At 66.1% G+C, this 57,671-nt stretch carries 48 protein-coding genes (2 of these 48 only partly in view); 26 read left to right on the forward strand and 22 right to left on the reverse strand.

What is annotated here, in order from left to right; translation table 11 throughout:
• The 4 genes from OX460_RS05580 to OX460_RS05595 form a co-directional block, all read left to right on the forward strand.
• On the forward strand, nt 1-620 hold the 3' end of the coding sequence (locus OX460_RS05580) for a bifunctional 2',3'-cyclic-nucleotide 2'-phosphodiesterase/3'-nucleotidase (protein WP_289897975.1). Its footprint begins 1,477 nt before the window's first position; 620 of the gene's 2,097 nt are visible here — the last part of the coding sequence; the start codon falls outside the window, past its left edge; the stop codon is at nt 618-620.
• A gap of 56 nt (nt 621-676) precedes the next feature.
• Nucleotides 677-1,369 (forward strand): tetratricopeptide repeat protein, encoded by a 693-nt coding sequence (locus OX460_RS05585; RefSeq protein ID WP_289897976.1) that lies wholly within the window; start codon nt 677-679, stop codon nt 1,367-1,369.
• A gap of 128 nt (nt 1,370-1,497) precedes the next feature.
• Nucleotides 1,498-1,761 carry a hypothetical protein gene (locus OX460_RS05590; RefSeq protein ID WP_289897977.1) on the forward strand — a complete coding sequence of 88 codons (264 nt, stop codon included), beginning with the start codon at nt 1,498-1,500 and terminating at the stop codon, nt 1,759-1,761.
• 280 nt (nt 1,762-2,041) lie between these two features.
• Entirely contained in the window at nt 2,042-3,481 is a 1,440-nt protein-coding gene (locus OX460_RS05595; protein WP_289897978.1) for a catalase, read from the forward strand.
• A 78-nt stretch (nt 3,482-3,559) separates the two neighbouring features.
• On the opposite strand, the gene OX460_RS05600 is transcribed toward OX460_RS05595, so the two are convergent.
• Entirely contained in the window at nt 3,560-3,892 is a 333-nt protein-coding gene (locus tag OX460_RS05600; RefSeq protein WP_289897979.1) for a hypothetical protein, read from the reverse strand.
• Nucleotides 3,893-3,908: 16 nt separating this feature from the next.
• Here OX460_RS05600 and OX460_RS05605 point away from each other — a divergent pair, with 16 nt between their 5' ends.
• Entirely contained in the window at nt 3,909-4,094 is a 186-nt protein-coding gene (locus OX460_RS05605) for a hypothetical protein (protein ID WP_289897980.1), read from the forward strand.
• A gap of 7 nt (nt 4,095-4,101) precedes the next feature.
• Here the strand turns inward: OX460_RS05605 and OX460_RS05610 are convergent, their stop codons facing one another.
• The gene (locus OX460_RS05610; RefSeq protein ID WP_289897981.1) at nt 4,102-5,280 is read right to left on the reverse strand and encodes a hypothetical protein; all 1,179 of its coding nucleotides are present in this window, start codon (nt 5,278-5,280) and stop codon (nt 4,102-4,104) included.
• A gap of 284 nt (nt 5,281-5,564) precedes the next feature.
• Here OX460_RS05610 and OX460_RS05615 point away from each other — a divergent pair, with 284 nt between their 5' ends.
• The 3 genes from OX460_RS05615 to OX460_RS05625 are packed head-to-tail and all read left to right on the forward strand — an operon-like array spanning nt 5,565 to nt 10,437.
• Entirely contained in the window at nt 5,565-7,580 is a 2,016-nt protein-coding gene (locus OX460_RS05615; protein WP_289897982.1) for a serine protein kinase, read from the forward strand.
• A gap of 2 nt (nt 7,581-7,582) precedes the next feature.
• Nucleotides 7,583-8,881: a DUF444 family protein gene (locus OX460_RS05620; RefSeq protein ID WP_289897983.1), complete on the forward strand. Its 1,299-nt coding sequence runs from the start codon at nt 7,583-7,585 to the stop codon at nt 8,879-8,881.
• Nucleotides 8,882-8,937: 56 nt separating this feature from the next.
• The gene (locus OX460_RS05625; RefSeq protein WP_289897984.1) at nt 8,938-10,437 is read left to right on the forward strand and encodes a SpoVR family protein; all 1,500 of its coding nucleotides are present in this window, start codon (nt 8,938-8,940) and stop codon (nt 10,435-10,437) included.
• Between the two features lie 301 nt (nt 10,438-10,738).
• Here OX460_RS05625 and OX460_RS05630 read toward each other — a convergent pair whose 3' ends face one another.
• The gene (locus tag OX460_RS05630; protein ID WP_289897985.1) at nt 10,739-12,058 is read right to left on the reverse strand and encodes an SDR family oxidoreductase; all 1,320 of its coding nucleotides are present in this window, start codon (nt 12,056-12,058) and stop codon (nt 10,739-10,741) included.
• Complete coding sequence (locus OX460_RS05635; protein ID WP_289897986.1) at nt 12,058-13,380, reverse strand: nucleotide sugar dehydrogenase; 1,323 nt, start codon at nt 13,378-13,380, stop codon at nt 12,058-12,060. Before OX460_RS05635 ends, OX460_RS05630 begins: the two co-directional genes overlap by 1 nt.
• Nucleotides 13,381-13,593: 213 nt before the next feature.
• Here OX460_RS05635 and prsT point away from each other — a divergent pair, with 213 nt between their 5' ends.
• The 3 genes from prsT to OX460_RS05650 are packed head-to-tail and all read left to right on the forward strand — an operon-like array spanning nt 13,594 to nt 19,610.
• Nucleotides 13,594-16,377: an XrtA/PEP-CTERM system TPR-repeat protein PrsT gene (prsT, locus tag OX460_RS05640; protein ID WP_289897987.1), complete on the forward strand. Its 2,784-nt coding sequence runs from the start codon at nt 13,594-13,596 to the stop codon at nt 16,375-16,377.
• Between the two features lie 3 nt (nt 16,378-16,380).
• Nucleotides 16,381-18,849 (forward strand): hypothetical protein, encoded by a 2,469-nt coding sequence (locus OX460_RS05645; protein ID WP_289897988.1) that lies wholly within the window; start codon nt 16,381-16,383, stop codon nt 18,847-18,849.
• Nucleotides 18,846-19,610 (forward strand): serine protease, encoded by a 765-nt coding sequence (locus tag OX460_RS05650; protein ID WP_289897989.1) that lies wholly within the window; start codon nt 18,846-18,848, stop codon nt 19,608-19,610. Before OX460_RS05645 ends, OX460_RS05650 begins: the two co-directional genes overlap by 4 nt.
• A gap of 4 nt (nt 19,611-19,614) precedes the next feature.
• Here OX460_RS05650 and OX460_RS05655 read toward each other — a convergent pair whose 3' ends face one another.
• Together OX460_RS05655 and OX460_RS05660 are read right to left on the reverse strand one after the other, a co-directional pair.
• Complete coding sequence (locus tag OX460_RS05655; protein WP_099668059.1) at nt 19,615-20,361, reverse strand: long-chain N-acyl amino acid synthase; 747 nt, start codon at nt 20,359-20,361, stop codon at nt 19,615-19,617.
• A gap of 200 nt (nt 20,362-20,561) precedes the next feature.
• Nucleotides 20,562-21,185, reverse strand: coding sequence for an XrtA/PEP-CTERM system exopolysaccharide export protein (locus tag OX460_RS05660; RefSeq protein WP_289897990.1), 624 nt, complete (start codon nt 21,183-21,185; stop codon nt 20,562-20,564).
• A gap of 243 nt (nt 21,186-21,428) precedes the next feature.
• Between OX460_RS05660 and OX460_RS05665 the strand changes: the two genes are divergently transcribed.
• The 12 genes from OX460_RS05665 to OX460_RS05720 are packed head-to-tail and all read left to right on the forward strand — an operon-like array spanning nt 21,429 to nt 38,146.
• Nucleotides 21,429-22,958 carry an XrtA system polysaccharide chain length determinant gene (locus OX460_RS05665; RefSeq protein WP_289897991.1) on the forward strand — a complete coding sequence of 510 codons (1,530 nt, stop codon included), beginning with the start codon at nt 21,429-21,431 and terminating at the stop codon, nt 22,956-22,958.
• Between the two features lie 16 nt (nt 22,959-22,974).
• Nucleotides 22,975-23,808, forward strand: a complete 834-nt coding sequence (locus OX460_RS05670; protein ID WP_289897992.1) for an XrtA-associated tyrosine autokinase — start codon at nt 22,975-22,977, stop codon at nt 23,806-23,808.
• Nucleotides 23,792-25,321, forward strand: coding sequence for a TIGR03016 family PEP-CTERM system-associated outer membrane protein (locus tag OX460_RS05675; RefSeq protein ID WP_289897993.1), 1,530 nt, complete (start codon nt 23,792-23,794; stop codon nt 25,319-25,321). Before OX460_RS05670 ends, OX460_RS05675 begins: the two co-directional genes overlap by 17 nt.
• 10 nt (nt 25,322-25,331) lie before the next feature.
• Nucleotides 25,332-26,492 (forward strand): UDP-N-acetylglucosamine 2-epimerase (non-hydrolyzing), encoded by a 1,161-nt coding sequence (wecB, locus tag OX460_RS05680; protein WP_289897994.1) that lies wholly within the window; start codon nt 25,332-25,334, stop codon nt 26,490-26,492.
• Complete coding sequence (locus OX460_RS05685; protein WP_289897995.1) at nt 26,489-27,340, forward strand: XrtA system polysaccharide deacetylase; 852 nt, start codon at nt 26,489-26,491, stop codon at nt 27,338-27,340. Before wecB ends, OX460_RS05685 begins: the two co-directional genes overlap by 4 nt.
• The gene (locus OX460_RS05690; RefSeq protein ID WP_289898416.1) at nt 27,340-28,419 is read left to right on the forward strand and encodes a FemAB family XrtA/PEP-CTERM system-associated protein; all 1,080 of its coding nucleotides are present in this window, start codon (nt 27,340-27,342) and stop codon (nt 28,417-28,419) included. Before OX460_RS05685 ends, OX460_RS05690 begins: the two co-directional genes overlap by 1 nt.
• 15 nt (nt 28,420-28,434) lie before the next feature.
• Entirely contained in the window at nt 28,435-29,736 is a 1,302-nt protein-coding gene (locus tag OX460_RS05695) for a TIGR03087 family PEP-CTERM/XrtA system glycosyltransferase (protein WP_289897996.1), read from the forward strand.
• Nucleotides 29,733-31,322, forward strand: a complete 1,590-nt coding sequence (xrtA, locus tag OX460_RS05700) for an exosortase A (protein WP_289897997.1) — start codon at nt 29,733-29,735, stop codon at nt 31,320-31,322. The genes OX460_RS05695 and xrtA overlap by 4 nt, the downstream gene beginning before the upstream one ends.
• Nucleotides 31,312-32,514 (forward strand): TIGR03088 family PEP-CTERM/XrtA system glycosyltransferase, encoded by a 1,203-nt coding sequence (locus tag OX460_RS05705; protein ID WP_289897998.1) that lies wholly within the window; start codon nt 31,312-31,314, stop codon nt 32,512-32,514. Before xrtA ends, OX460_RS05705 begins: the two co-directional genes overlap by 11 nt.
• 10 nt (nt 32,515-32,524) lie before the next feature.
• Complete coding sequence (locus tag OX460_RS05710) at nt 32,525-34,477, forward strand: XrtA/PEP-CTERM system amidotransferase (protein WP_289897999.1); 1,953 nt, start codon at nt 32,525-32,527, stop codon at nt 34,475-34,477.
• A 4-nt stretch (nt 34,478-34,481) separates the two neighbouring features.
• On the forward strand, nt 34,482-35,711 hold the full coding sequence (locus tag OX460_RS05715) for a TIGR04063 family PEP-CTERM/XrtA system glycosyltransferase (protein ID WP_289898000.1): 1,230 nt from the start codon (nt 34,482-34,484) through the stop codon (nt 35,709-35,711).
• Nucleotides 35,708-38,146: a glycosyltransferase gene (locus tag OX460_RS05720; protein WP_289898001.1), complete on the forward strand. Its 2,439-nt coding sequence runs from the start codon at nt 35,708-35,710 to the stop codon at nt 38,144-38,146. Before OX460_RS05715 ends, OX460_RS05720 begins: the two co-directional genes overlap by 4 nt.
• A 9-nt stretch (nt 38,147-38,155) precedes the next feature.
• On the opposite strand, the gene OX460_RS05725 is transcribed toward OX460_RS05720, so the two are convergent.
• The 8 genes from OX460_RS05725 to OX460_RS05760 form a co-directional block, all read right to left on the reverse strand.
• Nucleotides 38,156-38,500, reverse strand: coding sequence for a hypothetical protein (locus tag OX460_RS05725; RefSeq protein ID WP_289898002.1), 345 nt, complete (start codon nt 38,498-38,500; stop codon nt 38,156-38,158).
• Between the two features lie 158 nt (nt 38,501-38,658).
• A complete protein-coding gene (locus tag OX460_RS05730; protein ID WP_289898003.1) occupies nt 38,659-39,756 on the reverse strand; it encodes a serine hydrolase domain-containing protein in 1,098 nt (365 codons plus the stop codon).
• 57 nt (nt 39,757-39,813) lie between these two features.
• On the reverse strand, nt 39,814-41,553 hold the full coding sequence (locus tag OX460_RS05735; protein WP_289898004.1) for a serine hydrolase: 1,740 nt from the start codon (nt 41,551-41,553) through the stop codon (nt 39,814-39,816).
• A gap of 209 nt (nt 41,554-41,762) precedes the next feature.
• Nucleotides 41,763-42,407, reverse strand: a complete 645-nt coding sequence (locus OX460_RS05740; protein WP_289898005.1) for a hypothetical protein — start codon at nt 42,405-42,407, stop codon at nt 41,763-41,765.
• Nucleotides 42,408-42,704, reverse strand: a complete 297-nt coding sequence (locus tag OX460_RS05745) for a hypothetical protein (protein ID WP_289898006.1) — start codon at nt 42,702-42,704, stop codon at nt 42,408-42,410.
• 89 nt (nt 42,705-42,793) lie between these two features.
• Nucleotides 42,794-43,219: a GNAT family N-acetyltransferase gene (locus OX460_RS05750; RefSeq protein WP_251348839.1), complete on the reverse strand. Its 426-nt coding sequence runs from the start codon at nt 43,217-43,219 to the stop codon at nt 42,794-42,796.
• A 243-nt stretch (nt 43,220-43,462) separates the two neighbouring features.
• On the reverse strand, nt 43,463-43,936 hold the full coding sequence (locus OX460_RS05755) for a MepB family protein (RefSeq protein WP_289898007.1): 474 nt from the start codon (nt 43,934-43,936) through the stop codon (nt 43,463-43,465).
• Nucleotides 43,933-44,166 carry a hypothetical protein gene (locus OX460_RS05760; protein ID WP_289898008.1) on the reverse strand — a complete coding sequence of 78 codons (234 nt, stop codon included), beginning with the start codon at nt 44,164-44,166 and terminating at the stop codon, nt 43,933-43,935. The genes OX460_RS05755 and OX460_RS05760 overlap by 4 nt, the downstream gene beginning before the upstream one ends.
• Nucleotides 44,167-44,264: 98 nt before the next feature.
• Between OX460_RS05760 and OX460_RS05765 the strand changes: the two genes are divergently transcribed.
• Nucleotides 44,265-44,627: a TfoX/Sxy family protein gene (locus tag OX460_RS05765; RefSeq protein WP_289898009.1), complete on the forward strand. Its 363-nt coding sequence runs from the start codon at nt 44,265-44,267 to the stop codon at nt 44,625-44,627.
• Here the strand turns inward: OX460_RS05765 and OX460_RS05770 are convergent.
• The 7 genes from OX460_RS05770 to OX460_RS05800 all read right to left on the reverse strand — a co-directional run bounded on the left by OX460_RS05770 (nt 44,616) and on the right by OX460_RS05800 (nt 54,351).
• The gene (locus OX460_RS05770; protein WP_289898010.1) at nt 44,616-45,620 is read right to left on the reverse strand and encodes a 2-hydroxyacid dehydrogenase; all 1,005 of its coding nucleotides are present in this window, start codon (nt 45,618-45,620) and stop codon (nt 44,616-44,618) included. The genes OX460_RS05765 and OX460_RS05770 overlap by 12 nt on opposite strands.
• Before the next feature lie 87 nt (nt 45,621-45,707).
• Nucleotides 45,708-46,901 carry a hypothetical protein gene (locus OX460_RS05775; protein WP_289898011.1) on the reverse strand — a complete coding sequence of 398 codons (1,194 nt, stop codon included), beginning with the start codon at nt 46,899-46,901 and terminating at the stop codon, nt 45,708-45,710.
• Between the two features lie 41 nt (nt 46,902-46,942).
• The gene (locus tag OX460_RS05780; protein WP_289898012.1) at nt 46,943-48,133 is read right to left on the reverse strand and encodes a hypothetical protein; all 1,191 of its coding nucleotides are present in this window, start codon (nt 48,131-48,133) and stop codon (nt 46,943-46,945) included.
• Nucleotides 48,134-48,135: 2 nt separating this feature from the next.
• Nucleotides 48,136-49,713, reverse strand: a complete 1,578-nt coding sequence (locus OX460_RS05785; protein ID WP_289898013.1) for an MBOAT family O-acyltransferase — start codon at nt 49,711-49,713, stop codon at nt 48,136-48,138.
• Nucleotides 49,703-50,776 (reverse strand): glycosyltransferase family 4 protein, encoded by a 1,074-nt coding sequence (locus tag OX460_RS05790; RefSeq protein ID WP_289898014.1) that lies wholly within the window; start codon nt 50,774-50,776, stop codon nt 49,703-49,705. Before OX460_RS05790 ends, OX460_RS05785 begins: the two co-directional genes overlap by 11 nt.
• Before the next feature lie 2 nt (nt 50,777-50,778).
• Nucleotides 50,779-52,251, reverse strand: a complete 1,473-nt coding sequence (locus tag OX460_RS05795; protein ID WP_289898015.1) for a lipopolysaccharide biosynthesis protein — start codon at nt 52,249-52,251, stop codon at nt 50,779-50,781.
• Nucleotides 52,252-52,266: 15 nt separating this feature from the next.
• Entirely contained in the window at nt 52,267-54,351 is a 2,085-nt protein-coding gene (locus OX460_RS05800) for a glycosyltransferase (protein WP_289898016.1), read from the reverse strand.
• A 152-nt stretch (nt 54,352-54,503) separates the two neighbouring features.
• Between OX460_RS05800 and OX460_RS05805 the strand changes: the two genes are divergently transcribed.
• Together OX460_RS05805 and OX460_RS05810 are read left to right on the forward strand one after the other, a co-directional pair.
• Entirely contained in the window at nt 54,504-55,790 is a 1,287-nt protein-coding gene (locus OX460_RS05805) for a putative O-glycosylation ligase, exosortase A system-associated (RefSeq protein ID WP_289898017.1), read from the forward strand.
• Nucleotides 55,787-56,722 (forward strand): polysaccharide deacetylase family protein, encoded by a 936-nt coding sequence (locus OX460_RS05810; protein WP_289898018.1) that lies wholly within the window; start codon nt 55,787-55,789, stop codon nt 56,720-56,722. Before OX460_RS05805 ends, OX460_RS05810 begins: the two co-directional genes overlap by 4 nt.
• Here the strand turns inward: OX460_RS05810 and OX460_RS05815 are convergent.
• Nucleotides 56,631-57,671: the 3' portion of an asparagine synthase-related protein gene (locus tag OX460_RS05815; RefSeq protein ID WP_289898019.1), read on the reverse strand. The gene runs 927 nt beyond the window's last position; the window shows 1,041 of its 1,968 coding nt (coding positions 928-1,968); its start codon lies beyond the right edge, outside the window — the gene reads right to left on this strand; the stop codon is at nt 56,631-56,633. The two genes, OX460_RS05810 and OX460_RS05815, sit on opposite strands and share 92 nt — an antisense overlap.

A 57,671-nucleotide genomic window follows, 5' to 3' on the forward strand; every position in this document is an offset into this window, starting at 1 on the left:
GTGACCTGTATTTATATAGCAACAACAACCTGCAAGCCGTGAAGATCAAGGGCGCGGACTTGAAAGCGTGGCTGGAAACGTCAGCTAAACAATTCAACCAGATCGACCCGGCCAGCGGCGCCGAGCAAGACCTGGTACCGTCGTATGGCACGATCTATAACTATGACGTGTTCTACGCGGAAAACAATGCGCTGACATACCAGATCGACGTGACGAAAAAGCCGGGCAGCCGCATCGTCAACCTCAGCTACAAGGGTGCGGCCGTCGCCGATGGCGATGATTTCATCGTCGCCACCAACGATTACCGCGCCGGCGGCGGCGGCGCCGTGCCGGGCATCGATGGCAGCAAGACCATCATCAAGTCGCCCGATGCGAACCAGGCCGTAGTGAGCAACTACCTGGCATCGCTGAGCACCAAAGGCGGCAAGGTGACCCTGGCCAACAATGGCAGCGCGCGTAGCTGGAGCTTCGTCAAGACGGCCACGGCCGGTCCCGTGATCCTGCGCTCGGCGCCCGGCCATCTGGCGCTGGCGCAAGGCAGCGGCATCACCAACGTGGCGGCCGAAGGCGGACTCGACGCCAGCGGCTTTGCCAAGTACCGCATCGACCTGAGCAAATAAGGTCCGAGGGCCGGAACAAGCGCAGTTCCGGCCCGTTTTGATGAAAGCTGATCACAATGAAACACGCACTCTCCCTGCCCGCCGTCGTGCTGGCCTCCGTCCTGGCCGCTTGCCAGGCGTCGCCGCCGCCCACGGCGGCGGAAATCGAAGCCGTCGCCATGCATGCGCGCCAGGCGGGCGACCACCAGGCCGAGCGCAAGGTGCGCAGCTGGGCCGGCAAGGACATGCCCGTCGCCGAGCGCGAACTGGCGCTGATTTACCAGCCCCGCGCCGAACGCCGTGCCGAGGCCTTGAGCCTGTTCGAACAGGCGGCCCGCGCGGGCGACACGGAAGCGGCCTTCGAGCTGGGCCAGATGCTGCGCGCGGCCACGCCGGCCCAGGCTTGGCTGTGGTACCGCCAGGCGGCGCAGCAAGGCCACGCGAAAGCGGCCCTGATGCTGGGCTTGCTGGCGGCGAATGGCGAAGGCGTGCCGAAAGACCCCGTGACCGCCGCGCACTGGCTGGACAAGTCCAGCGAGCTGGGCAATCCACACGCCATGTTCCTGCTGTACAACGCCTACCGCGAAGGCCGCGGCGTGCCGCGCGACTTGGCGAAAGGCCGCGAATTGCTGGAAGAAGCGGCCCACCACGAATACCCGCCCGCCATCCAGGAACTGGCCATGACGGTGCAAGCGGACGACGCCCTGCGCGCTGGCCACCTGATGAAGGAAGCGACGGAGCACCGGCACAATAACTGGAACAAGTTTTAAGCCAGGTCAAGGCCGGCCCATATTGCCAAATGGAATGCTTGCCGGTGGCATAAGCTTGCCTGGCACGGACAGCTGTTCGCGCACAACTTCATCGCGAGGCAGGCATGGCAGATCACCGGTTGGGCCCCATGACAAAGAGCGACTTGCAGTTCAGCTATCCGGACGGCCTGGCGGCCGGCGACGACCCGGCGCAGCGCGGCATCCCCGACAGCAGCCTGCTGAACCGCCACGAATGGTATGAAGTGCTGTACAGCTGCAACAGCTGGTCCGGCGGCAGCCTGGCGACGGCGCTCAAATGCGAACGGCTGATCCAGCGCCACTTGCCCGCCGACATACGCGGCCATGCCGCCGTGCTGACGTGGCTGCGGGCGAACTGGGCCCAATATCGCTGATACCGCCAATACCTATCGCCAATACGTCGGAAATCACGCTGCGCTTTGCGCCAGGTCAATCGTGTTGGGCTGGACAAGGCCGAGAGGCTATGATGGGCAAGCCGCTTCCCCGGACGCGGCGGGGCTGTTGCCGGCTCCGAAATGGATTACACTGAATTTGCTTTTTAGAAATTTGTTACTCTGGACCAGCCTCGGTGAGCACGTCGTACACGCTCAGCCCAGCCAGTGTTTGGGTAGGCCCTGGCTCGTCCGTTGACCTCCCCTATAAAGAAAGAGTCCAATGAAAAAGCTGACCACCGCCTTTGGCGCGCCCGTAGTCGACAACCAGAACATCCAGACGGCCGGCCCGCGCGGCCCCGCCCTGCTGCAAGATGTGTGGTTCCTGGAAAAGCTGGCCCACTTCGACCGCGAAGTCATTCCCGAGCGCCGCATGCATGCCAAGGGTTCCGGCGCGCACGGCACATTTACCGTCACGCACGACATCACGCGCTACACGCGGGCGAAAATCTTTGGCGAAGTGGGCAAGCAAACGCCGATGTTTGCGCGCTTTTCCACGGTGGCGGGCGAACGGGGGGCGGCGGACGCGGAACGCGATATCCGCGGCTTCGCCCTGAAGTTTTATACGGAAGAAGGCAACTGGGACCTGGTCGGCAACAACACGCCCGTGTTTTTCATGCGCGACCCCTTGAAATTTCCCGATTTGAATCACGCCATCAAGCGCGACCCGCGCACGGGCTTACGCAGCGCCAACAGCAACTGGGATTTCTGGACCTCGCTGCCGGAAGCCCTGCACCAGGTGACGGTGGTGATGAGCGACCGGGGCTTGCCGCGCAGCTTCCGCCACATGCACGGCTTCGGCAGCCATACCTTCAGCTTCCTGAATGCGCAAAACGAGCGTTTCTGGGTCAAGTTCACCTTTAAAACCCAGCAAGGCATCCAGAACCTGACGGATGCGGAAGCGGAGGCGCTGGTGGGCAAGGACCGCGAAAGCTCGCACCGCGACTTGTATGAAAGCATCGAAAACAAGGATTTCCCCCGCTGGACCCTGTACGTGCAGATCATGCCGGAAAAAGAGGCAGGCACGTATCACCTCAACCCGTTCGACCTGTCGAAAGTGTGGCCGCACGGCGACTATCCGCTGATCGAGGTGGGCGTGCTGGAACTGAACCGCAATGCCGACAACCATTTCGCGGAAGTGGAGCAGGCGGCCTTCAATCCGGCCAACGTGGTGCCCGGCATCAGCTTTTCGCCGGACAAGATGCTGCAAGGCCGGCTGTTCTCGTATGGCGACGCGCAGCGCTACCGCCTCGGCGTCAACCACAGCCACATCCCTGTCAACGCGCCGAAATGTCCGTTCCACAGCTATCACCGCGATGGCCAGATGCGGGTCGACGGCAACCAGGGCGGGACCTTGGGCTATGAACCGAACAGCGAGCAGGAATGGGCCGAGCAGCCCGATTTCCGCGAGCCGCCGCTCAGCATCGAAGGCGCGGCCGACCACTGGAACCACCGCGTCGACGAAGATTACTATTCGCAGCCGCGCGCCCTGTTCCGCTTGATGACCGCGGCGCAGCAGCAAGCCTTGTTCGACAACACGGCGCGCGCCATCTCGGGCGCCTCGGAGCAAGTCAAGCAACGCCACATCGGCAACTGCACCCTGTGCGACCCCGCCTATGGCGCGGGCGTGGCCGCAGCGATCGGCCGCCTGAGCCCGGGCTGACAGTGAACCCAGAAGGCCTGGCGACAGGCCTTCCGCCGCCATCCGCGGCCTGATGCCCCCGCCGCCAGGCCGGCTGGCCTAGCGCTGCTGGATATCGATCTGGCCCGTGATGCTCGTTTCCACCGGATAACCCTCGACCTGCAACGGCACGCGCCGCTTGACGGACGAGTCGCGCAGGTACACGACGAGCGCTTCCTTGCCCACGGCCGTCTGCCCCAGGCTGACGCCTTCCACGCCGTCGATGGCCATCAGCGCCCGCTCGTTGCGTCGCCGGGCCGCTTCCAGGCGGCCCTGAGGCGCGGCCTGGGCATGGTGTCCCGGGCCCTGTCCAGGAGGGGCATCCGGCAAATACGGCATGGCGGCGTCCTCGAAGACGGCATATGGCGATTGTGCGAACTTACTGTTTGACATGACACATCCTCCTGATATGACAAACCCTCCCGATGCCTTGCATGATACACCCGGCCAACCGGCGCTGCAGCACGCTTCGCCGGCCAAGACCCTGCGCGACAGCCGGCCTTGCGCAAGACTTGAGCAAGACTTGAGCAAAATCGTCATCGTGCAAAAAACAGCGCCAGGCAAGGCGGCGCGGGGCCGCCCGACCGGCTCCTAAGGCGTGCTCAAGTGTACAAATTGATGTCGAGCGCCACCACCACGCGCCGCATCTGGTTGGCAAACGTGATGTTGCCGCCGCCGGCAAACAGCAGGCCGACGGGATTGCGCTGCTGGCTCCAGGTCCAGATGGACGAGCCGGAATCGCCGCCCGCGCTGAACGCCCCGCTGACGCCCGTGATGGCGATCTGGTCCTGGAACAGCGCGATCCTGCCGCCGCCGTAATTGACGTTGATGGTGGCGCCCAGGCCCGTGATGCGGCCTTGCGTCAATTGCGTCGTGCGGCCGGACTTGCCGACCATCATGCCGAGTGCGGGCGCCACGAGCGCATTGCTGATGCGGAAGTACGCGGGCACGCCGCCGCTCAGGTAGACCAGTTCGGGACGCACCCTGTCTGGCCAGGCCCAGCCAGTGGCGCAATCGACAAAATTGACGCCGCCGCTGAAATTGATGGGCACGAAGCGCTCGAGCACGGCCACCTGATCTTGCGGGCAGCGGCCGCCGTCGATGGGGCCAGGCTGCACGATGCAATCGTTGAACACGCCGCCGTTGGAATTGGCCAGCACGTGATTATTGCTAAGAATCATCAGGCGGCTGTTGCGCGGCGCGCTGCGCCCCACGGCCAGGCAGCCGATGGTGCCGGCCGTGATGCGGAAATGCCCGACCGACACGCCGCCCGGCGCCGGGCGCAAGCGGAAACGGTGGGGCTGCGCATCGATCACGCCCGTGACGACGATGTTGACGGGCACCTTGTCGCTGGCCACGGCGCGCACGCCCATGGCCCCCACGATGGCGGCCTTGGCCCGGTCGACGGAAGTGGGTTCGGCCACGTACAGGGTCAGGGCCGGCAAGCCCGGTTCGCCGGACGAGCTGTCGCTGGCGCCCTCGCCCAGGCCGATGGACACGCCCTGGATATTGCCGCTGTCGCTGAAGGCGTCGGCCGCGCGCGCGCCGCCCGCTTGCGCGATGCTTTGCCGCATGCCGTCCTCGATGCTGCGCTTGATTTCCAGCAATTCCATGCTGACGCCGCTCAGGGCGTCGGACACGTCCGCGACTGACGCGCTCTCGATCGTATTGTCGTCTTCGCCAGGGACGGAAAACTGGCCGACGGCCTCTTCATCGTCCGCGCTCTGTCCCCTGCCGCTGCTGCCGGGCGGGGCGCTGAAACCATTTTCGTTGCCTATCATCGTGTTCTCCTCGTGGGTCGCCGCAAGCTTCCAGTGTGGACGGGCTGCGCGGGCCGGTATTGATCTGGATTGAACCGCGCGGATGCCTGGCCGCCCTGCCCCATTGGGGGACAGCGAGTGCATAAATAGTTCCCTCGTCAAGGTTGAGCGGGATCAGGCGTGCGGGCAGAGGCGCCGCCGTATACTTGGCCGACAGGCTGGAACCGGGCCTGCTCCACGGCAGCAACGCCAGCAACAGCAAGGATGGGGAAACAATGACGAGCCCTGCAATAACGAGCCCTGGTATGACACGCCAATCCGACGACGCCCCTGCGGCAGCGGCCTCAGCCGGCGCCAATACAGCCGCCGACAATGCGACGGACGCCGGTGGCGCGGCCCAGCATGCGGGTTTCGTGCACGGCATGGCGGCCTGGGCGGAAAAACACCGCATCACTCCCTGGCGCGGCAGTTTTGCCGACTTCCTCGAGCAAATCCTGCCCGGCCGCGCCGCACTGCTGACGCGCAGCGCGCACCGGTACCTGTGGGACATGATGCGCTGGAATGGCCAGACCGACGGCAACGGACGCTTCCGCTGCCGCCTGTTCGACGACGAGCTGTTCGGCATCGACGAGGCGATCGACCGGGTCGCCGCCTACTTCAAGGCGGCCGCCGCCGGCTCCGAAGTGGGCCGCCGCATGTTGCTGTTGCTGGGCCCGCCATCGGGCGGCAAGTCGACCATGGTGATCCTGCTCAAGCGGGGCCTGGAAGAGTACAGCCACAGCAGCGAAGGCGCGCTGTACGGCATCGCCGGCTGTCCCGTGCACGAATCGCCGCTGCACCTGGTGCCGCACAGCATGCGCGCCGACTTTCGCGCCAGCTATGATGCCGAACTGCAGGGCGAACTGTGCCCACATTGCCGCGCCCGCCTGGAAGAGCAGTATGCGGGCGACTTCCTGCGCATGCCCGTCGAGCGCATCCATTTGTCCGAGGCGGGCCGCTGCGGCATCGGCACGTATGCGCCGCACGATCCCACGACGGCCGACCTGGCCGACCTGGTCGGTTCCGTCGACCTGTCGAAAGTGGCGCAATACGGCGACGAAGGCGATCCGCGCGCCTGGTCGTGGTCCGGCGCCGTGTACGCGGCCAGCCGCGGCATGCTGGAAATGATCGAAATCCTCAAGGTCAAGCGGGAATTCCTCTACTTGCTGCTGACCTTGACGCAAGAAAAGAATGTCAAGGTGTCGCGCTTCCCCCTGATCTACCTCGACGAAACCATTCTCGCGCACACGAATCTGGCCGAATTCCGTAAATTCCTGCAAGAAAGCGAAAACGAGGCGCTGCTCGACCGCATGGTCATCGTGCAAGTGCCCTATACGCTCAATTACCGCGAAGAAGCGCGCATTTACCGCAAGCTGATCCTGGCGGCCGCGCCCGCCTTCCGCGACGTGCACCTCGATCCGCACGTGCTGCATGCGGCGGCCGTGTTTGCCATCCTCAGCCGCATGCCCGAGGGCGAGGACAAGGAGGCCGAGCTGGTCAAGAAACTGCGCATCTACGCGAACGAAGATGTGGACGACTTGCAGCCGGCCGACCTGCGCCGCATGCGCGAGCGCGACAAGTCGCCCGACGAGGGCCTGTCGGGCGTGTCGCCCCGCTTCGTCATCAATGCCCTGTCGCACGCCATCATTTCCGCCCAGCGCAACAGCCTGTCCACCATGGACGTGCTGCTGGCCCTGAAAGACGGCATCGAAAACGATGCGCGCATCGAACCCCGGCGCAAGCGCAAATGGGTCGATTACCTGGTGCTCACGCGCAAGGATTTCTATAACCGCTGGGTCAAGGCCGACGTGCACAAGGCCTTGTTCGTGTCATTCGAGCAAGAAGCGCAAGACTTGCTGAACAAATATCTCGATGAAGTCGAAGCCATGCTCGACAACCGCCAGATCCGCGATCCCATCACCAGCGAAGAGCGCCGTCCCGACGAGCGCTTCCTGCGCGCCGTGGAAGAGAAAATCCACATCAGCGACTCGGGCAAGCAATCTTTCCGGCAAGAAGTGGTGCGCAAGGCCATGAGCGCCTTCAAGCGGGGCGAAGCGTTTGGCCTGGCCAGCCATGCGCCATTGCACGACGCCATCCAGCAATACCTGTTCGAGCAGCGGCGCGACGTGCTGCGCCTCGTCGGCTCGGCCAAGCGGCCCGACGACGACGTGCGGGCCAGGATCTCCGCCGTCGAGCACCGCCTGGTCGACGAATACGGCTATGACGCCCATAGCGCGCGCGAAGCGCTCAACTACGTGACCACCTTGCTGGCGCAGGAATAGCCATGGCCGCCACCACGACGCCAGGCAGCGGCACACAGGATGGCCATCCGGCCTGGGGGGATTCCACGGACCCCGCAGGCACCGCGAACCCCGCCGCCACGGCCGGCTCCGCCGGTTCCTCCGGCGCGGCGGCGGGTGCCGCGCCAGCCATGGCCCGGCCCTGGTATGCGCTGTTCTCGCGCGGCGCGCGCGACTGGCTGCGCCACAACCAGAAAGTGCGCGAAGCCGTGCAGGCGCACTTGCCCGAGCTGGTCGCCACGCCCGACCTGATCGGCGGACCGCAGCAGCGCACGGTGCAAGTGCCCATGCGCCTGCTCGAACATGCGCGTTTCCGCCTGGCGCCCGCGCGCAGCAGCTTGGGCGCGGGCCAGGGGGACGGCCAGCCCGGCGATATCCTGCGCCCGGCCCGGCCCGCCGCCACGGGCGGGGCCGGCACGCAAGGTGACGGCGGCGATGGCGAGGGGGCCGTGCGCCTGCTGCTGGAGTTTCCCATCGACGACATACTCGACTGGCTGTGGGACGCCTTCGAATTGCCGCACCTGACGCCACGCCACCTGGGCGCCATCGACGACGTGCGGCTCGTGCGTAGCGGCCTGGACCGGCATGGCGCCCGTTCGCGGCTGGACCGGCGGCGCACCGTCAAGGAAGCCATCAAGCGGCGCGCCCTGCAAGCGCAGCCAGTGCCCTTCACCAATGAAGACTTGCGCTACCGCCAGGTGCTGCCGCAACCCCGGCCCAGCACGAACGCCGTCGTGTTTTTCGTGCTGGACGTGTCGGCCAGCATGGCGCAGCCCGAGCGCAAGCTGGCCAAATCGTTCTTTTTCTTTGCCTTGCAAGGCTTGCGTCGCAGGTATGCGCGCGTGGAAACGCGCTTTATCGCCCATACGACGCGGGCCTGGGAATTTTCCGAAGCCGAGTTCTTCCAGGTCAATGGCATGGGCGGCACCATGGCGTCCACCGCATTTCGCCTGAGCCGCGAATTGCTGCAGGAACACTACGCGCCGGGCCGCTACAACGCCTATCTGTTCTATGCCTCCGATGGCGAAAATTTCAGCGAAGACCGGGGGCCGGCCAGCGCGGCCCTGGGCGAACTGGCCGGTTTGCTCAACTATATAGGCTATGTGGAAACCGTGCCCGGCGTGCCGCGCAGCCTGGAAACCGAAATGCACAGCTTGTTCGCCGAGCAGGAACGGCGCGGCTTGCCCTTGCACAGCAGCATCCTCGGCAAGAGCGACGACGTGTGGGAAGCCATCCGCACCTTTTTCCGGCACGAGGCGGCCGATACGGAGGATGCGGCATGATGCGGCATGACGCCCCGCGCCACGCCAATATGGCCAGTATGGCCGATACGGCGAACATGGCGAACACAACTGGCCTGGACGGCTACGCGGCGCGCATCGAAGCGCTGGCGCGGCAACTGGGGCTGGCGTTCGCCCCCGTCGAGTTCGAGCTGGTGCCGGACAGTTTCATGGCCGAGATCGCCATCTATGGCTTGCCCGTGCGCATGCGCCACTGGTCGTTCGGCGTGCGCTACATCCACCAGCTCGTGCATCAAAAGATGGGCAACTCGCATATGTTCGAAGTCATGTTTCCCGGCGACCCTTGCCATGCCTACATGGCCGAACACAATTCCGTGGCGGAAAACACCCTCGTCACGGCCCACGTGCTGGGCCACGCCGATTTCGCCAGCCGCAATGCCCTGTTCCTGCGTTTCGGCGCCATGGCGGGCCAGCACATCCTGGAACAGAGCGCGGCGCGGGCGCAACGTCTGGAAATGGCGCTGCAACGCCACGGTCAGGAACAGGTGGAAGCCGTGCTCGACGCGGCACTGGCGCTGGAGCAGCACGTGGACATCCACGCCGAGCTGCACCGCCCGCCCTATGCCGCGCTGTCCGGACCGGCCGGTGTCGCCGGCAGGCGTGGCGGCGCCGGGGGAGACGATCCGTTTGCACAACGCTACCGGCGCCTGCCCGGCGAAGCGGCCGCGCTGGCGGCGCGCGAGGCGGCACGGGCGCGCGTGACGCAGCGTCCGCTCCTGCCGCCGCAGCCCGAGTACGATTTACTATGGTTCATCGCGCAACATGGGCCGGACCTGGCCGACTGGGAGCGCGACATTTTCCTGGCCGTGCGCGAAGAGTCGTTTTACTTCTATCCCGTGTACGCCTGCCAGATCATGAACGAAGGCTGGGCCTCGTACTGGCATGCGCGGCTGCTGCGCGAAGCGGATTTCCTGCCGCCGGCCCTGTACCTGGCGGCCCTCAAGTCGCATTCGGACGTGGTGCGCCCATACGCGGGCGAGCACCAGCAGGCGCTGGCCGTCAATCCCTATCACCTGGGCTTTTGCATGTGGGAACACATCATCGAACGCGAAGGACTGGCGCGGGCGCGCCAGATTTGCCGCGACGACGATGACTGCAGTTTTATTCGCAACTATCTGGACGCCGAACTGGCTGACCGCCTGGGCCTGTTTGTGCATGAAAGCCGCCGCGACGGCGAAACGCGGCTGGCCAGCCGCGATTTGCGGGTCATCCGCGAAGCCATCCTGGCGCCCAAATACAACTATGGCGCACCGTGCATCGCCGTCACCCTGCTCAACGACGACGGCAGCCTGGTGCTGCGCCACGACCACCTGCGCGATGGGCGCGGCCTCGACCTGGAGCGGGCGGAACAGGTGCTGGCGTATATCGCCCGCGTCTGGCGCCGTCCCGTCACCCTGCATACGGCCGACTTCCGGGGCTCGCCCCGGGTGCTGCGCAGCAAGAACGACGGCGTACCCGAGCCGCCCGCGCCGACAGCGTCAGCAACAGCGTCAGCAGCAACGTCAGCAACGCCGACAGTGCCGCCCACGCAACGCTGAACGCCAGGCACCAGGCACCAATCGGTCTCGCGGTCTCGCGGTCTGGCGGTCTCGCGGCCGGGCGACAGGCGGCCGGCCGGATAGCGAGCCTGCGCATCTGGCATGGGCATATGGCATGGGCATCTGGTAGACATATCTGGTATGGGTATCGGGTATGTATATCTGTATCTGATATGTATGTCGGCATGCATATCTGGCAATGAAAAGTTGCCGATGACCAGTGCCAGACATGCACGCCGCAGGCCGCCTGCGTGCGCACCACAGGTGCGTCCGGCATGTGCCTGCCTGGCCGGCGTGTTTTTCAAGCCCCGTCCGCCTGCGCCACATACCAGGCGATGGTGTGCCGCAGACCTTGCGCCAGGTCGTGCGTGGGCGCATAGCCGAGCAAGCGGGCCGCCTTGGCGATGTCCGCCTGCGAATGGCGCACGTCGCCGGCGCGAAACTCGCCGTACCGCGGCGCCTGCGGCACGTGCTGCGGGCGGGCCGCAAGCAGCATCTGCTGCATGGTGGCGTGCAGCTGCGTCAGGCTGGTGCGGGCGTTGACGGCCACGTTGTAGACTTGGTTGACGGCCGCCGGGTCGGTACCGGTGGCGGCGAGGATATTCGCTTGCACGGCATTGTGCACGAAGCAAAAGTCGCGGCTGGTGGCGCCGTCGCCATGGATGTGCACGGCCTCGTCGTCCAGCATGGCGGCGATCCAGCGGGGAATGACGGCCGCGTAGGCGCCCAGCGGGTCCTGGCGCGGACCGAAGACATTGAAGTAGCGCAGCCCCACCGTCTGCATGGCGTAGCAGCGCGCGTACACTTGTGCATACAGTTCATTGACATATTTGCTCAGGGCGTACGGCGACAGGGGCGCGCCGATGTGTTGTTCCACTTTCGGCAAGTCCGGATGGTCGCCATACGTGGCGCTGGAAGCGGCATACACGAAGCGCCGCACGCCCGCCTCGCGCGCGGCGGCCAGCATGTTCAGGAAGCCGCTGACATTGACGGCGTGGCAAAGCAGCGGGTCTTCCAGCGAACGGGAGACGGAACCGAGCGCCGCCTGGTGCAGCACATAGTCGACGGCAACGCCGGCGCCGACGCCGGGACCGTCCGGATCGTCCGGATCTGCACGGCCATCCGGAGGTTCGCCGCCGTCGCTTGCACCGGCGGTATGACCCGCATGGTGCCCGGCATGACCGGCATGCACGGCGCCGATGCTGGCGATGTCGGCACCTGCACCTGCGACGCCGCCTGCGCCTGCCATGCCGGCCATGCTGGCAATACCGGCCATGCCAGCGCCTGCCCCGCACGCGCGCGCGCACGCTTGCGGGTCGCGGATGTCGCCTTCGATGAAGGTGAAGCGCCGCCACGCCTGCTCCCCCACGCTGGCGCGCACTTGCTCCAGGTTGTGGCGGTGGCCCGTCATGAAATTGTCTAGGCCGCGCACTTCCTGCCCCAGGTTCAGCAGGGTTTCCAGCAAGTGCGAACCGATGAAGCCGGCCACGCCCGTCACCAGCCAGCGGCGCGGCGCCTGCGCCAACCGTGCGCAGGCCAGCGCGTACGCGCCGGCAGCCGGGCCGCCAGCGGGGGCGCCTTGCACCGCGCCCGCCGCCCGATCGAAGGCTCCGGCCGCCATCACAGCCGCCACACGTGCAAGCCGCCGTCTTCCAGCGGACGGGGGTCGAAATGCGACTTGATGTCGATGAAGCAGCCATTTTCCAGCACCTTGGCCTGGAAGTCCGCCAGCGGCCTGGCCAGCAGGGCCTGGTGCGAGACGGCGCTGACGATGGCCTCGGCCCGCGGCAGCTGCTCCCAGCTTTCCAGGGTCAGGCCGTATTCTTCCAGCGCTTCGCGGCCATCGGCCACCGGGTCGTGCACGTGCACCTGCACGCCGTACGATTGCAGTTCGTGGATCATGTCGACCACTTTCGAGTTGCGCAAGTCCGGGCAGTTTTCCTTGAAGGTCAGGCCCAGCACGTTCACGTGCGCTCCCTTCAGCTTGAAACCTGCCCGCACCATTTCCTTGATGGTCTTTTCCGCCACGAACTTGGCCATGCCGTCGTTGATGCGGCGCCCGGCCAGGATCACGTGCGGATGGTAGCCCAGCATTTCCGCCTTGTGCGTCAGATAATAGGGGTCGACGCCGATGCAGTGGCCGCCCACCAGGCCGGGACGGAACGGCAGGAAATTCCATTTCGTGCCCGCCGCCTGCAGCACTTCCAGGGTGTCGATGCCGATGCGGTCGAAGATGATGGCCAGCTCGTTCATCAGCGCGATATTCAGGTCGCGCTGCGTGTTTTCGATCACCTTGGCCGCCTCGGCCACGCGGATGCTGGACGCCCGGTGCACGCCCGCCTCGACCACGCCTTCGTACAGGGCGGCCACCTTGTCGAGGGTGGCGGCGTCGTCGCCCGAGACCACCTTGCGGATGCTGTGCAGGGTATGGTCGCGGTCGCCCGGGTTGATGCGCTCGGGCGAAAAGCCCACGTGAAAGTCTTCCTTCCAGCGCAGGCCCGAATGCTGTTCCAGGAGGGGGATGCAGATTTCCTCGGTGGCGCCCGGATACACGGTGGACTCGTAGATGACGATGGCACCGCGCCGCATGTGCCGGCCGACGGCCGCGCTGGCGCCGGCCAGGGCCGAGAAATCGGGATTGTGCGCGCTGTCGACGGGCGTGGGCACGGCCACGACGATGAAATCGGCCAGTTGCAGCTCGGCCGGATCGCAGCCGACGCTCAGCCCTTGCGCCGCCAGCAACTGTTCATGGCTGACTTCGCCCGTCGGGTCGATGTGGCGCTGGTAGCTTTCCACCTTGCGTGCCGACAAGTCGAAGCCTATCGTGCGCTGGCGCATGCCGAATGCCACGGCCAGCTGCAAGCCCACATAACCGAGCCCCACCACCGCCACCACGCCCGCCTTGCCATCCACCTTGCTATCCGCCTTGCTGTCCATATGCATGTGCTCCGTAGGGTTGCGGCCTGAGCATCGCCGTCCCGGAAATTCTACGGTTGCCGGTCCGGCCATTCTTGAGCGGGAACAAGGAACGCGGGGCGGCGGCCGGCAGGCGCGCGGAGAATCGGCGGCTTGTTGAGCGCAATCAAGGAGAGCGGCGGCCATCTTTTTAAGCTAGGCCATGCCGATCACTCATGCACGCCGCTACCGGAGACTTCCATGGCCCGTTCCCTGCCCCGCCCTTTCCCCGGCCTGCCGGCCGCCGCGCTGTGCTGCACCCTGCTGCTGCCCCTGCTGACGGCTTGCCACGGCACGCAGAGCAGCGAGACCCTGCTGGCCGACGCGCAGCAGTACCGCCAGAAAGGCGAGGCGCGCGCCGCCATCATCCAGTTGAAGAACTTGCTGCAAAAGGAACCGGACAACAAGGCCGCGCGCTTGCTGCTGGGCAGCATCTACATCGACACGGGCGAAGCGCTGTCGGCCGAGAAAGAATTGCGCAAGGCAAAATCACTGGGCCTGGCGACGCAGCAAGTGATGCCATTGCTGGGCAAGGCCTGGCTGATGCTGGGCCAGTTCGACAAGGTACTGGCCGAGATCCCCGACGATGCGGCGCAGCCCGCCAGCGTGCTGGCCCTGCGCGGCGACGCCTTGCTGGCCCTGGGCCGCCAGGACGAGGCGCGCGCCGTGTACGCGCGCCTGCTGGAAGCCCATCCGGACCAGCTCGAAGCCTTGCTGGGCCTGGCGCGCCTGGCCGCGCTGCAGCAGCAGGTGCCGGCGGCCGAGCTGCTGCTGACGCAAGCGTTGAAAGGCGCGCCCGCCAACCTCGACGCCTTGCGCCTGCAGGGCGACCTGCTGCGCCTGCAAGGCAAGAATGGTGCGGCGCGGCTCGCCTACATGCAGATCCTCAAGATAAAACCGGACAATACCCAGGCGCACATCGACCTGGCCAACCTCGACATCCTGGAAAACCGCTACCTGGAAGCGGCGGCCCAGCTGGCCACGGCGCGCAAGACGGCGCCCAACAGCCTGGGCTTGCTGCAAACCCAGGCGCTGCTCGATTTCCGCGAAGGCAAGCACAAGGCGGCCTTGCAAGGCTTGCAACTGGTGCTCAAGGCGGCGCCCGACCACATGCCGTCCATCCTGCTGGCCGGCGCCGTGCAACTGGCGCTCGGCTCGCCGCCCCAGGCGGAAAGCTACCTGCGGCGCTTCCTGGCCGTGTATCCGCGGCACCTGTATGCCGTCAAGATGATGGCGTCGATCGAATTGATGCGCAACAAGACCGACGCGGCGATCGACTTGCTGCAGCCGATGCTGGCCGCCTTCCCCGAAGACGTGGAATTGCTGTCGCTGGCCGGCGAAGCCCACTTGCGCGCGCGCCAGTACGACAAGGCGACAGCGTATTTCGAACAGGCCAGCATCCTGGCGCCGGACACGGCCAGGCTGCACGCGGCGCTGGGCATCAGCCGCCTGGGCCAGGGCGAGAACGGCCGCGCCATCAGTGAACTGGAACGGGCCAGCATGCTCGACAAGAGCACGCCGCAAGCGGGCACCATGCTGGTGATGACCTTGCTGCGCAACAAGCAGAACGACAAGGCCCTGGCCAGCGTCAAGATGATGGAGCAACAGCAGAAAGGCACGAATCCCTTGCTGCTGAACCTGAAAGGCGGCGTCTACCTGGCCTTGCACGACTTGCCGGCCGCGCGCGCCAGCTTCGAGCAAGCGCTGGGCATGGACCCGGTCTACCTGCCGGCGCTGAACAACCTGGCGCAAATCGACCTGGTCGAGAAAAAGCCGGAGCAAGCCAGGCAGCGCTTCGAACGGGCGCTGGCGAAGGCGCCGAAAAATGCCGACCTGTGCGCGGCGCTGGCCAAACTGGCCGCGTCGCAGGGCAAGACGGACGAGGCGCGGCGCTGGCTCGAGCGGGCCCACCGCGACAATCCCGACGCCGTCGCGCCGGCCCTGCTGCTGAGTAACTTTTACCTGAAGACGGGCGCGCCCGACAAGGCGCTGGAACTGGCGCGCACCCTGCAGACGGGCCATCCGGGCGACGCCGATGCGCTGGCCCTGCGCGCCCAGGTGGAATACAGCGCCGGCCTGGCGCCGGCCGCGCTCGACAGCTACATCAAGCTGGCCAGCATACAGAGCACGTCGGCGCCCTTGCAGATGCGCATCGCCAGCCTGCACATGGCGCTGGGCGACCATCACAATGCGCTGCAAGCCGTCAAGCGGGCGCAGGCGCTCGACCCGGCCCTGCTGGAAGCGCGCGTGGTGGAAGTGGCCATGCTGCTGACCCTGAACCGCCAGCGCGAGGCGCTGGCCGTGGCGCGCCAGGTGCAGGAACAGCAGCCGAAGCTGGCGGCCGGCTACAAGCTCGAGGGCGACGTGCTGATGGAACAGAAGCTGCCGCAGCAAGCCGTCAAGCTGTACCAGCACGCCTTCGGCATCAGTCCCATCGGCCCCTTGCAAGTGCAGCTGTACCGCGCCTTGCAGGCGTCGGGACAGGAGCGCGAAGCCGATGCGCGCATGGCCGCGTGGCTGAAAGAACATCCGGAAGACTTACCGACGCGCACTTACCTGGCAGGCACCCGGCTGGCCGCCAAGCAGTACCGCGCCGCCATCGAACAGTTCCAGTATGTCGTCGCCAAGGATGCGGGCAACGTGGTGGCCTTGAACGACCTGGCCTGGGCGTATCAGCAGGAAAAGGATCCGCGCGCGCTGGCCACGGCAGAGCAAGCGCTGAAGCTGGCGCCCGAGAATGCCGCCGTGCTCGACACCCTGGGCTGGATCGCGCTGGAGCAAGGCGACGTCAAGCGCGCCACGACGCTGCTGCGCAAGGCGGCGGGCCTGGCGCCCGCATCGCCCGAAGTGCAATACCACCTGGGCGCGGCCCTGGCGAAATCGGGCGACAAGGGCGGTGCGCGCAAGCAACTGGAACAACTGCTGGCCGCCAACAAGGACTTTCCGCAGCGGGCCGCGGCGCAGGCCTTGCTGACCCAGTTGTAGGCCATGGCTGTGCAAGCGGCCATGCCCGGCGTGGCGGCGCGGCCGCTGGCCCTGCTGGCGGGTGCGGCCTGCGTGCTGGCCCTGCGCCATTATCCGCTGGGCCATGGCTGGCCCGGCCTGCTGTTTGCCATCCTGCTGCCCGCGTATTTCCTGCTGCTGTGCTGGCGTCCCGCCTGCTGGCTGTTCTGCGTGCCCGCCCTGCTGCCCGTGCTGGACCTGGCGCCGTGGACGGGCTGGTTCTTCCTCGAAGAAATCGACGTGCTGCTGTTGCTGACGGTGGCCTGCGGCTATTGGCGCCTGGGCGGACCCAGCCAGCCGGCAGCGGCGCGGCTGTCGCCCGCCGCCCGCCTGTGTGTGCTGCTGTGCAGCCTGGCCTGGCTGGCGGCGCTGCTGCGCGGCGTCCTGCCGCTGGCGCCGCTCGACCTGAATGCCTGGGATAATTATTTGAGCCCCTACAACAGTTTGCGGCTGAGCAAGGCCTGGGCCTGGAGCATGCTGCTGCTGCCGCTGCTGCTGCGCGACGCGCATCCGCACGCCCTGCGCCGCTACGCGCTGCCGGGCATGCTGGCCGGGCTGGCCATGGTGTCCCTGTTCGCCCTGTGGGAGCGGGCCGTGTTTCCCGGCCTGCTGAACCTGTCGAGCGACTACCGCATCACGGCGCCGTTTTCCGCCATGCACACGGGCGGCGCCGCGCTGGACGGCTACCTGGCCCTGAGCTTGCCCTTTGCGGGCCTGTGGCTGGCGCGCGCGCGCAGCCGCTGGCAGGCGGCGCTGGCCTTGCTGCTGCTGGCCCTGCACGCGGCGTTCACCACCTTTTCACGGGGCTTGTACGCGGCCCTGGCGGCGGCCATGCTGCTGGCCTTGTGGCAAGCCCTGCGGACGGCGCCCGGCGCGGGGCGGCAAGCGCGCGGCCGGCCGCCCGTGCGGGGCATCTTGCTCAAGCTGCTGCTGGCAGGCCTGGGCACCGTCCTGCTGCTGTACATGTTCAGCCTGGCCGGCTACCGGGGCTTGCTGGCCGCCGCCGTCCTGCTCGCCGCCAGCTTCGTGCTGGCCGCGCGGCCCCTGCCGTGGCGCCTGGCGCCGGCCAGCCTGCTGTGCGCGCTGTGCCTGCAGGGTCTGCTGGCCGCCTGGTGGCCGGAGCCGGCCTTGCAGCCAACGGCCGGCTGGCTGAAAGGCCCGTATTTCCTGTTCCTGCTGGCCGCCATGCTGCTCACGGGCACCTTGTGGCCGGGCGGCGCCGGCGGCAAGGGGCCAGCCAGGCTGGGCCTGGCGATGATGGCGTGGACCATGCTGGCATGCAATCTCGCCTGGATAGGCTGGCACTGGGCCGGTCCGCCCGCCCTGCTGCCGGCCGGCCTGGTCGTGCTGCTGGCCATGCTGATGCTGTGCAACGGACGCTTGCACCCGCCGCTGTGGCGGCTGGACCGGGCCAGCCTGAGCATCGCGGGCGCGGCCGGCATCCTGCTGTTGCTGGCCATCCCCGTGTCGGCCAGCTATTACGCCACCGAACGTTTCGCCACCACGGCCTTCGACATGCAGGGCCGCTTGCGCCATTGGCGGCAAGTGCTGGCCATGCAGCCGCCCGACTGGGGCGACCGCCTGTTCGGCATGGGCAGCGGCAGCTTTCCCGCCACCTATTATTGGCACAATCCGGGGCGCGAGGTGCCGGCCAGCATCGCGTATGCAGAAGACAGGGACGCGCCCGGCAATTATTATGTGCGCCTGGCCAGTCCCGGCTACAGCGCCGGCTATGGCGAACTGCTGCGGCTGCTGCAACGCCTGCGCGTGCAGCCCGCCACGCGCTACACCCTGGCGCTCGACGTGCGCAGAAGCGGGCCCATGCCCGTGCTGCAGGTGCGGCTGTGCCAGCGGCAATTGCTGTATCCACAAAATTGCGTGGAAATCCCCCTGCGCCTGCCTCCGCCCGGCAATCCGCCGGCGGCCTGGCAACACTATGACGTGCCGTTCGACAGCGCCTGGCTGGGCACGGGCGCCTGGCTGCTGCGCCCGCCCGTGCAGCTGGAACTGGCGGTCAGCGGCACGGCCGCCTCGTCCGTGCTCGACGTCGACAACCTGAGCCTGCGCGCGCCCGGCGGCGAGGAACTGATCGCCAACGGCCGTTTTACGCAGGCCAACAATTACTGGTTTTTCAGCAGCGACCACCATCACTTGCCGTGGCATATCAAGAGCATGGCGCTGCACCTGCTGGTGGAAACGGGCTGGTGCGGCGCACTGACCATGCTGGCCCTGCTGGCCGTGGCCGGCCTGCGCCTGCTGCGCCGCGCCGCGCGGGGCGAACCGGGCGCGCTGGCCTGCGCCGCCGCCCTGCTGGGTTTTCTCGTCGTCGGCCTGTTCGACAGCCTGCTCGACGTGCCCCGCCTCGCCCTGCTGTGCCATCTGATGCTGCTGTGCGCGCTGCTGCAAGCCGCGCCCTCCCCGCCACCTCCCCACCTTGAAAGCGCGCCGCCATGACTACCCTGTTTTCCGCCCTCCTATTCTGCCTGGCCCTGGCCAGCGCGCCGTGCCGCGCCGATGCGCCGCTGGCGCAAACCATCGCGCGCATCAAACCGTCCATCGTCGGCGTGGGCAGCCTGCAAAAGACGCGCACGCCGCCGATGAATTTCATCGGCACGGGTTTCGTGACGGGCGACGGCTTGAGCGTGCTGACCTGCGCCCACGTGATCCAGAAACTGCTCGACGCCAATCCGAACGAAGTCATCGGCATCCTCACGGGCCAGGGCGAGGCGGCGCAATTTCGCCCCGCCAGGGTCCAGGCGGTGGACACGGAACACGACCTGGCCTTGCTGCGCCTGGCGGGCGCGCCCATGCCCGCTCTGGCGCTGGGCGACGCGGCCACGGTGCGCGAAGGCCAGGCCATGGCGTTTACGGGCTTTCCGCTGGGCACCTTGCTCGGGCTGCACCACGTGACGCATCGCGCCACCGTGTCATCGCTGACGCCGGTGGTCATGCCCAGCGAAAACGCGCAGCGCCTCGACATCCGGCGCCTGGCGCAGCTGCAAAAAGCGCCTTACACCGTGTTCCAGCTGGACGCGACGGCGTATCCGGGCAGCAGCGGCAGCCCCCTGTTCGATCCCGAGACCGGTCTCGTCTACGGCATCGTCAACATGGTGTACGTCAAGGGCCTCAAGGAAGCGGCTATCAGCGCCCCGAGCGGCATCACCTACGCGATTCCGGGCAGCTACATGCAGACGCTCTTGCTGAAAAACAAATGAGTGATCAGTTGCGCCCCTGCCTCAGCCGGTCCGTAATGCCAGGCTCATCCCATGTCGGAAAAAAAAAGGGGTAAAACGACCGTTCACCCCCATGCTGTTCCATCAGGCCACCGTATTTACGGATCTGGGCCCCCATGTAATCGAGGTCCAGCCGTAGCAGCACGGCCGGCGCCCCCACGCGCGTGCACTCGCGCTCGCCGCCGAAGTCCTGGAATCCCAGCATGCGCTTGTAAAACACCACGTGGCGCGGATTGACTTCGATCACGTAATCCGTAAAGCCGTGAATATTGTGGGCATAGATATAAGAAATATGAATCAGCGCCGCGAACACGCGCTTGCTCACCCCCTTGTCGATGGCCAGGCGCGACGGTTCGCACAGGCGCCGGCCTTCCTCGCGCAGGATGTCGAGCTTGTCGCGGAAGTTTTCATCGGCCGGCAAGCCGGTCTCGTCATTGTCGAGGCACAGGGTCATGGTGCCGACGGTGGTGCCGGCCGTTTCCGCAAACAGCGTGATTTTATTCAGGGCATGCGCGATGCCGGGGTCGACGGCATAGCCGCGCCAGCCGTACATCTTGCGGATCAGCAAACTGGCCGCCTCGCGCCGGCCGCGCGAATTGGCCATGCGGATATGAAAGCGCTGCAGGTCGAGCTCATGCTCCATGGCCGGATCGATCTGCCCCTCGCCCACCACCAGGTCATTGAAAGTACCGGGCGTGTCGAAGGAAATAATGGGTTCATCTTCAAAGCTCATCTTGTCCTCACGTTCATCGGCCGCCGTCGAGACGGACTGAAGCCAATGCCTTGTGACAAGAGAAAAACTGGAGAAGTTCCCGCGCCTGGCAAAAAAAACAGAAGAAATATGCTATTTAATAGCAAAATTGCATGCTGAAATTTGCCTGCAAGTACAAAATGACAAATATAAGTGCTGTTTTGATATTGCCGAGTCCGCTATTAAAAGAAGCTCTCCGGTATCAGCAGCACGTCGCCCGGGCGCATCATGACGTTGGCGGAAATATCGCCACGCTTCAGGAGGTCGTCGAGGCGCACGCCCAGCTGCTGCTGGTTGCCTTCGCGCATGCGGATGATGCTGGCCTTGTTGCCGGCCGCAAAATCGGTGATGCCGCCCACGGCGATGAGCACGTCCATCAGCGACATGCCCAGCCGGTACGGCAGCGCCTGCGGCTTGGCCGCTTCGCCGATGACGCGGATCTGCTCGCCATACGGGCCCGAGAAATTGGTGACGATGACCGTCACGACGGGCTGCTGGATGAACTTGCCCAACGCTTGCTCGATATCGCGCGCCAGCTGGGTCGAGGTCTTGCCGCTGGCGGGCAAATCCTCGACCAGCGGCGTGGTGATCTTGCCGTCCGGCCGCACGGCCACCGTCAGCGACACTTCCGGATTGCGCCAGACGATGATGTTGACGGAGTCTCCCGGTCCGATCAGGTAGTCGTGCATGGGCGCGCTGTCGTCGGAGGGCGCCAGCGGATGGGACGTGCGGCAGGCGCCCAGCAAGCCGGCGGCCAAGGCCAGGCCCAGCGTGTTGCAGACAAATGCACGGCGAAACGGATTCATGCGGAGCCTCTTCGAGTCGATGGCGCGTCCATGGCCGGCCGCGCAGAACCAGCCTGGGCCGCGAACTTCCTATGATTATTAAAACCCGGCAAGTCAACCTTGAGGCGTATCAAGAAGCAATCATCTTGGGAAATTTTGCCTCCCAGCCGCCCTATACTTTGCTTACTCAACAGGCAAGCATTTCTTGCAAGACGCCGTCGCCAGCCCATCGACCGTGCAGCACCGTCACTTGAAGGAAGCGACATGGAAGAATTGATACAGCAATTGCTTTCCAGCCTGAAAGGCATCTGGAAGTACCGCTGGCATGCGGTGCTGGTGGCGTGGCTGGTGGCCATCGTCGGCTTCATCAAGGTGATCACCCTGCCCGACGACTTCCAGACGTCGGCGCGCGTATTTGTCGATACGCAAACCATCCTCAAGCCGCTGATGGCCGGCATGACCAGCGTGCCAAACACGGAACAGCAGGTTGCCATCATGAGCCGCACCCTGCTCAGCCGCCCGAACGTGGAGCGCGTCATGCGCATGGTCGACCTCGACCTCGACTCGAAGACCGTGCGCGAACACGAGGCCCAGCTCGACGACCTGATGAGCCGCATCAAGATCACGGGCACCAACGCGTATGACATCTACACGATCAGCTACAGCGGGCGCGACCCGAAGCTGGTGCGCGATGTGGTGCAAAGCCTGCTCACCATCTTTGTCGAAGGCAGTTTCCAGGGAAAAAAGGGCGATTCGCAAAAGGCGGTGCAATTCATCGACGAGCAGATCAAGAATTACGAGGACAAGCTGAGCGCGGCGGAAAACCTCGTGAAGGAATTCAAGATCCGCAACAACCTGCTGCTGCCGCGCCAGGGCATCGACTATGGCAGCCAGCTGCTGATGTCGTCCGATAGCCTGAACAATGCCAAGCTGGAACTGGTCGAGGCGGAGCAGGCCCGCAAGGCCATCCAGAGCCAGATCGAAGGCGACGAGCCCGTGCTCGACCTGGAACCGAATGCATCGGCCATCGCGAATCCCGAACTCGACGAGCGCATCGCCACGCTCAACAAGAACCTCGACAGCCTGCGCATGCAATTTACGGAACTGCACCCGGACATCATTTCCTCGAAGCGCCTCATTGCCCAGCTGGAAGAACGCAAGATCGAGGAAAGCAAGCTGAAGACGGCGGCCGGCGACCCGGGCAAGAACTACAGCCCCATGCTGCAGCAGCTGAAGGTGGCGCTGACGGACGCGGATGCCAAGGTAGCTGCCATCAAGGCCCGCGTGCAGGAATACAGCGCGCGCAATGAGCGCTTGCTGGCGCAGAGCAATGCCGTGCCCGAGGTGGAGTCGCAGCTGGCGCAGCTCAACCGCGACTACATCATCAACAAGGAAAACTATGAAAAGCTGATCGGCCGGCGCGAAGCGGCCAAGCTGTCGGGCGAACTCAGTTCCACCACCGAGATGATGGCCTTCAAGATCATCGACCCGCCCACGGTGCAATATGCGCCCGTCGGCCCGAACCGCCCGCTGCTGTTCAGCGCGGCGCTGGGCGCGGCCCTGGTGGCCGGCGTCGCCACGGCCTTGCTCATCAGCCAGGTGCGTCCCACCTTCCTCAGCCCCGCCGAACTGCGCGACGCCACGGGCTTGAACGTGCTGGGCACGGTATCGATGAACTGGACGGCGCTGCAGCAAGTGCGCCGCCGCCGCGCACGCTACGGCTTTGGCGCCTGCCTGGGCAGCCTGTTCGTGCTGTACGGCGGGGTCATGACGGCCGCGCTGCTGAAATTCTAGATCCCGGGGAGCGACGATGAGCAGCAAGGACAGCGGCAAGCAGGAACCCACCATCCTGGGCGTGGCCGAGGCCGGCGTGCCGTATGGCGTGAATGGTGCGGATGGCGCGGACGCGGCCAGGTCGCCCCAGTACCGCCCCCTGAACCTGGCCCGGCTGGCGGAGCAAGGCATGCTCACGCAGGAAGGCGGACGCAGCTCGGTGGCCGAGGATTTCCGCATCATCAAGCGCCCGCTGCTGCGCCAGGCGCGCGCCAGCGGCGCCGAGGCCATCCGCCACGGCAACCTGATCGTCGTCACCAGCGCCATGCCCGGCGAAGGCAAGACCTACTGCGCCGTGAACCTGGCCATGAGCATCGCCATGGAAATGGATATCACGGTGCTGCTGGTCGATGCCGACGTGGCGCGCCCGTCCGTGCTGAAGGTGCTGGGCCTGCCGCCGGAGCCGGGACTGATGGACGTGCTGCTCGACCCGCAACTGGCCATGGGCGACGTGATCCTGAAAACCAATGTGGCCAACCTGAGCATCCTGCCCGCCGGGCGCAGCAACAAGCATGCGACGGAATTGCTGGCCAGCCGCGCCATGAGCCGCCTGCTGGCGGAAATTGCCAGCCGCTACAGCGACCGCGTCGTCATCTTCGATTCGCCGCCCCTCTTGATCACCAGCGAGGCGCACGCGCTGGTCGGGCAGATGGGACAAGTGGTGATGGTCGTCGAGGCGGAAACGACGACGCAGCACGCCGTCAAGGAAGCGCTGCGCCAGATCGAGTCATGCGAACACATTCATTTGATCTACAACAAGACCAAATCGTTCCCCGGCAACGACTACTACGGCTATGGCTATTACGACTAGCGGCCGGGTTCCGCTGCCGCTGCTGCCGTTCCTGTCCCTGCTGCTGCCCCTGCCGGCCGGCGCCGTCGACTGGCTGGTGAAACCGTCGCTGCGCCTGCGCGAAAGCTACACGGACAATGCCTTGCGCGCGCCGTCCGGCCAGGCGCAATCGGACTTCATCACGGAAATCGCGCCCGCCATCGCCCTCATCGGCACGGGCCCGCGCCTGCGCGTGCACCTCGATTACAGCTGGCGCAAATACCTGTCGGGGCAGCGCGCCGATACGGATACCCACGAACTGCGCGCCTCGGCCGACGCCGAGCTGGTGCAGGACTGGTTCTTCATCGATGCGGACGCCAGCGTGAGCCGGCGCAACATCTCGCCATTCGGCCCGCAACTGATCGACGGCCTGCCCGACACGGACAATGCCAGCACCGTGCGCACGACGGGCATCAGCCCCTACCTGCGCCACCGTTTCCGCGGCCTGGCCTCGGCCGAGCTGCGCTACACGCGCAACACGGTCGACAGCGGCGGCGACCTGCTCTCCGTGCACAGCGATGAGCTGGAATTGCTGCTTAATGGCGAGCCGCGCGGCAACGGCTGGACCTGGAACGCCAGCCACGACGTGCGCCGCACGCAGGACAGCAAGCTGGCGCCCGTGCGCATGCAGCGCAGCAGCGCGGGCTTGCGCTATCCCATCAACAGCAAGTGGGCGGCCACGGCCAGCGGCGGCATGGAAAAGGAAGGCTATCTGTCGACCAGCGGCAAGGCGCCGGCGGGCCGCTTCTGGTCGCTGGGCGGCGTGTGGACGCCGTCGCCGCGCACCAGCGTGGCCTTCAGCACGGGCAAGCGCTTCTTTGGCACCACCTACAGCCTGGACGCCACCTTCCTGCAGCGCCATACCAACTGGCAATTGAGCTACGGCGAAAACATCACCACCATGCCGACGCAGTTTTCGCGCCTGGGCGACCGCGATGCGGGCCGGCTGCTCGATCAACTGTGGCGCGGCATCTTTCCCAATGCGCGCGACCGGCGCTTGCGCATCGACGCCTTCCTGCGCTACGCCAACAGCCTGGGGCCGGAACGGGGCGCCATCAATTACTTCAGCCATCGCTATTTCCTGCAAAAGCAGCTGAAGCTGACGATGGCGCGCGCCACGGCGAAAAGCACGATGATCGTCGGCGTCACGGCCGTCGACCGCACGGCGCAAACGGCCAGCGGCATCGACAGCGGCTTGCTGCCCGGCGTGGAGTTCGGCAGCGAAGACCGCACGCGCCAGGTCGGCGCCAACCTGGGCTGGGGCTGGCAAGCCAATTCGCGCACCACCGTCAATGTCAATGCCGGCTACGCCGGCGTGCGTTCGCTGAGCGCGCCCCGGCGCGACAACAACATCACCTTGACGGCCGGCTACACGCGCATCCTGCAGCCGGACATGACGGCCAGCATCGACGTGCGGCACACGCGGCACGCCAGCAACCGCGGCGGCGATTACCGCGAAAACGGCGTCAGCGCCACGCTCACCATGCAATTCTAAGGAGCCCGCAATGTCCGACCCTTCGCTGTCATCCGCCGCGCCGGCGCACCTGCTGTGCGTGGTGGCCGCGCGCCCCAACCTGATGAAGATGGCGCCCATCCTGGGCGCCCTGGCGCGCCATGCGCCCGCCGTGCGCGTGACCTTGCTGCATACGGGCCAGCATTACGACACGGCCATGAACGAACAACTGTTTATCGACCTGGACATGCGCCCGCCCGACATCGCCCTCGACGTCGGCTCCGGCAACCACGCGCAGCAGACGGCCGAGATCATGCGCCGCTTCGACGCCGTGCTCGACGCCCATCCGCCGCTGGCGCCCGACGCCGTGCTGGTGGTGGGCGACGTCAATTCCACGCTGGCGTGCGCGCTGGTGGCGGCCAAGCGCGGCACGCCCGTGATCCACGTCGAGGCGGGCTTGCGCAGCGGCGACCGGCGCATGCCCGAGGAAATCAACCGCGTGCTGACGGATCAATTGTCCGACCTGCTGCTGACCAGCGAGGAAGGCGCGCGCGCCAACCTGCTGCGCGAAGGCATCGCCGCCGAACGCATCCACTTCACGGGCAACGTCATGATCGACAGCCTGCGGCAGCAGCTGCCGCGCGCCATGCCGCCCGCCATCACCCTGCGCGCCCACGGCCACGCCTGCCCGCCCGCGTATGGCCTGTTGACCCTGCACCGGCCATCGAACGTGGATGACCCGGCGCAACTCGAAGCGCTGCTGCAGGCGCTGGGACAGCTGTCCCACCGGCTGCCGCTGCTGTTTCCCATCCACCCGCGCACCCTGGCCGGCCTGCGCCTGGCGGGACTGGAAGGGCAGCTGGCGCGGCATGCCATCGTCAGCCTGCCGCCGCTGGGCTACCTGGAAATGCTGGGCCTGATGCAAGAGGCGCGCCTGGTGCTGACGGATTCGGGCGGCGTGCAGGAAGAAAGCACGGCCCTGGGCGTGCCCTGCCTGACCCTGCGCGACACGACGGAGCGGCCCGTCACCGTCAGCGACGGCACGAATACCCTGGCCGGCACACAGCCGGCCGCCATACTGTCGCTGGCGCGGGGCATTCTGGATACGGGAGGCAAGCGCGGACGCCTTCCGCCCCTGTGGGATGGCCATGCGGCCGAGCGCATCGCCGCCGTCGTCGCGCCCTGGCTGGCGGCGCGCCGGGGCACGCCATGATGCCGCCGGCCATGCTGCGCAATGCGCTGACCATCGACGTGGAAGACTATTTCCAGGTGTCCGCCTTCGCGCCGCACATCGCGCGCGCCGACTGGCCCCGCCTGGAATGCCGGGTCGAGGCGAATATCGAGCGCATCCTGCTGCTGCTGGAAGGCCGGCGCATCCACGCCACCTTTTTTACCCTGGGCTGGATCGCCGAGCGCTATCCGGCCATGCTGCGCCGCGTGGCGGACGCCGGGCACGAAGTGGCCAGCCATGGCTATGCGCACCAGCGCGCCTGCGACCAGTCGACCGCGCAATTCGCCGACGACGTGCGCCACAGCAAGACCATCCTGGAGCAGATAACGGGACTGGCCGTGCACGGCTACCGGGCGCCCAGCTTTTCCATCGGCGCGGCCAACCTGTGGGCCTTCGACGTGCTGCAGGAAGCGGGCTACCACTACAGTTCCAGCATCTACCCGATCCGCCACGACCACTACGGCATGCCGGACGCACCCCGCTTCGCCTGGCGCCCGCGGGGACCGCTGGGTGTGCTGGAATTGCCCGTCAGCACCGTGCGCCTGCGCGGACGCAACGTGCCGGCCGGCGGCGGCGGTTATTTCAGGCTGATGCCGTATGCACTGTCGCGCTGGCTTTTGCGACGCATCAATTCGCGCGACGGGCAAGCTGGCATATTCTATTTTCATCCTTGGGAACTCGATCCCGGCCAGCCGCGCCCGGCGGGCCTCGACGCCAGGACGCGCTTTCGCCACTACCTGAACCTGGGGCGCATGGAAGCGCGGCTGGCGCGCCTGACGGGCGATTTCTCCTGGGACCGCATGGACCGTATTTTTCTGGAAAGCACATGATGCACGAGGCCAGCCTTCCTCCCGACCCGCTGCATGGCAGCGCCGCCATCGCCGTGCGCTCGCTGCAGGGGCACGAACATGCGCGCTGGGACGCCTTCGTCGACACGTGTCCGGAAGCGACCTTCTTTCACCGCGCCGGCTGGCACACCGTCATGCAGCAGGGTTTCCGGCACGACAGCCATTTCCTGTACGCGGAACAGCACGGGCGCATCGCCGGCGTGCTGCCGCTGGCCCATGTGCGTAGCCGCCTGTTCGGTTCGTCCCTCGTTTCGCTGCCCTTTTGCGTGTACGGCGGCATCGCGGGCGGCGGCGCGGCCGTGCGCCAGGCCCTCGACGGCGCGGCGCTGGCGCTGGCCCGGCGCCTCGGCGTGGGCCACCTGGAATACCGCTGGCGCGAGGTGGAACAACAGCCGGACGCGGCCTGGCTGCACAAACCCCTGTACGCGACCTTCCGCCGCGCCTTGTTCCCCGAGGCGGAACAGAATCTGCTGGCGATCCCCCGCAAGCAGCGCGCCGTCGTGCGCAAGGCCATGGCGGGCGGCTTGCACAGCGCCATCGACTACGACCTCGAGCGTTTCTACCCGCTCTACGCATCCAGCGTGCACCGGCTGGGCACGCCCGTCTTCGCGCGCCGCCATTTTGCCCTGCTGCGCACGGTGTTTGGCGGCGATTGCGAGATCCTCACCGTGTATCACGGCCAGCAGGCGCAAGCGAGCGTGCTGCTGTTCTATTTCCGCGATGAAGTGCTGCCGTATTATGGCGGCGGCAGCGTGCTGGCGCGCCGCACGGGCGCCAACGATTTCATGTACTGGGAAGCGATGCGCCGCGCCAGCGCGCGCGGTTGCCGCCTGTTCGATTTCGGCCGCAGCAAGCTCGGCACCGGGGCATACGATTTCAAGAAGAACTGGGGTTTCACGCCGCAGCCGCTGCCGTATGCCTGCCGGCTCGTGCGCGCCAAGGCGTTACCGGAAGTCAATCCCCTGAATCCGAAATACGCGCTGTTCATCCGCGCCTGGCGCCGCCTGCCGCTGCCGCTGGCCAACCTGCTGGGGCCGCACATCGTGCGGCAACTGGGCTAAGCAAGGGGACATACCATGCGCGAACTGCTCTTCCTCGCCCACCGCCTGCCGTATCCGCCCAACAAGGGCGACAAGATACGCTCGTGGCACATGCTGCAATACCTGAGCCGGCATTTCCGCGTGCACCTGGGCTGCTTCATCGACGATGACGACGACTGGCGGCACACGAAAACCGTGGCCGCCCTGTGCGCCAGCACGCGCTTCATCGGCTTGCAGCGCGGCACGGCCCGCTGGCGCGCCATGCAGGCGCTGCTGTCGCGGCAAGCCATGAGCGTGCACTATTACCGCGATGCGCGGCTGCTGCAATGGGTCGACGGCTTGCTGTCCGGCGGCAAGGTGCGCCATGCGCTGGCCTTTTCCGGGCCCATGGCGCAATACATCGACGGCAGCGCGGGCCGCGCCCTGCACCGCGTGATCGATTTCGTCGACGTCGATTCCGACAAGTGGCGCCAGTACGGCGACAGCAAACCCTGGCCCATGTCGCTGCTGTACCGGCGCGAAGCGCAGCTGCTGCTGCAGTACGAGCGCCATATCGCCCAGCAATTCACGGCCGCCAGCTTCGTTTCGCCGGCCGAGGCGGCCCTGTTCCGCCAGTGCGCGCCGATGGCGCGGCGCAAGACGGGATACTTCAACAACGGCGTCGACACGGCGTATTTCACGCCCCAGCCGGCACGGCCCGGCGTGTATCCGGCCGGCGTGCAAGCGCTGGTGTTTACGGGCGCAATGGATTACTGGCCGAATGTCGACGCCGTGCAATGGTTCGTGCGCCACGTCTGGCCCGCCCTGCGGCGCGAGTTTCCCCGGTTGCAGTTCTATATCGTCGGCAGCGCGCCCGTGCCCGCCGTGACGGCGCTGGCCAGGATTCCTGGCGTGGTGGTGACGGGCAAGGTGCCCGACATCCGCCCCTACCTGGCGGGCGCGGCCCTGGCCGTGGCGCCCCTGCGCATCGCCCGCGGCGTGCAAAACAAGGTGCTGGAAGCGATGGCGATGGGCAAGATCGTCCTGGCCACGCCGCAGGCGCTGGAAGGCATCGCCGCCCAGCCGGGCCTGGAACTGCTGCTGGCGCGCGACGAGGCCGAATTCATCCACCATGCCGCGCGCGTGCTGCGCCATGCCCAGGACGGCGCGGCCGAAGCGGGCGGCGCGGCCATGGGCGCGGCGGCGCGCCAGCTGGTCTTGCAGGATTACGACTGGGAGCGCAATCTGCGCGGCCTGGGCGCCATGCTGGGCATATCGGCCGAGGCTGAGGCCGGGTCGAATACACCTGCCGGCGGCGCCGCCGCGCCCGTGCTGCCCATGCGGGAACCCTCCACATGAGCGTGCAACTCGACCCGGTGGCCTGCTTGCCGGATGCGGCCGTCCGGCCGGACGGGCATGGCCAGCGGCATGCCCTGCCGCTCCTGCTGCTGGCCCTGACCGCCGTCGTGCTGCTGTACCACGCCACCTTCTGGTCGATGCTGGAACTGTGGTCGCGCTCGCAAACCTTCGCGCACGGCTTCTTGATCGTGCCCATCAGTTGCTGGCTGGCCTGGCGCCGGCGCGCGCGCCTGGCGGCGCTGGCGCCCCGGCCGTCGCGGCCGGGCTTGCTGCTGCTGGGCGCGCTGGGCCTGGCCTGGCTCCTGGCCGACGCCGCCAACGTGCCCGTGGTGGAACAATATGCGGCCACGGCCATGCTGCCCGCCTGCGTGCTGGCCATCCTCGGCTGGCCGGCCGTGCGCCTGCTGGCCTTTCCCCTCGCGTACCTGTTTCTCGCCGTGCCGTTTGGCGAAGTCTTCCTCGAACCGCTGATCGACTTCACGGCCGCCTTCACCGTCACCGCGCTGCAATGGACGGGCGTACCCGTGTTTCGCGATGGCAGCAATTTTTCCCTGCCCACCGGCAACTGGTCGGTGGTGGAAGCGTGCAGCGGCTTGCGCTACCTGATCGCCGCGCTGGCCCTGGGCGCCCTGTTCACGCACGTCAACTTCCACAGCACGCGGCGGCGCCTGGCCGTCATGGCCGCCGCGCTGCTCGTGCCCATCCTCGCCAATGGCGTGCGCGCCTATATGATCGTGATGCTGGGCCACCTGAGCAACATGCGCCTGGCCGTGGGCGTCGACCACCTGATCTACGGCTGGCTGTTCTTCGGCCTGGTGGCGCTGCTGCTGTTCTGGCTGGCCGCGCGCTGGCGCGAACTGCCGCCGGCGCCACCTACCTTGCCAGCCGCCTTGCCCGTCCGCCCCGGCGCCGGCGCCGCCAGCCTGCGCGCCATCGTGCGCGCCAGCATCGCCTGCCTGCTGCTGGCGGCCCTGTGGCCGGCCTTGGCGCTGGCCAGCCACCGCGACGACGGCGCCGCGCTGCCCGCCATCGCGCTGGCCTTGCCCGATCCGCCCGCCTGGCGCCGCCTGCACGATGCGGCACCGGGGAATATTAACTGGCAAGCGCCGTATGCGGGCAAGCCCGCGCTGTTTGCCGCCACGTATGCGCGCCAGGACGGCGACGGCGCGCCGGTCGGACTGCAACTGCGCTGGTATGCGCGCCAGGTGCGCGATGCCGAATTGCTGACGCATCTATCGTCGCCCTACGGCGCGCGCTGGACGGCCCTGGCGCAGCGCGTGCGGCAGGTCGGCTTGCCCGGCGGCGCCCTGGACGTGCGCGAAAGCGTGCTGGCCCACGGCGGCGAGCGCCTGCTGGTATGGCGCGTCTACCGCCAGGGCGGCGTCGTCACGGCCCGTCCCGTGCTGGTGAAACTGCTGCTGGCGCAAGCCAAGCTGCTGGGCAAGCGCCAGGATGGCGCCGACCTCATCGTCTTTGCCGCCTACGACGAGCTGGCGCCGCCGCCGCGCGCGCACCTGCAAGCCTTCCTGCGGGCAGCGCTGCCCGTCATCGAACAACGCTTGCAGGAGTTGCCGCATGGCCCTTGACACCGAGACGGGCCGCGCGCCGGCGGCCAGCACGGCCCCACTGATCGTGCACGTGATCCACCAGCTCGACGTGGGCGGGCTGGAAAACGGCCTCGTCAACCTGATCAACCATTTGCCGCCGGAACGCTACCGGCACGCCATCGTCTGCCTGAAGAACGCCACCGCGTTTCGCCAGCGCCTGACCACGCCCGGTGTCGACATCATCAGCCTGGACAAGCGCGAGGGCAAGGATTGGCGCCACTACGTGCACCTGTACCGCGTGCTGAAACAGCTGCGCCCGACGCTGGTGCACACGCGCAACCTGGGCTGCCTCGAAGCGCAATTGCTGGCCTGCCTGGCCGGCGTGCGCCTGCGCGTGCATGGCGAACACGGGCGCGACATGAGCGACTTGCACGGCACCCGCCGCAAGTACCGGCTGCTGCGCAAATGCATGCTGCCGCTGGTGCAGCACTTCATCGCCGTCAGCGCCGACCTGGGGCAATGGCTGGTGGACGCCATCGGCGCGGCGCCCGCGCAGGTGTCGCACATCGGCAATGGCGTCGACAGCGTGCAATTCCATCCGCGCCTGGGCCCGCCGGCCGCCGTGGGTCCGCCCGGCTTCCTATGCAACGGCGCCTTCGTCATCGGCAGCGTGGGCCGCATGGCGGCCGTCAAGGACCACGCCTCGCTGGTGCACGCCTTCCTGCTGTTGCTGGCGCAGCCGGGCGCCCGCGCGCGCCTGCGCCTGATCATCGTCGGCGACGGACCGTGCCGCCAGGCCTGCCTGGACTTGCTGCGCCAGTCCGGCGTGGCGCACCTTGCCTGGCTGCCCGGCGCGCGCGACGACGTGGCGCAGCTGCTGCGCGCCATGGACCTGTTCGTGCTGCCGTCGCTGGCCGAAGGCAGCTCGAACACCATCCTCGAAGCGATGGCGACGGGGCTGCCCATCGTCGCCACGCAGGTGGGCGGCAATGAGGAACTGGTGCAGTCGGGCTGGAGCGGCACCCTGGTGCCGCCAGGCTCGCCCGAGATGCTGGCCGACGCCATGCTCGACTACTACAGCATGCCCGAACTGGGTCCGCGCCACGGCGCGCGCGGGCGGCGCCAGGTGCTGGCCGAGCACAGCCTGCCCGCCATGGCCGGCGCCTACCTGGCCGTGTACGACCGCCTGACGGGCGCGCGCCAGCCCTCCACCCTGTCCACCACTCCCTGAAAGGCCTCCCATGTGCGGCATCAGCGGCATCTTTGATTTGCAGGGCCAGCGCGACATCGACGTGCTGCTGCTGGCGCGCATGAACCACAGCCTGCGCCACCGGGGGCCGGACGAAGGGGGATTGCACCGCGAGCCGGGACTGGGCCTGGCGCACCGGCGCCTGTCCGTGATCGACCTGGCCAGCGGCCAGCAGCCGCTGTTCAACGCCGACCGCAGCGTCGCCATCGTCTTCAATGGCGAAATCTACAACTATCGCAGCCTGATGGCGGAACTGCGCCAGTTCGGCCATGCCTTCCGCACCAGCAGCGACACGGAAGTCATCGTCCACGCGTGGGAACAATGGGGAGAGCAATGCGTGCAGCGCTTGCGCGGCATGTTTGCCTTCGCCCTGTGGGACCGCCGGCGCCACCTGCTGTTCCTGGCGCGCGACCGCCTTGGCGTGAAACCCCTGTACTACGGCGAGGCGGACGACGGCACCCTGCTGTTCGGCTCCGAACTCAAGGCCCTGCTCGCGCATCCGGCCATGCCGCGCGCGCTCGACCCGCTGGCCGTGGAAGAGTATTTCGCCTACGGCTACGTGCCCGAGCCGCGCAGCATCTTCCAGCACGCGCGCAAGCTGCCGCCCGGGCATACCCTGTCGATTCGCGCCGGCCAGCCGCTGCCCGCGCCACAGTCGTACTGGGACGTTCCGTTCACGCCGAACCCGCCCGCCAGCGAAGCGCAGGCGGCCGACGAGCTGCTGGCGCGCCTGCGCGAAGCCGTACGCATCCGCATGGTGGCCGAAGTGCCGCTGGGCGCCTTCCTGTCGGGCGGCGTCGATTCGAGCGCCGTGGTGGCGCTGATGGCGGGGGCCAGCAGCACGCCCGTCAACACCTGTTCCATCTCGTTCGGCGACCCGGCGTACAACGAGGCGCGCTACGCCGACCTGGTGGCGCGCCGCTACGCCACGGCGCACCACGCGCGCCAGGTCGAGCAGGACGACTTCGAGCTGATCGACCTGCTGGCCAACCTGTACGACGAACCGTTCGCCGACAGTTCCGCCATGCCGACCTACCGCGTCTGCCAGCTGGCGCGCCAGCGCGTCACGGTGGCCCTGTCGGGCGACGGCGGCGATGAAAGCCTGGCCGGCTACCGGCGTTACCGCCTGCACACGCGCGAGGAAAAGGTGCGCAAGGCCATGGACCCGCTGCTGCCGGCCGGCCTGCGCCAGTCGCTGTTCGGCACCCTGGGGCGGTGGTACCCGAAGGCCGACTGGGCGCCCCGCTTCCTGCGCGCCAAGACCACGTTCGAAGGCCTGGCGCGCGACACGACGGACGCGTATTTTCACGGCGTCAGCCTGCTGGGCGACGCCATGCGCGCGCGCCTGTTCAGTCCCGAGCTGCGGCGCAGCCTGCACGGCTACCGCGCCGTGGAAGTGCTGCGCCGCCACGCGCTGGCCAGTCCCGCGCAAGACCCGCTGTCGCAGGTGCAGTACCTGGACTTGAAAACCTACCTGCCCGGCGACATCCTCACCAAAGTCGACCGGGCCAGCATGGCGCATGCGCTGGAAGTGCGCTCGCCCCTGCTCGACCATGAACTGGTGGCGTGGATGTCCGGCCTGCCGCCGCAGTTCAAGCTGCGGCGCGGCGTAGGCAAGTACCTGCTGAAAAAAGCCCTGCGCCCGCTGCTGCCCGACGCCCTGCTGTACCGCCAGAAGATGGGTTTTTCCGTGCCGCTGGCCGACTGGCTGCGCGGCCCGCTGCGCCAGCGCCTGCAACAGCGGCTGCTGGGCCCCACCCTGGCGCAGTGCGGCCTGTTCGACATGGATTACGTGCGCCTGCTGCTGGAACAGCATGCGAGCGGGCGGCGCGACTACAGCGCGCCCCTGTGGGCGCTGCTGATGTTCGAGGCCTTCCTGCGCCAGGTATTGCCCGTCGATGGACGCCAGGCGCCGGCACCCGCGCCGGCCATGGCAATGGAGTAGATCCATGCGCATCCTGCACATCCTCGACCACTCGCTGCCCCTGCACAGCGGCTACACCTTCCGCACCCTGGCCATCCTGCGGCAGCAGCGCGCGCTGGGCTGGCACACGATGCAGCTCACCAGTGCCAAGCAGGGGCCGACGGATGGCGCGCAACAGCTGGTCGACGGCTGGCATTTTTACCGCACGGCGCCCGATGCGCGCTGGTGGGCGCGCCTGCCCGTGCTGCGGCAGGTGGCCGTCATCACCGGCCTGGCCGTGCGCCTGCGCCGGCTGGCGCGGCGGCTCAAGCCCGACATCCTGCACGCGCATTCGCCCGCCCTGAACGCCATCGCCGCCCTCAACGCGGGCCGCGCGCTGGGCATCCCCGTCGTATATGAAGTGCGCGCCTTCTGGGAAGACGCGGCCGCCGACCATGGCAGCAGCCGGCCCGGCAGCCTGCGCTACCGGCTCACGCGGGCGCTGGAAACCTACGCGCTGCGCCGCGCCGACGCCGTCACCACCATCTGCGACGGCTTGCGGCGCGAGCTGTGCGCGCGCGGCGTGCCCGCGCATAAAATCACCGTCATCCCGAACGCCGTCGATGCGGCCGCCTTCAGCGCCACCGCCGCCGAAGACCACTGGCTGGCGCACAAGCTGGGCCTGCATGGCCACCTGACGATCGGCTTCATCGGCTCGTTTTACGCCTACGAGGGACTGGACCTGCTGCTGCGCGCCATGCCGCGCCTGCTGGCGGCGCAGCCGGCATTGCGGCTGCTGCTGGCCGGCGGCGGGCCGCAGGAAGCGGCGCTGCACGCGCTGGCGGCCCAATTGGGCATCGCCCACGCCGTGGTCTTCGCCGGCAGGGTGCCGCATGCGCAGGTGGCCACGTATTATCAGCTGATCGACATCTGCGTGTATCCGCGCCTGCCGATGCGCCTGACGGAGCTGGTGACGCCCTTGAAACCGCTCGAGGCGATGGCCCAGGGCCGCCTCGTGGTGGCGTCCGACGTGGGCGGCCACCGCGAACTGCTCCAGCATGGCAAGACGGGCATGCTGTTTCGCGCCGGCGACGCCGACGCGCTGGCGCACGCCATACTGGCCCTGCTGCTGGCGCCTGCCAGCTGGCCGGCGCTGCGGCGCCAGGCGCGCGCCTTCGTCGAGACGGAGCGCAGCTGGGACGCCAGCGTGGGCCGCTATGCGCCCGTGTATGCGCGCGCGGCGGCGGCACGCGTGGCGGCGGGAGCGATGCCATGATCTTCACGGGCCTGCGCATCGCGCTGGTCGGCCCGCTGCCGCCGCCGGCCGGCGGCATGGCGAATCAGACGGCGCAACTGGCGCGCAAGCTGCGCGACGATGGCGCGCAAGTGCAGCTGCTGGCCGTCAACGGCCCCCTGCTGCCAGCCTGGCTGGCGCGCATCCGCTACCTGCGCGCCGCGCTGCGCCTGCCCGTGCACCTGTGGCGCCTGTGGCGCGCCGCCAATACGGTCGACCTGTTCCACATCATGGCCAATTCCGGCTGGTCCTGGCATTTGCAGGCCGCGCCCGCGCTGTGGATCGCCAGCCTGAAAGGCAAGCCGGCCCTGCTCAACTACCGCGGTGGCGAAGCGGCCGCTTTTTTCGCCCGCTCGCCGCGCCTGGTGGCCTTCAGCCTGCGCCGCGCCAGCGCCATCGTCGTGCCCTCGGCCTACCTGGCCGGCGTCTTCGAGCGCCATGGCCATACGGCCCACATCGTGCCGAACGTGGTGGACTTGCAGCGTTTTACCCACGCCGCACGTGCCGCGCCGGCATCGGCCGATGGCCCGTGCATCCTCGTGGCGCGCCACCTGGAAAGCCTGTACGACAACGCCAGCGCCGTGCGCGCCTTCGCCCTCGTGCGACGGCGCTATCCCACGGCGCGCCTGCTGCTGGCCGGCGGCGGGCCGCAGCGCGCGGCGCTGGCGCGCCTGGCCAGGTCGCTCGGCGTCCTCGATGCCGTGCGCTTCGCCGGCCCCGTCGACAACGCCGCCATGCCGGCCCTGTACCAGGCCAGCGACATCGTCCTCAATCCCAGCCTGGCCGACAACATGCCCAATTCCGTGCTCGAAGCGCTGGCTTGCGGCGTGCCCGTCGTCAGCACCAACGTGGGCGGCATCCCCGCCCTGCTGCACGATGGCGTGACGGCGCTGCTGGTGCCGCCCGGCGATCCGGCCGCCATGGCGCACGCCATCGTGGCGCTGCTGCGCGACCCGCCCCGTGCGCGGGCCATGGCCGACGCGGGCCTGGCGCACGCCGCCACCTTCGGCTGGCCCGGCATCGCGCCCCGGCTGGCCGCCCATTACCGCCGCATCCGCGCCGCGCCGCGCCCCGGCGCCTACACGCGCTGCGTTGCCCGCTGGCTGTTTCCCCTGCACGAATGGTTGAAGGGGCACCACAGCGCGCGCCTGCTGCGCCGCCTGGAACGCTCGCAGTGGTGGAGCGCGCAGCAGCTGGAAGCGTGGCAGCTGGCGCGCCTGCGCGCGCTGCTGCGCCACGCGGGCGCGCACGTGCCGCATTACCGCGCCCTGTTCGCCCGCAGCGGCTTCGACCCGGAACAGGTGCGGCAGCTGGCCGATCTGGCGCGCCTGCCGCTGCTGCGCAAGCGCGACATCGCGGCTGCGCGCGACAGTTTCAAGTCCGCCCGCGCCGTGGGCTTGCGCCCGTTCGCCACGGGCGGCTCCAGCGGCGAGCCGCTGCAGTTTTTCCTGGGACGGCGCAGGGTCAGCCACGACATCGCCGCCAAGTGGCGCGCCACGCGCTGGTGGGGCGTCGACATCGGCGACCGCGAAGCCGTGTTGTGGGGTTCGCCCATCGAGCTGCATGCGCAAGACCGCGTGCGCCGCCTGCGCGATGCGCTGCTGCGCACCACCCTGCTGCCCGCGTTTGCCATGTCGCCCGACCGCCTCGACGGCTACGTACGGCAGTTGCGCCGCTGGCGTCCGCGCATGCTGTTCGGCTACCCGTCGGCCCTGTGCCGCATCGCCAGCCACGCCGGCGCGCGCGACCTGCCGCTCGACGGCCTGGGCGTGAAAGTGGCTTTCGTCACGGCCGAGCGCCTGTACGACGAACAGCGCGCGCAGATCGCCGCCGCCTTCGGCTGCCCCGTGGCCAACGGCTACGGCGGGCGCGACGCGGGCTTCATCGCCCACGAATGCCCGGACGGCGGCATGCACATCACGGCCGAAGACGTGATCGTGGAAATCCTTGATGGCCAGGGCCAGCCGCTGCCGCCGGGAGTGACGGGCGAAATCGTCGTCACCCACCTGGCCACGCAAGACTACCCGTTCATCCGCTACGCCACGGGCGACGTGGGCGCGCTGGGCACGCAGCCGTGCGCCTGCGGCCGCGGCCTGCCCCTGCTGCAGAAAATCGAGGGGCGCAGCACGGATTTCCTCACCGCCGTGGACGGCACCGTCATGCACGGCCTGGCCCTCGTCTACATCGTGCGCGAACTGCCGCAGGTGCGCAGCTTCAAGATCATCCAGGAAACCCTGCTGCGCACGCGCGTTCTGCTGGTCTGCCAGCCGCGCCTGGACGACGCCACCCGCGCCGCCATCGTCACCGGTTTCCAGGCCAGGCTGGGCGCGCAAGTGGATGTCGTTATCGAGGAAGTCGACGAAATCGCGGCGGAGGCGTCGGGCAAGTACCGCTATGTGCTCAGCAAAGTCGCCTAGCCAGGCGGCCTACGACGACATCAGATAATTCTTCCCCACCACGCGACCATGCCGGTCCAGTTCTAAGGACCACACCTCCAGTTCCGTGTTCAAGCGGTTCTCGAACCACAGCCGCTCGACGCAAAGCGCGGCGCATGGCGTGGTGGAATACTGTTTGAAAGAGACTCCCGCACGCTCCACATGTGTCGGCGCGCCGAAGCGGTCAAGCACCGCTTGCCGCGTATCGCCCGTCTGGATTTGATAGAACGCCGCCTTGCGGCTGTTGGAGAACACGCAGCATGCGGCGACATACCAGGCCGGGCTGAGGATGAGCAGGTACAGCAGGAATTTTTTAGGCGATATCTTGATTGGCATGCCATATTGTCGATGACTTCATCCGGCGCGACAAGCGGGCCATGCTAGCGAAAGTGAAGCCACAGCAAGCGCAAACAGTGGCGCTGGACGAACCACATAAACCGCAAATCGCGCAGATGCGGTGTTCTTCCATATATTCCTGAAGCAAATCGGGCCTTCTATCTTAAAAGATTGCTATTCATTACTATTTCCCTTATTTTTATTTCAAAATAGTAATGGAGGCCGCTATCCTCGCTATATTGATTTTCCAACACGACCACATCGACGTCTCTTTCAGGAAAATACACTTTAATCGATGCAAAGCCCAGGCCTTTTCCCGAGTGGCCTATATATTTGATGGGCGTTGTATCGCTCACATAAACGCCGTAGCCATAACCGTTCTTCCCATCGCCAAAAGCGACATGCTGGCTGGATATGTCGTAACTCGTCATCCGCTGATAGGTTTCCGGTTTTAACATTCTTCCCCGATGCAGATTTTCATCCCAGATCGTCAAATCTTTTGCATTTGAAACAATACCGCCGGCCGGGATGAAGCCGATCCAATCTTTTCCCTGCACGGGATGCGCTTTCAGCGCGAATACATTTTCCGTGTTCACATAGCCATTGATGACCTTATTATTCTTATCTTCCTCATAGCAAAAACTGTTTTTCATCCCCAGTTCCTTGAACAAGTCATTTGCTGCCTCGATATACGTTTTCCCACTGACTCTTTCAAAAATTTGACCCAGCATGGCATACGTTGTCACGCCATACAGAAAATCCGTCCCGGGCTTGAAGCTCAGCGGCTGGTCGATTTCAGTGATTCCCGCCGAAAAGTTGAGCAATTGATGCACGGTCACTTGATCGGCCCAGGCTTGCGGCAAATCGGGCAAGTATCGTCTCACGGGACTGTGCAAGTCTATCTTGCCTTTTTCAACTTCCCTTAAAATCAGCACGGCCGTCATTTGCTTGCTGTTCGACATAATCCTGAAATTATCGTCCAGCCTTAACGGTATCCTGTTTTCAAAATCCGCATAGCCATACGCTTTCGAGTATTTTGTTTTTCCATTTTTCGTGATGAGAATGACGCCATTAAAACGTCGTGGACTGGTCGCCTGTATCAGCTTGTCAATCCTGGCGGAGTAATCATCGGCCTTTTCCGCATGGGCATGATCGCCAGCCTGGGCATGCACGAAGGCGGATGCCATCAGCAAGAAAGAAAACGTCACTGTTTTTAATGGCAGCAGCGTCTTGTTGTCCGTATCGGGATTTTTCATGGGAAATTGTCGGTTCGTTGTTTATTTCCAGGGAAACGCCGTGCTCGACCGCAGCGTTCAGTCGTCCACCAGATCGAAGTCGGCAAACAAGCCGTCCGCCGTCAGGTAAACCAGCAGCGTGCGCTCCGGCTGGATGCCGCTGACGTGGAAGGCAAGGACGCTGTCCACCTTGCTGCCATGCCGTTCGATCGCGCGGCCTGCAACAGCTTGCTCGTGCAAAAAAGTCAGCGACTTAACGTTGGCGAGTTCGCCAATCGCCTGCGTGCCAAAGTTGTTCTTGATGCCCGGCGTGGCAAAATCCGAGTTGGCCAGGGCGCTGCCGCCACGCGCAATGTCGGCCAGCAAGGCCTGCACACTCCGGGTACGCACAGGCTTGGGGTCCGTGCGCGCTTTCAAGGTGTGCATCAGCGGGCCGATGCGCGGCGCCGCGCTGGCTTTGTCCTTGGTCGTCACGACGACGCCTGTCACCTCGCCTTGTGCATCGACGGCGAACGCCAGTTCGCAATTGCGCGACGTCGAATGGAAACGGTGCGCGCCGGCAGGCACGAACGTTTCGTCCGGCAAGCCATCGTAAATGCTGCGCAGCCGGCCACCCTGCATATCGAAGGTGCCTATCGTGTTGTTCGCCAACTCGTAGCGGCCCGTGTATCGGCTGAGCGCCCTGGCATCGATCCTGATGACTGGGTGATTGCGCAACATGGCGTAATCGGCATCCGGCCAGCGGTAGGCGCGGCCGATGGCGTCGGTCAGGCGGTCCATCATGCGGGAATTGTCATTCGCGTTAATCATGATCACGGCGCCCTGGCCGGTGCGGGAAAATGCCGTCAACAAGGTGTCGAAGCCTTCGTCACGCCCGCCGTGCGAGAAGCGTTGCGCGCTGCCGCTGCCGTGCAGGAAGACGCCCAGGCCCGCGTTCTCTATCTGCGGGGTCAGCATCTGTTGCGTCAAGGCTGCCGAGATGACCGGATTCGACGTGCCCGCCAGCGATTGCTGCACGCCGATGGCGAAGCGCGCCAGGTCCGACGCGTTGGTCCATAAACCGGCCGCCGCCATTTCCGGATACACATGCCAGCGTCCCGCCACCAGGCTGCGGTCGGCAAGGTGGCCGCTGGCATTCAGGCGCGCGCGCTCGGCTGGCGGCGGTTGCACATAGGAGCTCTCCTGCATGCCCAAGGGCGTGAGGACCGCGTCGCGCATGTAGTCGGGATACGCCTGGCCGCTCACGTCGGCCACCATTTGTTGCATGACGGTATAGCCGCCACCGGAGTAACGCACCTTGCTGCCTGGAACCATATCAACGCGGATGGGCGCCGTATTCGCCGGTTGCTCGCCGTTCAGCACCTGGACCACGGTGGGTAGCGGCGCATTGCGGGCGTAGCCGGGGAAGCCGTGCACGGTCAGCCCCGCGTTATGGCTGAGCAGCCTGCGCAAGGTCACCTTCTGTTCAGCCGTCAGGGCGCTGTCCGGCAGCTTCCACGTGAGCAGCCGGGGATTGACGTCTTCGTCAAGGCCAAGCTTGCCCTGCTCTACCAGGTGCAGCGCCCCCAGCGCGGCTACCGGCTTGCTGACCGAACCGGCCTGGAACAGCGTGTGCGGGCCGACCGGCGTCTTGCCGCCCTTCTCCGTGACACCGTACCCTTGCGCCCTGACAATCTTACCGTTCTCGATGATGGCAAGCGACAGTCCTGGGATTTGCCGCATCTTCATTTCGGCCTTGACGATGTCGTCCAATGCGTCCGCCCGGGCGCCACTTGCAAACAACAGGGGAAGGACCAGTGCCAGGGGATGAGCTCGCATAAACGATTCTTTCAACGGTGATGGACGGATGCCAGGAAGGAAACGTTGACGATACGTCAGCGCCCCCTGCCGCCATGCGGGATTGCGACAGGCCGTCAAATATCAGTCATGGACGGTCATTTTCCCGGATAAATTGCGGCCCGCGTTTGCTGGCGCGACGAATTCCGGCTGCTTGCCGCCGTTGGCAGGTTCTGCGCCGTTGTGGGCCTTCACGAATCGCCGGTACTTGAAATATTCTGCACCATACTTAGCTCCCAGTGCTTTTGCCATTTTTCTGAATCGTCCTGATCGAACCAGCCAGCTACGTAAGAGGATATTTCATCCGCATCCTGCAAGTTCGATTCTGCCAAATATGAAACTGTCGCTTGAAATCCCGCCCCAATAAAAAATTCCACGCCCATTGATGTTCCGATATCCATATTTATATGCTTTGCTACCCAAAGGCTATGGATATCGCTTGTGCTGCCGAGACGATAAAGCAAGAAGGCACAACGATAAATTCCTTCGTAAGAATCACCATCATCTTTTATTTTCCCATCCCAAAGCGCAATTCTATACTGCACTTCCTTCTCGAAGACTTGTCGAATTAGCGTGGAGTATGGCGCGAGTGGCCGCTCCAGCAGAATTTTGTAGAGTTGTTGGCGTACCCGCGGCGAGTCGAGTTCACTCTCGCTGTCAGGTGCAAGAAGTCCCTGGGAATTTTCAAAACACGCAAGAATTTTTTCAGCGCACAAGAAGGATATTTTATTTTTTTCTGCAGATCTATTTTGACTTATCTCAACTTCAACCTGCGCCACAATCTGAGGCGTGATAGGCAATTCTGGCGTATTTTTACGCTTAAAAAAATTCCACATTCAACTTGGCCTTTTCCGTGTGAAAGCCGCCCACGCAAGCAGCACAGTGCCGGCAACGACACATCCGGCCAGACTCACGGCGGCACCAAACATGTACCACGCCACATCGAATCCGTGACTGTAGAATGTTCCGACAAATGGGCCGCTCACCAGCCAGATCAACGCCGCCAATTTCAGCAGAAAGTACGTCGCTTTACGAAGCGGGCAAGCAAGGCGCATCTGTTGAATAGCAGCCATGCCCATGACTGAACAAGCCAAGCCAGCCGCAATGATCAAGCGTGAAAACGAATACTCCATGTCGCAACCTGACTTGTAGCTGAGCCAGCTGGCCCAGAAATTGAAAGACCGCGTAAAAGACCGTGGGGCTGCCGGTCATCGATCCTTGTCTACTTCTCGTAGATGGCTGGTCGGTTAATCTGCAAGAATAATTTGGGATTTTCCGGCGTCGAGAAGCCAAGCTTTTCATACAACCAATCGGCAGTCGTGGTCGCTAGAAGCAGCCGCCGGTAGCGGTCGACGCCAGGATAGCTCAGCATGCACTCGACAAGCCACCGGCCAAGTCCCTTGCCACGATATTCTTCAATCACGAAAACGTCCGCCATATAGGCAAAAGTAGCGTAATCGGTAATTAACCGGGCATATCCGACCTGCCGGCCTCTATGGTACAGACCAAAATTGAGACTATTCTTGACCGCGTTAGCCACAGTCTCCTCGTCAATTCCACGAGCCCAAGTGCTGCGGCTGAGATTCTCATATATCACGTCGAGCTGTAACAATCCGTCGTCAGTAGAAACCTGGTAGTCCTCTTTCATCCAATTCATAAGCATCGTGATCCAGCATATTTAGTAAGTTGTGATGTGGGCATGTAGGAGCAATGATGGCAAAGGTCTCTATATAGGAGGGAACAAACGCACACAACTGCCCGCTCCTGGCCGCCAGCGGACGATTACAATACCTCAGCAAAGATTTTATTGCCATCCTGATAAAAAGAGATTTCTCAAGCCCTTATATCACAGTGGCAAGGTGCAGATAAATTCTAAGGTGAATGGAAACAATCACTGCCCGAGCAGCTGTTCCAGTCTTTGCTGCTCCCCCGCCGTCACAAACCACGCCGCCTGCCAGCGCTGCGTGCGCTGCGCCTGGATGGACTCCGGCGCGCACCACGGCGGATACACGCGCAGCGCACGCTTGCCGCCCTGGGCGGCGCGCGACATCACGCCGCGCTCGATCAGCACGCTGCGCGGGAAAATGAAAAAGCCGTGCCGCGCACCGTCGCCAACGTCGTCAGCCACGGCGATGATGACGATGTCGACGGGGTCCGCTTCATCCAGCGGGGCGATGTCGGCATCGGGATGGGGGCGCTTCCAGACGGTGACGAACTGGCCGATTTTCGTCGGCGTGGTTTTCGCCACGCGCAAGACCAGGCGCTTGCCGTGCAGGTCGGCGCGGCAGGCGCCGTAGTCCGCGCTTTCCGCTTCCGGCACGGGCGCTTGCGGCAAGCCCAGGAAAGCCCATGGACTGGCCTTCATTGCGCGCTGAACTCGGCTGCGGCCTTGGCCGCCCACAGCGCTTCGGCATGGCTGGCGAACGGGCTGTCATAACCGTCGACCTTGCCATCCTCGTCGATAAAGTACAGCCACCAGCCGTCGCCCTGCTCGCGGATGGCCGTCTGGCCCGGTGCGCAATGGGATTCGATGGCATCGCCGGCGGCCAAGGTGGCGATGCGGATGCCGCGGTGAACAAGATGCTGGGGTGTCATGGCAAAATAGCTAATGCAAAATAAATAATGGCGACAGTGTAGCCGCCGCGGCCCATCCTGGCCAGTGCGCTACACTGTTCTTTCACACGGAGGACGACATGGCATCACAGCAAGGCACGGTGGATTTTTTGCTCGACCAGCTGGCGGGCGCGGGCGGCGTCAGCGCGAAAAAAATGTTTGGCGAGTATGGTCTGTATTGCGACGGCAAGATGTTCGCCATCGTCGCCGACGACCAGCTGTTCATCAAGCCGACGGACGCGGGCCGCGCGTGGATCAGCGCACAAGGCACGCTGCAGGAAGCGCCGCCCTATCCGCAAGCCAAGCCGTATTTCCTCATCGATGGCGGGCTGTGGGACGAGCGCGACTGGCTGAGCCAGCTGGCGCGGCGCACGGCGGACGCCTTGCCGCTGCCGAAACCCAAGCCGCCGCCCAAGCCCAGGAAGCAAGTATCAGCTAGTTAAGACGCTGTTTTCGCACGCCTTGCCCTGGCGGAAGCACGCGAGGTTGTGATACGTGATGGCGGCGATCTCGCGCAGCGCTTCCATGGTGAAGAAGCCCTGGTGGCCCGTCACCAGCACGTTCGGGAAGGTCATCAATCGCTGGAAGATGTCGTCGTCGATGATGTCGGACGAGCGGTCCTGGAAGAACAGATTGCTTTCCTGCTCGTACACGTCGATGGCGAGCGAACCGAGCTGGCGCGATTTGAGCGCCTCGATGACGGCGCCCGTATCGATCAGGCCGCCGCGCGACGTATTCACCAGCATGGCGCCCTTCTTCATCTGCGGCAAGGTTGCTTCGCTGATCATGTGGCGCGTGCTCTCCATCAGCGGGCAATGCAGCGAGACGATGTCGGACTCGGCCAGCAGCCGCGGCAGCTCCACCATCGTGCCCAGGTCCGCGAACGCGGGCGCCGGATACGGGTCGTGGCCCAGCACCGTGCAGCCGAAACCCTTGAAAATGCGCGCCGTCGCAAGGCCGATCTTGCCCGTGCCGACGATGCCGACCGTTTTACCGTGCAGGGTGGCGCCCAGCAAGCCGTCCAGCGAGAAATTGCCTTCGCGCACGCGGGCATACGCGCGGTGCGTGTGGCGGTTCAGCGTCTGCACGAGGGCCAAGGTGTATTCGGCCACGGCTTCCGGCGAGTAGGCCGGCACGCGGGCGACGAACAGGCCCAGGCGCCTGGCCGCTTCCAGGTCGAGGTTGTTGTAGCCGGCGCAGCGCAGCAGGATGGCGCGCACGCCGTAGCCGTGCAAGGCTTCCAGCACGGGTGCGTCGAGCACGTCGTTGACGAAGACGCACACGGCGTCGGCCCCTTGCGCCAGGACCACGGTTTCCTGGCTCAGCAAGGCGCTGTGGTAGACCAGTTCGATGCCGGCGGAATCGGGCTGGGCCGGCAAGGCTTCGTCGAAGAAACGGCGGTCGTAGGGCTGGCTGGCAAAGAAGGCGATTTTCATGGGGAGTCCTGGAACTTGCTGGATGGCAAAACATTATCATAGCGCAAGCGCCCTGCCCCACGCCGTACGGCTGGCGCCGCCGGTCGCCTATTTGGGTTCGCGGGGCAAGGTCAGCGCGTGGCGCAGGTAGGCCGTTTCCTCGGCGTGCTGCGCGTGGTAGCGCTCGCGCGCGGCGCGCATGGCCGCCTGGTGGGCGTCGATGCTGGCCTGCGTCAGCTCCACGCCGAAGTCCGCCGGCGGCGGCTCCGGGCCGCCGAACAGGCGCGCCAGGATCATGCGGCCCACATTGTCGCGGTAGTGCGATGCTTCCCAGTAATAGCGCATCTCGCGCGCGCCCGTCACTTGGGGGATCGGCTCGCTGGTGATGCTGTTGAAGCCGGAAAAATCCAGCAGGCGCACGTCGCAGCCCTGGCGCCGGTAGCGTCCGGCCATGTTCGTCAGGTCGCGCTGCCACGCTTCCATGGCAGCCCACTTGCCGCGCCAGTACAGGGCGTCGAGCGTGAGCGCATGCGTGGGATTGATGTACAGGCGCAAGCGCGTGCCGCCGCGGCACAGTTTCCCCACGCTTGCATCGAAGGCGTGCAGCGCGGGCGCCGTGGGTCCCAGGCCGTCGCTGAATTCCTGCAGGCGCGGCGTGAAAGCGCGCGCCGTGCCGGTCCAGGTACGGTTGCGGCTGGTGAGGCAGGATTCGTCGCGCTGGCCGTGCAAGGCCAGGCTGGACAGGCACACGCCGTCATAGCTGCCGCTGAGGATGCGCCAGGTGTCGCGCGTCATGTCGACCGTCAGGCCGCGCTTGATGTTGAGCAAGGCGCGCCGCGCGAAAAACGCGGGGCCGGGGTCCGTCAGGCCCGGTTCCACGCCGGCCGACCCCAGTTCCAGCGAGAACGAGGGAGCGTCGATGCCCCACACCATGGTGTCGACATGGCTGACCCTGGCCGCATGCTCGGCCAGGCGCATGGCTTCGCCGATGGAGGCGCCCGACACGGCGCTGTTGAAGACGCTCTTGCCTTCGAACAAGGTGCGCACGCGATGCGTCGGCAAGCCCATTTCCGTGCGCGAATTGCCGATGTAGACGACGGCCGGCCGGTAGCGCGCCACGGCATACGTCTTGCCCCACACGCTGAGCTTTTCGGTCGTCGGCCGCAATCGCTGCAGCAGCGGGCTGTCCCACTGGTGCAGCAGATACGGATCGACGTGGTAATTGACGGCGGACACGAGGGCCAGCGCGGCCAGCACGCAGGCGAAGAAGATGGCGAGGTAGCGGCGGGCGGTGGTATCCATGGTCGGCACGGGAAGTAGCAAAATGAGTAGAGAAATGGCGTTCAGCGCCGGATCAGCGGTCCGTCCAGCACCCGCCGCGCATAGGCCGCCTCGCGCGCGTGTTCCACGCCATAGCGGTCGCGCGCCGCGCGCATGGCCTCCTGGTGGTCGTCGACGTTGGCCTGCGTCAGCTCCACGCCGAAATCGGCCGGCGGCGGCGTGTCGCCGCCGAACAGGCGCGCCAGGATCAAACGGCCCACATTGTCCCGGTAGTGCGACACTTCCCAGTAATAATGCATGTCGGGCTTGCCGCTGACGAGCGGGGTCGCTTCCGTCGTGATGCTGTTGAAGCCGGAAAAATCATGCAGGCGCACGTCGCAGCCGTGCAGGCGGTGGCGCTCGACGAGCTGCACCAGTCCCCGCTGCCAGACTTGCATGGCATCCCACTTGCCGCGCCAGTGCAGCGCGTACAAGGTCAGCGCGTGCGTGGGGTTGATGTACAGGCGCAGGCGCAGGCCACTGCGGCACAACTTGCCGATGCTGGCGTCGAGCGCCAGTGTCGAGGGCGGCGTCGGCCCCAGTCCGTCGCCGAATTCCTGCAGCCGCACGGGAATGGCGTCCTTCGTTCCCAGCCAGTGCCGCATGCCCTTGCGGGTGCACGTCTCGTCGCGCTGCCCGTACAAGGCCAGGTTGGAGCGGCAGACGTCGCCGGCCTTGCCCGTGAGGATGCGCACGCTGTCTTCCGTCATGTCCAGGGTCAGGCCCCGCTTCAGGTTGACCAGAGCGCGCCGGGCGAAAAAGCCGTGCTCGGCGCCCGTCAGGCTGTCTTCCACCCGCGCCGCGCCCATGTCCAGGGAAAAAGTGGGCGCGTCGACGCCCCACACCATGGTCTCGACGCGGCTGACCCTGGCCGCATGCTCGGCCAGGCGGATGGCGTCGCCGATCGAGGCGCCGGACACGGCGCTGTTGAAGACGCTCTTGCCGTCGAACAAGGCGCGCACGCCCGTCGGCAAGCCCAGTTCCGTGCGCGAATTGCCGATGTAGATGACGGCGGGACGGTAGCGCGCCACGGCATACGTCTTGGCCCAGGCGCCCAGCTTTTCATTGAGCTGGCGCGGGCGCTGCAGCAAGGGACTGTCCCACTGGTGCAGCAGATAGGGGTCGACCTGGTAATTGAGCAAGGAGACGGCGCCCAGCACCAGGCCGACGCAGGCGAAAAAGCCGGTGAGGTAATGGCGGGCGGCGGTGTCCATGTTCAGAACTGGAAATAGAGAAACTCGGTGACCCGGTTCATGCCGAAGATGCAGGCGATGAACAGCGCGGCGAAACCCACGCTCCAGCGGCGCGTGGGGCGCCAGCTGAAGGCCCAGCGCCCTGCCGGCTGAAAGATTCTTTCAATGGCGGGCTCGTAGAGAAAGAATATTTCTTGCGTATTCGGCGCCTTGAAGGCCAGCAGCATCGCCGCCAGCAGCACGGGCAAGCCCGGTCCCGCCAGTTCGATCCAGCGGATGCCGTCGAACGCGGGATGCAGGCCCCACTGCGCCAGGCTGGCCCCATGGCTGGCCAGGCCGCGCGGCAGGCTCACGCCGTTCGCGCCCACCAGCGCGCCCGCGATATCCCAGGCCGTGGCCACGTCGGGCGCACGGAAAAAGATCCAGGCCAGCATGACGGCAAGAAAGGTCAACAAGCCAGGCCACCAGCGCAGCCAGCGGTACGCCCGCGCCGCGCCGAAGACCCGCTGCCACGCCTGCTGCAGCACCAGGTACAGGCCGTGCAAGCCGCCCCAGATGACGAAGGTCCAGCCGGCGCCGTGCCACAGGCCGCCCAGCAGCATGGTCAGCATCAGGTTGCGGTAGCGCATGGCCTCGCCGCGCCGGCTGCCGCCCAGCGGAATATACAGATAGTCGCGCAGGAAACGCGACAAGGTCATGTGCCAGCGGCGCCAGAAGTCGGCGATATTGGCGGCCTTGTACGGCGAATTGAAGTTCAGCGGCAATTTCACGCCGAACAGGCGCGACAGGCCGATGGCCATGTCGGAATAGCCGGAAAAGTCGAAATACAGCTGGAAAGTGTAGGCCAGCACGCCGATCCACGCTTCGATCAGGGTGGGCGTGGCGCCGGCCGCGAAGACGGGGATGGCCAGCGGCGACAAGTTGTCGGCGATCAGCACTTTTTTTGCCAGGCCGATGGTAAAGATCGACAGGCCGATGGCGAAATTGGCTGCGCGCGGGTGGGCGTTGGCCGGGTCGGCGAATTGCGGCATCATGTCGCGGTGGTGCAGCACGGGTCCGGCGATCAGGTGCGGAAAGTAGCTGACGAACAGCACGTAATGGATGAAACGGTATTCGCGCACCTCGCCCCGGTAGCAATCAACGAGGAAGGCGATCTGCGTGAAGGTAAAGAACGAGATGCCGATCGGCAGGATGATGTCGAGGCCGGACCACGGCAGGCTGCCAGCGCCAGCACCGGCACCAGCAAGCCCGGCGACGGCATTCACGCTGTCGATGAAGAAGTTCGCATATTTATAGTAGGCGAGCAAGCCCAGGTTCAGCGCCAGCGCCGCCAGCAGCACGCGCTTGCGGGCCGCGCCTGCGCGCGCGCCGATCAGGCGCCCGGCGCCGTAATTGACGCAGATGGATGCCAGCAGCAGCGGCAGGTAGCGCACGTCCCACCAGGCATAGAAGAACAGCGATGCGCCGGCCAGCCAAGTGGCCGGCGCCAGGCGGCGCCAGCTGGCGGAGGCGCCGGCGGTGGCCCAGCGGTCCAGCAGAAAATAGCCGGCCAGCACGATGGGCAGATAGCCGAACAGGAAGGCGAAGGAATTAAACAGCATGTTGCCTCCTGGCAGGCAGCGATTGCGCCTGGTAGTAGCACTCGGCGATCTGCGCCGCCACCCGTTCCCACGTAAAACGCTCCACCAGCGCTTGCACGCGGGCGCGTCCGGGGGGCAGCGCCAGCAATGCGAGGATGGCCTGGCGCTGCGCGGCGCCATCGTCCCAGCGCACCTTGCGCAGCGCAAACGCGGAATCGGGCAAGTCCAGCGCGCTTTGCGCCGTCATGACGACGGGCGTGCCGGCCGCCAGCGCTTCGAGCACGCTCAAGGGAAACACTTCGCCCTGGCTGGGCAAGGCCGCCACGGCCGCCGCATGGTAGGCGCTGGCCAGCAGCGGGTCAGCGTGGTCGAGTGCGCCGAGCCAGCTGACGTGCGGCAAGTCCAGCAATTGCTGCAGATACGCTTGCTGTTCGCGCGGCGCGGCGCCGATCAGCACCAGGGGCAAGCCGGCGCCCGCCAGCGCCTGGGCCAGCCCCAGCTGGTTTTTATACGGCGAAATGCTGCCCACCATCAGCACGAACGGCCCCGCGATGCCCGTCTCGCGCAGGAACAGGTCGCCGTTGGCCGTGAAGAAATGCGGGTTGATCCCGTTCGGCAAGACGCGGATGGCTTGCGCCGGCATGCCGAAACCGTGCACGATGGCGTCGCGCTCGGCCTCGCCCAGGGCAATCACCACGTCGGCCAGCTGCAGGGCGCGCCGCGTCTGCGCATAGCTCGTCTGTACCATCCACTCCGTCAGGCGCCCCGCCAGCCGGTCGGCCAGCCGCGCGCGCCAGGCGCTGGCCCGGCCCCAGCCCGGCGACAGCAGCGGCGACAGCACCACGGGCACGCCTTGCTCGCTGGCCATTTCCATGATGCGGTAGGTGCCATTGCTCGCCGAAAACACGTGCAGCACGTCGAAATCGGCCAGCCGCTGATGGTTGGCGTCGACCAGCTGCACGGCCAGGGGACGCGCCGGCAGTTGGGGCAGCCGGTTCAGCGCGGCAATGGTTTCGCGTACCTGGATCTGCAAGCCGCCGTCGCGCTGGAACAGCATCGGGTAGGACAAGATACCGACACGCATGGTCATCCTTTCGTCCATTTGACTGCCAGCCAGCGTCCCGCCAGCTTGCGTTGCAATAACAAAAATTCTCCGGCCAGCTCATGCTGCAACAGGAAAATCCCCGCCAGCCAGCACAGCAAGGTGACGAGCGCCGTGCCCGCCAGCGCCAGCAGCGCCGGCGTGTCCATGGGCAGCCACAGCAGCGCAGCGACGGGCGCGACACTACTGACGCCGCAGAGCAGCAGGCTCTTGCGCAAAGCCCGCGCCAGGATGCGCCAGTCCAGGGCGCTCAAGCGCCGCAGACAGCCGTAGTTCAGCCAGCTGCGCAGCACGTTGCTGAGCACCACGGCCCAGGCCACGGCCACCAGGCCGAACGGCGCCGCGGCCAGCAGCAGCGCCACCTTGATGCCGCCGGCGCAGGCATCGAGCCGCACTTGCGCCTGCAGCTGGCCCGTCGCCACGAACAGGTAGCGGGCCATGCTGAACATGCTATACACGGCCGAGGACAGGCACATGATGCGGATCAAGGGCACACAGCCTAGCCATTGCGAGCCATACACCACCTTGACCAGGGGCAAAGCCATGCAGGCGAGAAAGAGAAAGAACGGCCAGGCCAGCGCCGTCATGTAACTGATCGTGCGCAGATACACGAGTTCCGCCCCGCCCTGCCCCCCTTCCCCGCGGGCACGCGCCGCGAACAGGGGAAACACGACGGGAGAAATGGCGCTGGTGATGGCCTGGTTGAAGATATTGAGCACGCTTTGCGCCTTGCCGAACAGGGCCAGGCTTTCAATGCCGATCAGCTTGCCGATGATCAGGTCCGGCGCCGCCACGCCCGCCTCGTCGACGAGACCGCCTCCCGTCGCATACGCGCCAAAACGGCCGATATCGCCCATGCCGCGTCGTCCAGGCAGCCACGGCAGCTCCTTGGGACGCACCAGCAGGCTCACCAGCAGCGAGGCGCAGGAACCGGCCAGCGCCGCCCACACCATGCTCATGTAACTGCAGCCCTGCAGCGCCAGCAGCACGGCCACCAGCAGGTTGACGGCGCTATTGGCCGCATTGATGGCGTAGATGGCGCGAAAGCGCAGTTGCCGGCGCAACATCGGCAAGGTCAGCGCGCTGAACGGGATCAAGACAAAATTGATGGCCAGCAGGCGCAGCACGAGGGTCAGCCGCGGTTCGCCATAGAATTGCGCGAGCGGCGCGCTGGCCAGCAGCACCACGCCCGCCAGCAGCCAGGCGACGAGCAGGCTGGTGGCCAGCGCGGCCCGCAATTTCACGGCATCGAGCTGCTTTTCCTGGATCAGGTATTGCCCCACGCCAAAGTCGCGCACCACTTGCGCCAGGGCCACCAGCACGGCGCCCAGCGAATACACGCCCACTTCGGCCGGCGTCAGCAGGCGGGACAGCACCATGGTGGCGATGATGCCCAGCAACAGCACCGTGTATTTTTCGGCGAAGGAAAAGAAAAACGAATGGCGGGTGGCATTCATCCCCGTGACCGGCGCCTACACGAGGCCGGCATAGAACTGGCGCAGCTGGCGCTCCAGGCGCGGCATCGAATAGCGCTGCACGGTTTCTTCGCGCGCCAGCCGTCCCATGCGGGCGCGCCGTGGCGCATCCAGCAGCAGCTGCGCCACGGCCGCGCAGGCGGCGTGCTCGTCGTCCAGCGGCAGCAGCAAGCCGCCGGCGCTGTCATGCAGGATATCGTGGGTGCCCGGCACATCCGTCCCCACGGCCGGCACGCCGCACGCCATCGCTTCGATGGTGGCGATGCCGAAACCCTCGTTCTTGCTCAGCAACACATGCAGGTCGAAGGCCGGCATCAGCCATTCGACGCGCTGCTGGAAACCGGCAAACACGACCCTGTCCTGCAAGCCAGTCTGTTGCGCCTGCAGCCGCAGCATGGCGTCCAGCGGCCCCGTGCCCACGAGTACTACATACAAATTGGGAAACCGGGGCGCCAGGCGGGCGAACAGGGCCAGCAGCGCTTGCGGGCGCTTCTGTGCCGACAGCCGCGCCACGCAGCCGAGCACGAGCGCGTCCAGCGGCAGCCCCAGCTGCTTGCGCGCCAGCATTCTCCGTTCCGGCGAAACGATGAAGGTCTCCGTATCGACGCCGTTGGGAATCACGGCCAGCCGCGTTTCCGGCGCCAGCATGTCGCGGTACAGGTCGAGGAAATGCTGCATGGACGAGGCCGACACGGCATACACGCCCTTGACGGCGCGAAACGCTTCCTGCAGCCGGGGCCGCTGCCAGTCGCTGAACGGTTCCAGGGGAAACGCATTGTGCACGCTGATCACGGCCGGCAGCCGGCATTGCCGGGCCAGCCACAGGATGGAAGCGCCATAGCTGGTCCAGCAAAACGCCACGTGGACGATGTCGGGCCGCAGCCGCCGCAGCCGCCACGCGCCCGTGAGCCTGGCGCGCAGCCAGTTCCAGCGCCGCCAGGCCCAGTGTTCGAGAAACAAGGGAGGCTCATACACGCGCACCTGCAACTGCTGCGCGCGCAAGCCTTGCGCCCACTGGCTGAAACCGGGAAAGCGCCGCAGGGCCAGCACGCTGTCATAACCATTCGCGCCCAGCATCTTCGCCTCTTGCGCCATGCGCAGTTCCATGCCGCCCAGCTCGCCCGAATAACTGCTGATGACGATGCGCGGCAAGCGTTTGCGCCGTCCCCGCCACGCTTCGTGGAAGAAACCGCGCAGCCAGGCCCGTTCCCACTGGCGCAGGAACAGGTCGGCGTGGTCGCGCCGCAGCCAGGCCCGCACGGCGCCCAGGGTATCGCGCACATATCTGCCCAGCATCCAGCGCGGCACGCCGAATAACTCCACGCTGGGGGCGAAGGTCGCCAGCCGGCATTGTCCCCGGCCGAACAGCATGGCGCGGCGCAGTATCCAGGCGCGCCGCACTTGCGGGGCGCGGATGATGTGCGCCACTTGCGCCCGCGGACAGAACCAGGATGGGTTGCCGGCCGCATGCATCTCCAGGTTGAGCCGGGTTTCGCTGCCCATGGCGTAATTGGCGCCCTGCGGGCCGATGCTTTCGTCATAGCGGGCGCCCGCCTCGAAGATGCGGCGGCGTATCGCCATGTTGGCGCCCCAGACGAGACCAGGATAGATGGGGGCGTCGCGCAAATCGGCGCTGGTGATGCCCCACGTCAAGCCGACGGGCGTCAGGCGCAGCAGCCACTCCTCCGGTTGCTCGCGCCAGGCGGGCACGATGGCGCCGCCGAACAGGGCGTAGCCGGGGTGGGCGCGCGCGCTGTCCTGCAAGCGGCACAACCAGTCGGATGAGGGCATGGCGTCGTCGTCGCCAAACACGAACAGCTCGCCGCCATCGCCCCCTTGGCGCAAGGCGTGTTCGACGGCGCCGTTCAGGGCGGGACTGCGGCCGCGCCGCGCCACGTAGATATAGCTCAAGGGCAAGCGGCCGCGAAAGGCGGCGATCACCCGGGCCGTGGCGTCGGTGCTGCCATTGTCGGCGATGACCAGGCGCCAGCCGCCCCTGGGCGACTGCAAGCCCATGTAGGCGCGCAATACCTGGGGCAAGGTGCCGGCGCCATTGTAGGTCGCCATGAGAACGGTCAACAAGGACATGCCTCCTTGGTCTTACCATGACAAAACTGATTAGCAGTTTCAACAACGCCGGGCGGTATTGAACCAGTGTACTGAGCCTGCCCGCCAGCCCGTTGACAGGCATCAAGACCTTGGCAAGCCGGGCAACACCAGGAGCGTCCCCCTTCATGCGCGACATATTGATCACCGTCATCATCCTGGGTTCGCTGCCCTTCATCCTGAAGGCGCCGGCCATCGGCGGCCTGATGTGGGTCTGGGTCAGCGTCATGAACCCGCACACGCAGGGCTGGGGTTTCGCCACCCACATGCCGTTCGCCTTCATCATCGCCATCGCCACCCTGCTGGGCCTGCTCATGACGCGCGAACCGAAGAACTTGCCGCTGACCCCCGTCAGCGTGCTGCTGCTGCTGTTCGTCGCGTGGATGAACGTGACGGCGCCGTTCGCCCTGCTGCCCCAGTCGTCGTGGGTGCAGTGGAACAAGGTCATGAAGATCATGCTGATGAGCTTTGTCGTGATGATGGTGATACGCTCGCGGCGCGACATCGTGCGCCTGGTCTGGGTGCTGGTGGGCTCGATCGGCTATTACGGCGTGAAAGGCGGCATCTTCACCATCCGCAGCGGCGGCACGGAACGGGTGTGGGGGCCGGAAGACACGTTTATCGGCGATAACAACGCGCTGGCCCTGGCCCTGATCATCACCATCCCCCTCATGTATTATCTGCAGCAAAACACGGACCGACGCTGGCTGCGCCACGGCTTGTCCGGGGCCATGCTGCTGTCGGCCCTCGCCGCGCTGGGCTCGTATTCGCGCGGCGGCTTGCTGGCCATCGCCGCCATGGGCCTGTTCATGTGGCTGAAAAGCGACCGCAAGCTGGTGCTGGGCGCGCTGCTCGCCGCGGTCACGCCGCTGTTGCTGGCCTTCATGCCCGAGCGCTGGGCCGAACGCATGGACACCATCAATACCTACCAGGACGACGAATCTGCCATGGGCCGCCTGAATGCGTGGCGCATGGCCTGGAACCTGGCGCGCGACCGCTTTTCCGGCGGCGGCTTCGACGTCTCCGACGCCGCCGTCTTCGCCCGCTATGCGCCGAACCCCATGGATGTGCACGCGGCGCACAGCATCTACTTCCAGGCGCTGGGCGAACACGGCTTTATCGGCTTGCTGATTTATCTGGCGCTGGGCATCGCCACCTGGCGCACGGCGGCCGCCATCATCCGCCGCACGCGGGGCAAGCCCGAATTGCGCTGGGCGCACGGCCTGGCCACCATGAGCCAGGCCAGCCTGATCGGCTTTGCCGTGGGCGGCGCCTTCCTCAGCCTGCTGTATTTCGACATGCCGTATTACCTGATGGCCGCCCTGATCGCCACGCGCATCGTCGTCGAACAGCAGGCGCCGGCCCCGACATCGCGCCAGGCCAAGCCCCGCGCCGCCATCGCGGAGCAGCCATGACGGCCGCCTTGTCCATCCTGATCTACCACCGCGTGCTGGCGCGGCCCGACCCGCTGTTTCCCGGCGAAGTCGATGCGGCCCTGTTCCAGCGCCAGTTGCGCCTGTTAAAGCGTTTCTATACGCCGCTGCCGCTGGGCGATGCCGTGCGGCGCCTGCAGGATGGCAGCCTGCCGCCGCGCGCCGCCTGCATCACTTTCGACGACGGCTATGCGGACAATGCGCAAGTCGCCCTGCCGCTGCTGCTGCGCCACGGCTTGCATGCCACGTTCTTTATCGCCACGGGCTACCTGGACGGGGGACAGATGTGGAACGACACGGTGATCGACGCCGTGCGCCAGGCGCCAGGCGCCGTGCTGGACTTGCGCGCACAGGAATTGGGGACCTTCCCCATCGCCACCCTGGCGCAGCGGCAGGCGGCCATCGCCACCTTGCTGGGCCGGCTCAAATACCTGCCCTTCGCGCAGCGCCAGCGGCTGGCCATGCAGATCCGCCGCCAGGCTGGCGCCCGGGCAAGCGCGCCAGCCATGCTGAGCACGGCGCAACTGCGCCAGCTGCACGGGGCCGGCATGACGCTGGGCGGGCACACGGCCAGCCATCCGATTCTATCGACCCTGGCGGAGCGGGCCGCGCAGCTGGACATCGCGAATGGCAAGCAGCAGCTGGAAAGCCTGGTCCAGGCGCCCGTCACCCTGTTTGCCTATCCGAACGGCAAGGCCGGGCGCGATTATGGCGCGCCGCACGTGGCGATGGTCAAGCGCCTCGGTTTCCAGGCGGCCGTCGCGACGGACTGGGGCGTGGCGCGCCCCGGCGCGGATCTCGACTTGCTGCAGCTGCCCCGCTTTACGCCGTGGGATCGAGGACGGCTGGCGTTTCTGTGGCGCATGCGGCAAAACCGCCGGCAAGCGCACCCAGCGCGCCCGGATGCTGGCTGAGCCACTGTTCCAGCATCAGCAGCAGCCACACCATGGTGCCGTGATAGGCCGGGTGTTCCGCCAGCAAGCGCCCTTGCAGATCGTCGATGAAGGCGGGCCGCACGATGCCGCGCCCGCGCAGCTGCGTCAGGTTGTCGAAGGCAAACTCGCGCAGCGGCACGTGGCTGTGCAGCCACTGGCCGAAAGGCAAGCCGAAGCCGTGCTTTTTCTTGCGCACGATGGCCGGCGGCAAGATCTCGGCCAGCGCCCGCTTGAAGAACGGCCGCAAATTTTGTCCGTCGAGCTTGTCCCGCGGCGCCAGGCGCGCGGCAAACGCCACCATCGCATCGTGCAGGAAGGGAAACGCCGCTTCCACGCCGGCCAGCTCGCACGCCTTGCGCACCTTGAACAAGTCGTTGTCGGCCAGGGTGAAGCGCATGTCCAGGGCCAGCAGCTCATTGATCTGGCTCAAGCCCTGGCCTTGCCGCTCCCAATACGCGCCATTCACGCAGCCAGGCGCCATGCCGGGGTCGATGGTGTCGATGAAGCCCGCTTCCAGCACCGTGCGGTAGCCATGGCGCAGCAGCAAGTTATAGCCGTCGAGGCGGGCCGGCAACGGCAAGCTGGCTTGCTCGATGTAGCGGCGCGCCTTGTCGCCCAGCCTCCACGGTTTGCCTGTCTGTTCACGGAACAGCAGCGGCTCGATGATGGCCTGGCGCAAGATGACGGGCAAGCGCTCGTACTGCGACAGCAAGGCCTGGTGCGCATAGCGCGCATTGCCGCCAAACAGTTCATCGCCGCCGTCGCCGCCCAGCAAGCGCGTCACGCCATCCTCGCGCGCCATCTGCGCGCAATAGTAAGCGGGAATGGCCGAGGCATTGCCGAAAGGCTGGTCGAAAATGGCCGCCATGGCGGGGATGGCGGCCAGCACGTCGCCTGGCGTCACATAGCGTTCGTGGTGCAGGCTGCC

The organism is Janthinobacterium sp. SUN033 (assembly GCF_030397595.1).
GTDB classification, from domain to species: domain Bacteria; phylum Pseudomonadota; class Gammaproteobacteria; order Burkholderiales; family Burkholderiaceae_D; genus Janthinobacterium; species Janthinobacterium kumbetense.

Bases quoted from the DNA above. Each gene is read 5' to 3' on its own strand.
- OX460_RS05625 (WP_289897984.1), top strand. From the start codon at position 8,938: ATGGCGAACACAACTGGCCTGGACGGCTACGCGGCGCGCATCGAAGCG.
- OX460_RS05755 (WP_289898007.1), bottom strand. From the start codon at position 43,936: ATGAAGGCCAGTCCATGGGCTTTCCTGGGCTTGCCGCAAGCGCCCGTG.
- OX460_RS05785 (WP_289898013.1), bottom strand. From the start codon at position 49,713: ATGCTGTTTAATTCCTTCGCCTTCCTGTTCGGCTATCTGCCCATCGTG.
- OX460_RS05665 (WP_289897991.1), top strand. From the start codon at position 21,429: ATGGAAGAATTGATACAGCAATTGCTTTCCAGCCTGAAAGGCATCTGG.
- OX460_RS05715 (WP_289898000.1), top strand. From the start codon at position 34,482: ATGCGCATCCTGCACATCCTCGACCACTCGCTGCCCCTGCACAGCGGC.
- OX460_RS05685 (WP_289897995.1), top strand. From the start codon at position 26,489: ATGATGCCGCCGGCCATGCTGCGCAATGCGCTGACCATCGACGTGGAA.
- OX460_RS05780 (WP_289898012.1), bottom strand. From the start codon at position 48,133: ATGGACACCGCCGCCCGCCATTACCTCACCGGCTTTTTCGCCTGCGTC.
- OX460_RS05655 (WP_099668059.1), bottom strand. From the start codon at position 20,361: ATGAGCTTTGAAGATGAACCCATTATTTCCTTCGACACGCCCGGTACT.
- OX460_RS05660 (WP_289897990.1), bottom strand. From the start codon at position 21,185: ATGAATCCGTTTCGCCGTGCATTTGTCTGCAACACGCTGGGCCTGGCC.
- OX460_RS05620 (WP_289897983.1), top strand. From the start codon at position 7,583: ATGGCCGCCACCACGACGCCAGGCAGCGGCACACAGGATGGCCATCCG.
- OX460_RS05645 (WP_289897988.1), top strand. From the start codon at position 16,381: ATGGCTGTGCAAGCGGCCATGCCCGGCGTGGCGGCGCGGCCGCTGGCC.
- OX460_RS05695 (WP_289897996.1), top strand. From the start codon at position 28,435: ATGCGCGAACTGCTCTTCCTCGCCCACCGCCTGCCGTATCCGCCCAAC.
- OX460_RS05750 (WP_251348839.1), bottom strand. From the start codon at position 43,219: ATGAAAGAGGACTACCAGGTTTCTACTGACGACGGATTGTTACAGCTC.
- OX460_RS05605 (WP_289897980.1), top strand. From the start codon at position 3,909: ATGACAAACCCTCCCGATGCCTTGCATGATACACCCGGCCAACCGGCG.
- OX460_RS05775 (WP_289898011.1), bottom strand. From the start codon at position 46,901: ATGGATACCACCGCCCGCCGCTACCTCGCCATCTTCTTCGCCTGCGTG.
- OX460_RS05760 (WP_289898008.1), bottom strand. From the start codon at position 44,166: ATGACACCCCAGCATCTTGTTCACCGCGGCATCCGCATCGCCACCTTG.
- OX460_RS05705 (WP_289897998.1), top strand. From the start codon at position 31,312: ATGGCCCTTGACACCGAGACGGGCCGCGCGCCGGCGGCCAGCACGGCC.
- OX460_RS05610 (WP_289897981.1), bottom strand. From the start codon at position 5,280: ATGATAGGCAACGAAAATGGTTTCAGCGCCCCGCCCGGCAGCAGCGGC.
- OX460_RS05630 (WP_289897985.1), bottom strand. From the start codon at position 12,058: ATGGCGGCCGGAGCCTTCGATCGGGCGGCGGGCGCGGTGCAAGGCGCC.
- OX460_RS05725 (WP_289898002.1), bottom strand. From the start codon at position 38,500: ATGCCAATCAAGATATCGCCTAAAAAATTCCTGCTGTACCTGCTCATC.
- OX460_RS05720 (WP_289898001.1), top strand. From the start codon at position 35,708: ATGATCTTCACGGGCCTGCGCATCGCGCTGGTCGGCCCGCTGCCGCCG.
- OX460_RS05585 (WP_289897976.1), top strand. From the start codon at position 677: ATGAAACACGCACTCTCCCTGCCCGCCGTCGTGCTGGCCTCCGTCCTG.
- OX460_RS05790 (WP_289898014.1), bottom strand. From the start codon at position 50,776: ATGCGTGTCGGTATCTTGTCCTACCCGATGCTGTTCCAGCGCGACGGC.
- OX460_RS05710 (WP_289897999.1), top strand. From the start codon at position 32,525: ATGTGCGGCATCAGCGGCATCTTTGATTTGCAGGGCCAGCGCGACATC.
- OX460_RS05730 (WP_289898003.1), bottom strand. From the start codon at position 39,756: ATGAAAAATCCCGATACGGACAACAAGACGCTGCTGCCATTAAAAACA.
- OX460_RS05805 (WP_289898017.1), top strand. From the start codon at position 54,504: ATGCGCGACATATTGATCACCGTCATCATCCTGGGTTCGCTGCCCTTC.
- OX460_RS05615 (WP_289897982.1), top strand. From the start codon at position 5,565: ATGACACGCCAATCCGACGACGCCCCTGCGGCAGCGGCCTCAGCCGGC.
- OX460_RS05745 (WP_289898006.1), bottom strand. From the start codon at position 42,704: ATGGAGTATTCGTTTTCACGCTTGATCATTGCGGCTGGCTTGGCTTGT.
- OX460_RS05770 (WP_289898010.1), bottom strand. From the start codon at position 45,620: ATGAAAATCGCCTTCTTTGCCAGCCAGCCCTACGACCGCCGTTTCTTC.
- OX460_RS05765 (WP_289898009.1), top strand. From the start codon at position 44,265: ATGGCATCACAGCAAGGCACGGTGGATTTTTTGCTCGACCAGCTGGCG.
- OX460_RS05590 (WP_289897977.1), top strand. From the start codon at position 1,498: ATGACAAAGAGCGACTTGCAGTTCAGCTATCCGGACGGCCTGGCGGCC.
- OX460_RS05740 (WP_289898005.1), bottom strand. From the start codon at position 42,407: ATGTGGAATTTTTTTAAGCGTAAAAATACGCCAGAATTGCCTATCACG.
- OX460_RS05595 (WP_289897978.1), top strand. From the start codon at position 2,042: ATGAAAAAGCTGACCACCGCCTTTGGCGCGCCCGTAGTCGACAACCAG.
- OX460_RS05735 (WP_289898004.1), bottom strand. From the start codon at position 41,553: ATGCGAGCTCATCCCCTGGCACTGGTCCTTCCCCTGTTGTTTGCAAGT.
- OX460_RS05650 (WP_289897989.1), top strand. From the start codon at position 18,846: ATGACTACCCTGTTTTCCGCCCTCCTATTCTGCCTGGCCCTGGCCAGC.
- OX460_RS05600 (WP_289897979.1), bottom strand. From the start codon at position 3,892: ATGTCAAACAGTAAGTTCGCACAATCGCCATATGCCGTCTTCGAGGAC.
- wecB (WP_289897994.1), top strand. From the start codon at position 25,332: ATGTCCGACCCTTCGCTGTCATCCGCCGCGCCGGCGCACCTGCTGTGC.
- xrtA (WP_289897997.1), top strand. From the start codon at position 29,733: ATGAGCGTGCAACTCGACCCGGTGGCCTGCTTGCCGGATGCGGCCGTC.
- OX460_RS05675 (WP_289897993.1), top strand. From the start codon at position 23,792: ATGGCTATTACGACTAGCGGCCGGGTTCCGCTGCCGCTGCTGCCGTTC.
- OX460_RS05690 (WP_289898416.1), top strand. From the start codon at position 27,340: ATGCACGAGGCCAGCCTTCCTCCCGACCCGCTGCATGGCAGCGCCGCC.
- OX460_RS05670 (WP_289897992.1), top strand. From the start codon at position 22,975: ATGAGCAGCAAGGACAGCGGCAAGCAGGAACCCACCATCCTGGGCGTG.
- OX460_RS05810 (WP_289898018.1), top strand. From the start codon at position 55,787: ATGACGGCCGCCTTGTCCATCCTGATCTACCACCGCGTGCTGGCGCGG.
- OX460_RS05795 (WP_289898015.1), bottom strand. From the start codon at position 52,251: ATGAATGCCACCCGCCATTCGTTTTTCTTTTCCTTCGCCGAAAAATAC.
- prsT (WP_289897987.1), top strand. From the start codon at position 13,594: ATGGCCCGTTCCCTGCCCCGCCCTTTCCCCGGCCTGCCGGCCGCCGCG.
- OX460_RS05635 (WP_289897986.1), bottom strand. From the start codon at position 13,380: ATGCATATGGACAGCAAGGCGGATAGCAAGGTGGATGGCAAGGCGGGC.